Annotated in this window: 42 protein-coding genes and 1 pseudogene (1 of these 43 running past the window's edge); 20 read left to right on the forward strand and 23 right to left on the reverse strand. The window is 52.0% G+C overall.

The window, feature by feature from the left end; genetic code table 11:
* The 6 genes from ACYVK4_RS01590 to ACYVK4_RS01615 form a co-directional block, all read right to left on the reverse strand.
* Positions 1 to 1,262, reverse strand: partial view of a dihydroorotase gene (locus ACYVK4_RS01590; protein ID WP_461125733.1) — the 5' portion only. The gene continues 40 nt to the left of window position 1, outside the view; only the first 1,262 of its 1,302 coding nucleotides appear in the window; its start codon is at positions 1,260 to 1,262; its stop codon lies beyond the left edge, outside the window.
* Positions 1,263 to 1,362: 100 nt separating this feature from the next.
* Positions 1,363 to 1,746 carry a glycine cleavage system protein GcvH gene (gene gcvH, locus ACYVK4_RS01595; protein ID WP_461125734.1) on the reverse strand — a complete coding sequence of 128 codons (384 nt, stop codon included), beginning with the start codon at positions 1,744 to 1,746 and terminating at the stop codon, positions 1,363 to 1,365.
* Between the two features lie 104 nt (positions 1,747 to 1,850).
* Entirely contained in the window at positions 1,851 to 2,927 is a 1,077-nt protein-coding gene (locus ACYVK4_RS01600) for an aldo/keto reductase (protein WP_461125735.1), read from the reverse strand.
* Between the two features lie 113 nt (positions 2,928 to 3,040).
* The gene (locus ACYVK4_RS01605) at positions 3,041 to 4,195 is read right to left on the reverse strand and encodes a BamA/TamA family outer membrane protein (protein WP_461125736.1); all 1,155 of its coding nucleotides are present in this window, start codon (positions 4,193 to 4,195) and stop codon (positions 3,041 to 3,043) included.
* Positions 4,196 to 4,316: 121 nt separating this feature from the next.
* Complete coding sequence (gene sov / locus ACYVK4_RS01610; protein ID WP_461125737.1) at positions 4,317 to 11,933, reverse strand: T9SS outer membrane translocon Sov/SprA; 7,617 nt, start codon at positions 11,931 to 11,933, stop codon at positions 4,317 to 4,319.
* Between the two features lie 310 nt (positions 11,934 to 12,243).
* Complete coding sequence (locus ACYVK4_RS01615) at positions 12,244 to 13,734, reverse strand: cellulose synthase family protein (RefSeq protein ID WP_461125738.1); 1,491 nt, start codon at positions 13,732 to 13,734, stop codon at positions 12,244 to 12,246.
* 202 nt (positions 13,735 to 13,936) lie between these two features.
* Here ACYVK4_RS01615 and ACYVK4_RS01620 point away from each other — a divergent pair, with 202 nt between their 5' ends.
* The 3 genes from ACYVK4_RS01620 (at position 13,937) to ACYVK4_RS01630 (ending at position 16,606) form a co-directional block, all read left to right on the forward strand.
* Positions 13,937 to 14,737 carry a Rossmann-like and DUF2520 domain-containing protein gene (locus ACYVK4_RS01620; protein WP_461125739.1) on the forward strand — a complete coding sequence of 267 codons (801 nt, stop codon included), beginning with the start codon at positions 13,937 to 13,939 and terminating at the stop codon, positions 14,735 to 14,737.
* A 265-nt stretch (positions 14,738 to 15,002) separates the two neighbouring features.
* Entirely contained in the window at positions 15,003 to 15,512 is a 510-nt protein-coding gene (locus ACYVK4_RS01625; protein WP_461125740.1) for a hypothetical protein, read from the forward strand.
* Positions 15,513 to 15,580: 68 nt separating this feature from the next.
* Positions 15,581 to 16,606: a WD40/YVTN/BNR-like repeat-containing protein gene (locus ACYVK4_RS01630; protein WP_461125741.1), complete on the forward strand. Its 1,026-nt coding sequence runs from the start codon at positions 15,581 to 15,583 to the stop codon at positions 16,604 to 16,606.
* 153 nt (positions 16,607 to 16,759) lie between these two features.
* Here the strand turns inward: ACYVK4_RS01630 and ACYVK4_RS01635 are convergent, their stop codons facing one another.
* Positions 16,760 to 17,746, reverse strand: a complete 987-nt coding sequence (locus ACYVK4_RS01635) for an aldo/keto reductase (RefSeq protein WP_461125742.1) — start codon at positions 17,744 to 17,746, stop codon at positions 16,760 to 16,762.
* A 182-nt stretch (positions 17,747 to 17,928) separates the two neighbouring features.
* Between ACYVK4_RS01635 and ACYVK4_RS01640 the strand changes: the two genes are divergently transcribed.
* Positions 17,929 to 19,005: a M48 family metalloprotease gene (locus ACYVK4_RS01640; RefSeq protein ID WP_461125743.1), complete on the forward strand. Its 1,077-nt coding sequence runs from the start codon at positions 17,929 to 17,931 to the stop codon at positions 19,003 to 19,005.
* A 288-nt stretch (positions 19,006 to 19,293) separates the two neighbouring features.
* Positions 19,294 to 19,803: an SgcJ/EcaC family oxidoreductase gene (locus ACYVK4_RS01645; protein ID WP_461125744.1), complete on the forward strand. Its 510-nt coding sequence runs from the start codon at positions 19,294 to 19,296 to the stop codon at positions 19,801 to 19,803.
* A gap of 118 nt (positions 19,804 to 19,921) precedes the next feature.
* On the opposite strand, the gene ACYVK4_RS01650 is transcribed toward ACYVK4_RS01645, so the two are convergent.
* The 3 genes from ACYVK4_RS01650 to ACYVK4_RS01660 form a co-directional block, all read right to left on the reverse strand.
* Complete coding sequence (locus ACYVK4_RS01650; protein ID WP_461125745.1) at positions 19,922 to 20,602, reverse strand: VOC family protein; 681 nt, start codon at positions 20,600 to 20,602, stop codon at positions 19,922 to 19,924.
* A 132-nt stretch (positions 20,603 to 20,734) separates the two neighbouring features.
* Positions 20,735 to 21,559 (reverse strand): helix-turn-helix domain-containing protein, encoded by an 825-nt coding sequence (locus ACYVK4_RS01655; protein ID WP_461125746.1) that lies wholly within the window; start codon positions 21,557 to 21,559, stop codon positions 20,735 to 20,737.
* A complete protein-coding gene (locus ACYVK4_RS01660) occupies positions 21,556 to 22,359 on the reverse strand; it encodes an alpha/beta fold hydrolase (RefSeq protein WP_461125747.1) in 804 nt (267 codons plus the stop codon). The genes ACYVK4_RS01655 and ACYVK4_RS01660 overlap by 4 nt, the downstream gene beginning before the upstream one ends.
* Positions 22,360 to 22,717: 358 nt before the next feature.
* Between ACYVK4_RS01660 and ACYVK4_RS01665 the strand changes: the two genes are divergently transcribed.
* The 4 genes from ACYVK4_RS01665 (at position 22,718) to ACYVK4_RS01680 (ending at position 26,843) form a co-directional block, all read left to right on the forward strand.
* Positions 22,718 to 23,710, forward strand: coding sequence for a hypothetical protein (locus tag ACYVK4_RS01665; protein WP_461125748.1), 993 nt, complete (start codon positions 22,718 to 22,720; stop codon positions 23,708 to 23,710).
* 39 nt (positions 23,711 to 23,749) lie between these two features.
* Positions 23,750 to 24,337, forward strand: a complete 588-nt coding sequence (locus tag ACYVK4_RS01670; RefSeq protein ID WP_461125749.1) for an RNA polymerase sigma factor — start codon at positions 23,750 to 23,752, stop codon at positions 24,335 to 24,337.
* The gene (locus tag ACYVK4_RS01675) at positions 24,306 to 25,760 is read left to right on the forward strand and encodes a hypothetical protein (RefSeq protein ID WP_461125750.1); all 1,455 of its coding nucleotides are present in this window, start codon (positions 24,306 to 24,308) and stop codon (positions 25,758 to 25,760) included. Before ACYVK4_RS01670 ends, ACYVK4_RS01675 begins: the two co-directional genes overlap by 32 nt.
* Before the next feature lie 234 nt (positions 25,761 to 25,994).
* Positions 25,995 to 26,843, forward strand: a complete 849-nt coding sequence (locus ACYVK4_RS01680; RefSeq protein WP_461125751.1) for a hypothetical protein — start codon at positions 25,995 to 25,997, stop codon at positions 26,841 to 26,843.
* A 265-nt stretch (positions 26,844 to 27,108) separates the two neighbouring features.
* Here the strand turns inward: ACYVK4_RS01680 and ACYVK4_RS01685 are convergent, their stop codons facing one another.
* A complete protein-coding gene (locus ACYVK4_RS01685) occupies positions 27,109 to 27,960 on the reverse strand; it encodes a hypothetical protein (protein WP_461125752.1) in 852 nt (283 codons plus the stop codon).
* Positions 27,961 to 28,631: 671 nt separating this feature from the next.
* On the opposite strand from ACYVK4_RS01685, the gene ACYVK4_RS01690 reads away from it, so the two are divergent.
* Both ACYVK4_RS01690 and ACYVK4_RS01695 read left to right on the forward strand, forming a co-directional pair.
* Positions 28,632 to 29,441 (forward strand): oxidoreductase, encoded by an 810-nt coding sequence (locus tag ACYVK4_RS01690; protein WP_461125753.1) that lies wholly within the window; start codon positions 28,632 to 28,634, stop codon positions 29,439 to 29,441.
* A 6-nt stretch (positions 29,442 to 29,447) separates the two neighbouring features.
* Positions 29,448 to 30,296 carry a helix-turn-helix domain-containing protein gene (locus ACYVK4_RS01695; protein WP_461125754.1) on the forward strand — a complete coding sequence of 283 codons (849 nt, stop codon included), beginning with the start codon at positions 29,448 to 29,450 and terminating at the stop codon, positions 30,294 to 30,296.
* Between the two features lie 79 nt (positions 30,297 to 30,375).
* Here the strand turns inward: ACYVK4_RS01695 and ACYVK4_RS01700 are convergent, their stop codons facing one another.
* The gene (locus ACYVK4_RS01700; protein WP_461125755.1) at positions 30,376 to 31,098 is read right to left on the reverse strand and encodes a helix-turn-helix transcriptional regulator; all 723 of its coding nucleotides are present in this window, start codon (positions 31,096 to 31,098) and stop codon (positions 30,376 to 30,378) included.
* A gap of 108 nt (positions 31,099 to 31,206) precedes the next feature.
* Positions 31,207 to 32,169, reverse strand: a complete 963-nt coding sequence (locus ACYVK4_RS01705; RefSeq protein ID WP_461125756.1) for an SDR family oxidoreductase — start codon at positions 32,167 to 32,169, stop codon at positions 31,207 to 31,209.
* 479 nt (positions 32,170 to 32,648) lie between these two features.
* Here ACYVK4_RS01705 and ACYVK4_RS01710 point away from each other — a divergent pair, with 479 nt between their 5' ends.
* The 4 genes from ACYVK4_RS01710 to ACYVK4_RS01725 all read left to right on the forward strand — a co-directional run bounded on the left by ACYVK4_RS01710 (position 32,649) and on the right by ACYVK4_RS01725 (position 35,219).
* Positions 32,649 to 33,215, forward strand: coding sequence for a carboxymuconolactone decarboxylase family protein (locus ACYVK4_RS01710; RefSeq protein WP_461125757.1), 567 nt, complete (start codon positions 32,649 to 32,651; stop codon positions 33,213 to 33,215).
* Positions 33,216 to 33,361: 146 nt separating this feature from the next.
* Positions 33,362 to 34,096 carry a hypothetical protein gene (locus ACYVK4_RS01715; protein ID WP_461125758.1) on the forward strand — a complete coding sequence of 245 codons (735 nt, stop codon included), beginning with the start codon at positions 33,362 to 33,364 and terminating at the stop codon, positions 34,094 to 34,096.
* A gap of 6 nt (positions 34,097 to 34,102) precedes the next feature.
* Positions 34,103 to 34,471 (forward strand): response regulator, encoded by a 369-nt coding sequence (locus ACYVK4_RS01720; RefSeq protein WP_461125759.1) that lies wholly within the window; start codon positions 34,103 to 34,105, stop codon positions 34,469 to 34,471.
* A gap of 199 nt (positions 34,472 to 34,670) precedes the next feature.
* On the forward strand, positions 34,671 to 35,219 hold the full coding sequence (locus ACYVK4_RS01725) for a heme NO-binding domain-containing protein (RefSeq protein ID WP_461125760.1): 549 nt from the start codon (positions 34,671 to 34,673) through the stop codon (positions 35,217 to 35,219).
* A 556-nt stretch (positions 35,220 to 35,775) separates the two neighbouring features.
* Here ACYVK4_RS01725 and ACYVK4_RS01730 read toward each other — a convergent pair.
* The 3 genes from ACYVK4_RS01730 to ACYVK4_RS01740 all read right to left on the reverse strand — a co-directional run bounded on the left by ACYVK4_RS01730 (position 35,776) and on the right by ACYVK4_RS01740 (position 39,802).
* Positions 35,776 to 36,198, reverse strand: coding sequence for a hypothetical protein (locus ACYVK4_RS01730; protein WP_461125761.1), 423 nt, complete (start codon positions 36,196 to 36,198; stop codon positions 35,776 to 35,778).
* Between the two features lie 293 nt (positions 36,199 to 36,491).
* Positions 36,492 to 38,489 carry a serine hydrolase gene (locus tag ACYVK4_RS01735; RefSeq protein WP_461125762.1) on the reverse strand — a complete coding sequence of 666 codons (1,998 nt, stop codon included), beginning with the start codon at positions 38,487 to 38,489 and terminating at the stop codon, positions 36,492 to 36,494.
* A gap of 587 nt (positions 38,490 to 39,076) precedes the next feature.
* Positions 39,077 to 39,802, reverse strand: a complete 726-nt coding sequence (locus tag ACYVK4_RS01740; RefSeq protein WP_461125763.1) for an NADPH-dependent F420 reductase — start codon at positions 39,800 to 39,802, stop codon at positions 39,077 to 39,079.
* Positions 39,803 to 40,117: 315 nt separating this feature from the next.
* On the opposite strand from ACYVK4_RS01740, the gene ACYVK4_RS01745 reads away from it, so the two are divergent.
* Positions 40,118 to 40,249: a hypothetical protein gene (locus tag ACYVK4_RS01745; protein ID WP_461125764.1), complete on the forward strand. Its 132-nt coding sequence runs from the start codon at positions 40,118 to 40,120 to the stop codon at positions 40,247 to 40,249.
* An 83-nt stretch (positions 40,250 to 40,332) separates the two neighbouring features.
* On the opposite strand, the gene ACYVK4_RS01750 is transcribed toward ACYVK4_RS01745, so the two are convergent.
* From ACYVK4_RS01750 to ACYVK4_RS01770, 5 genes are all read right to left on the reverse strand, one after another.
* Positions 40,333 to 40,752 (reverse strand): hypothetical protein, encoded by a 420-nt coding sequence (locus tag ACYVK4_RS01750; RefSeq protein WP_461125765.1) that lies wholly within the window; start codon positions 40,750 to 40,752, stop codon positions 40,333 to 40,335.
* A 415-nt stretch (positions 40,753 to 41,167) separates the two neighbouring features.
* On the reverse strand, positions 41,168 to 41,407 hold the full coding sequence (locus ACYVK4_RS01755; RefSeq protein ID WP_461125766.1) for a hypothetical protein: 240 nt from the start codon (positions 41,405 to 41,407) through the stop codon (positions 41,168 to 41,170).
* Between the two features lie 63 nt (positions 41,408 to 41,470).
* Entirely contained in the window at positions 41,471 to 42,844 is a 1,374-nt protein-coding gene (locus tag ACYVK4_RS01760; protein WP_461125767.1) for a PhoPQ-activated pathogenicity-related family protein, read from the reverse strand.
* 143 nt (positions 42,845 to 42,987) lie between these two features.
* Positions 42,988 to 44,259 (reverse strand): hypothetical protein, encoded by a 1,272-nt coding sequence (locus ACYVK4_RS01765; RefSeq protein ID WP_461125768.1) that lies wholly within the window; start codon positions 44,257 to 44,259, stop codon positions 42,988 to 42,990.
* 157 nt (positions 44,260 to 44,416) lie between these two features.
* Positions 44,417 to 44,959 carry an RNA polymerase sigma factor gene (locus tag ACYVK4_RS01770; RefSeq protein ID WP_461125769.1) on the reverse strand — a complete coding sequence of 181 codons (543 nt, stop codon included), beginning with the start codon at positions 44,957 to 44,959 and terminating at the stop codon, positions 44,417 to 44,419.
* A 476-nt stretch (positions 44,960 to 45,435) separates the two neighbouring features.
* Between ACYVK4_RS01770 and ACYVK4_RS01775 the strand changes: the two genes are divergently transcribed.
* Together ACYVK4_RS01775 and ACYVK4_RS01780 are read left to right on the forward strand one after the other, a co-directional pair.
* Positions 45,436 to 47,670, forward strand: coding sequence for a hypothetical protein (locus ACYVK4_RS01775; protein ID WP_461125770.1), 2,235 nt, complete (start codon positions 45,436 to 45,438; stop codon positions 47,668 to 47,670).
* Between the two features lie 68 nt (positions 47,671 to 47,738).
* Positions 47,739 to 47,936: a hypothetical protein gene (locus ACYVK4_RS01780; RefSeq protein ID WP_461125771.1), complete on the forward strand. Its 198-nt coding sequence runs from the start codon at positions 47,739 to 47,741 to the stop codon at positions 47,934 to 47,936.
* Between the two features lie 145 nt (positions 47,937 to 48,081).
* Here ACYVK4_RS01780 and ACYVK4_RS01785 read toward each other — a convergent pair whose 3' ends face one another.
* Together ACYVK4_RS01785 and ACYVK4_RS01790 are read right to left on the reverse strand one after the other, a co-directional pair.
* A complete protein-coding gene (locus ACYVK4_RS01785; protein ID WP_461125772.1) occupies positions 48,082 to 48,999 on the reverse strand; it encodes a dihydrodipicolinate synthase family protein in 918 nt (305 codons plus the stop codon).
* 5 nt (positions 49,000 to 49,004) lie between these two features.
* On the reverse strand, positions 49,005 to 50,594 hold the full coding sequence (locus ACYVK4_RS01790; RefSeq protein ID WP_461125773.1) for a sodium:solute symporter family protein: 1,590 nt from the start codon (positions 50,592 to 50,594) through the stop codon (positions 49,005 to 49,007).
* Between the two features lie 195 nt (positions 50,595 to 50,789).
* Here ACYVK4_RS01790 and ACYVK4_RS01795 point away from each other — a divergent pair, with 195 nt between their 5' ends.
* Positions 50,790 to 53,381: a family 20 glycosylhydrolase gene (locus ACYVK4_RS01795; protein ID WP_461125774.1), complete on the forward strand. Its 2,592-nt coding sequence runs from the start codon at positions 50,790 to 50,792 to the stop codon at positions 53,379 to 53,381.
* Between the two features lie 126 nt (positions 53,382 to 53,507).
* Positions 53,508 to 53,774: pseudogene (locus ACYVK4_RS01800) on the forward strand (helix-turn-helix domain-containing protein); the annotation flags it as partial.
* Between the last annotated feature and the right edge of the window lie 183 nt (positions 53,775 to 53,957).

The raw sequence follows: 53,957 nt of genomic DNA on the forward strand, positions 1-53,957 counted from the left end.
ATAACGCGGCCAGTGAGCGTTTCGCCCAGAAAAGGCGAATTTTTTGATTTCGAGAGCGTCCGGCTATACGTCCAGGTAGCCGATGGATCGAACAGCGTGAGGCTGGTGGGCTGCCCTTCGGCGATGGTTCTGGCGGGTAACCGCAAAATATGCCGGGGGCGGGTTGTCAGTTTATCGACAAGCTGCGCCAGTGATAGATTACGGTTGTAGGTCATGATACTGGCAAAGAGCGTTTCGAGTCCTGTAATGCCAAATTCCGCCTGATCGAACTCCAGATTTTTGCTCTCGGCATCCTGGGGTGTATGGTCCGACACGATGGCGTCAATTGTACCATCGGCCAGCCCGGCCCATAAAGCAGCCACATCCGCCGGCGACCGGAAAGGTGGATTTACTTTCAGGTTGGTATCGAAACCGGCCAAAGCCGAATCGTCGAAAACCAGCTGGTGAGCCGCTACGTCGCAACTGACGGGCATACCCTCCGCTTTAGCCTGCCGGATCAACTCAACCGACCGGGCCGTGGAGATGGTGGAGAAATGAAGGACAGGAGGAAACCCAGGAGCTGACTCGCGGGTTTCTTCCCGCGTAGCCACATAATCCAGCAGCCGCAGATCACGCTCGATCATTAACTCCTCAGCCATTGCCGGAATACCTTTCAGGCCCAGCAATGTACTTTGAATTCCCTCGTGCATCTGCCCGTATCGGGTTAGCTGCATTTCTTCCGGACGGTTCATCAGTAGCCCATTGATGGGTTGCAGATATTGCAGTGTTTTCAGCAGCAGGTCGGGATTCTGCAACGGATGATTCCCATCGGAGAAGGCAACGGCTCCCCCGTGGTGCAGGTCAAGCATGTCGGTAAAGTCTTCGCCAGCGGCTTTTTTCGTAACAGCAGCAATGACATGGATACTGACGGGCTGACCTTCGGCCATTCGGCGGACATACCCTAACGTTCCCTTGGCATCGACTACCGGCTGCGTGTTGGGTAATACGGCAATGTCGGTGAAGCCCCCCGCAGCCGCTGCGCGGCACACGCTTGTCAGGTCTTCTTTGTGTTCAAAGCCCGGGTCCTGGGTCGATACCCGCATGTCGACCCAGCCGGTGGACACGTGCAGGTGATCGGCCTCCACTATCCGTGCGTCAGAGTCGGCGGACAGATTGTCGCCAATCTGGCTTATCAGGCCATTTTCGACCAGAATATCACATACCTGCCCATCGAACGACGAAGCAGCATCAATAATATGGGCAGAACGAATGAGGAGTTGCATGAGAAACGCCCCTCCTCTTATTTCAGGTGAGGGGGCAGAGTAAAATGATTATTTAAAAAAAAGGCCCCTTGCGGAGCCTCATGATGCAAAATACCGTTTATCAGGCACCTACTAACTCTCCGTACGCATCGGCAGTTAACAAGCCCGTTTGTTGTGATGAATCAGCGGGTTTCAGACGGATGATCCAGCCTTCGCCATAGGGATCGCTGTTGAGCAATTCAGGCGACTTTTCGATGGCCGGATTCAGCTCCAGGATTTCACCTTCAATTGGCAAAAACAAGTCTGATACGGTCTTAACGGCTTCAACCGCGCCAAATACCTCACCTTTGGCCAGCGATTGGCCAACGGTCGCTACGTCGATGAAGATAATATCGCCTAATTCATTTTGTGCGAATTCAGTAATACCAACCACGGCGGTGCCGTCAGCTTCGATCCGAATCCATTCGTGATCCTCCGTATAGCTTAGTTCTGCAGGAAAATTCATTGTAGGGGAATTGATTTGTAGCTGCAAAATACGGTAGCTCGGGTCGTATTTGCAAGTAATGTAGCCCGGACCTGTCGATCGAGACCACATTACCTGCTATTTGGCTACTTTGCCGCCACACTAGACTGATTGGGGGAGAAATTCGCGGCACCCAGCCGGTCGTTCCCCTGCCGCTGAATCATCCATTGCGGATAGGGTTTGGGTGTTGCGCTGACCTCGTCGAGTTGTGTCAGCTGCTCCGTTGTCAGGTTTACATCAACAGCCTTGATGTTATCTAATAGCTGATCGGTGTTTTTCGCACCAATAATCACACTCGTCACGCCAGGTTTAGCCAGCACCCAGGCTAAAGCGATTTGGGCGACAGAGACGCTCGGCCCATCGCCACTGTGCGCTTCAGCAATACTCTGCATGACATCGATGATGGTATAGGCATGTTCCTGATTCACGGGCGGGAAGTCGAACGCCAGACGGCGGGAGTCCCCTTCTGGCTTGTTCTCGCGGGTATACTTCCCCGACAGGAAGCCCCCGGCCAGTGGGCTCCAGGGCAGAATGGCCATTTGCTGGTCCTGCACCATCGGCACAATCTCATTCTCCAGATCACGCCCGGCAATGGAATAATAGTTCTGCGTGGAGATAAACTTCGTCCAGCCGTTTTTCTCGGCGATACCATTCGCTTTCATGACCTGCCAGGCTGCCAGATTCGAGCAGCCAATGTACCGCACCTTACCCGACCGAACCACATCTTCGAGCCCGCGCATGGTTTCTTCCAGGGGCGTAATGGGGTCGAAACCGTGAATCTGATACAGATCGACATGATCCATTTGCAGGCGCTGTAGACTGTCCTCTATCTGCTGCATAATTTGCAATCGGCCCAGCCCAACCTGATTTTTACCTTCGCCCATACGACCCCGAACCTTGGTGGCAATCACCAGTTCACTCCGCGACAAGCCCAGCGATTTTATTGACTGGCCCAATAACCGCTCCGACTCACCAAATGAATAGACATTGGCGGTATCGATAAAGTTAATGCCGTTGTCGACGGCCGTTTTCACAATATCGTTGACGGCATCCTGCTGGAGTTCGCCCATGGCTTTCCAATAACCGTTACCGCCAAACGTCATGGTACCGAGGCAAAGTTCGGAGACCAGTACACCCGTATTTCCGAGGGATTTATAGTTCATATTATCTGACTTGTTTGCTTGAATCAACCAGTAAGTTGTCCGAATGTTAGCCACCCGGCCCGGTCCATCACTCAAATGCCCCGCCCTCGAAGGAAAACCGTACTGACAATGGGTCAGAAGGCTTCACCCAGCGAGAAATAAACGCCGGCGCCTTCGCGCGTAAAGCCGATATCGCCACGAAGGTACACGTCTTTCTTTTGAAAGAACAGAAACCGTACACCTCCACCAACCGCCCAGCGAAACTGATCGAGTTGTAGCTCGCTGACCGCAGGGGCCACTGTACCTACACCCCCAAACAACGTTCCGCCCCAGCGTCGGCTGAAGGCGAAAGGTAGCCAGCGTACCTCAGCCTGTGCCGCCAGCAAATTTTTGTCGCGATACCGCCCGAGGTAATAGCCCCGCATGATATTTTCGCCCCCCAGCAAAGCCAGGCTATTGAACGGCACATTACCCGTGGTAAACATACCCATTGCCTGCAACGCCAGCACCCGGTTTCGACTACCCAGTGGCCGATACAACCGGCCGTCGAACAGCATGCGCCGATACCCAAAATCAGTGGTACGCAACACGTTGCGCAGCACTGCCGCTTCGAGGAAAGCCCCTTTCCGAACATTCAGGACATTTTTTCGATTGTCGTAGACCAGTGTGCCCCCCAGCTCCAGTGTTGTAGACCCACGCCCGCCCAGTGGCAGTTCGATGGCGTCCGGATCCGCATGCGCGAAGGATACGTTTTCCAAACTCTGAAAATCCACTTCCGGCCCCGCATACAGGTTGCCCAGTATTTTTCGCAGGACCCGCTGCCGGAACTGCACATAGCTGGAGCTGACCAGCGACGGATTGGCTCGTCTGGAATCAGGACCGATGCCGTAATATAACAGTGGAAATTGCTGGTAGCGGGCCCGTCCCAGCAGATAGTAGGTATTCCGGTCGGTATATACGGCATTCTCGAACTGAGCCCCGAACTGCCCACGCAGGGTGACAAAGCCATATGCGACGAGTTCACTCAACCGGTTTACCAGCGTGTCATCTTTGGCATAATAAAGCGAGAAAGCACGAACGCCTACTTCCAGACTGGTTTCCGGAGAGAAACCCGTTGCCGGTACCACCAGCACCCGCGACGAAGCTGTCGACGAAGTATCGTTCAGGGTTTGGTAAATAAATCGGCCGAGGCCCCGCCGGGCATACTTCGGCGTTGGCGGCTGAGCCAACAGCGGGTATGCCACTACCAGGAGGCCAATCAGACAACCTACGAAATGTTTACCTGCCACGTTGTTGAGCGCCTATCGTTTTATAATGAAACCAATACGGGCGGGATGTGTTCCAGCGAAGGCTGTTTTTATCAAGCCAGTTCTCAGGCCAATTACTTTTTCCGGGCGGCTGTCACCCTCCTTACTCCGCCAGATTAAATTTCACCTGAATACCACCCGATGTGGTAGCCCGCCTGAAGGAGTTCGAGACCAGCGGGTCGTTGAAGGTGCGGTCGAAATAGAAGTTGAAGTTCAGTCGACGGTTCACGATGTAGCTGATTTGGGGCCGTAGCTGGAAATTCACGTTACCCGCCGTGATGATCTGCTCGGCATCCAGTTTCCGCTGAATGGCCCTCGTGTCGCGCAGGGTGAGGTTACAGGAGAAAGTCAGATCGTTTTTCAGCTTCTTATAGGCTCCGTTGATCTTGAACGGAATGCGCATGTTCTGACGGGTGAAACCTAAGGAAGCGGTTAGATCTTTATTGCTCAGCTCGGCCACCTGGGAGTTTGACAAACTCAGGGCAATATCCCGACTCTGGTTGTACTCCAGCCGACCACTTACGCGACTCTTGGTCTGGAACTGCACCCCGATCATCGGCGCAAACTTCTCCGACATGGTGATGGTGCTCATGGCAAAAACCGGAATGAACTGCCCCAGTTGATTGATGGCGGTAGACATAGGTGCGTTCTGCACGGCCAGGTTCACATAGGCCGCTCCGTACTCCAGGTTCGAGATGAAATTCCCGACGCTATACGTCGATGAATAGCTGTGGTTAATGGTGAAGGCACTAAAGCGCTTGCGAATGAACTCCAGACCCGACAGGCCATTGTAGGCAACTTGCCAGTTCGGCAACGGGAAGTTGTAGAACGGCGACAGTTGGGCCTTCTCCACAGGCTGCCCGCTATAGGCGGCAAAGAAGGCAGGGATCAACACGTCCTGCGACGTAGCCGTATAGGTTCCTGTTTTCTCCGGATTGGCGGCTGTCAGCCTATCAATGAAGAGTTTCCGGTAGCTCTCAAATCGGTCGAAAATGGGTGATGTGTTGTCTCCCCGCAAGCCTTCAAATGCGGTCCGGAATGACCAGAACGACATACTGAACTGCCCGTTACGAACGGCCGAAAACGTTTCGAACGGCCCACCCTGCGAACCCGGCCGAAAGTACTCCTGATAAGCATCCGTCCGATCCAGGCGCCAGTTAATCTGCATCCTGAAGTCTTTGAACGGCTCCAGGGTAGTACTGGCCGTAAACTTCTTCGTAATGTTCTGCTGGAAGGCCGTATTGAGTACTGTACTGGGCGAAAGCCAGCCTTTTTCGGCCGCTTTATAGGCAATATTGTGGTCCTGACTGCCAAGCACAAAGCCAAGTCCCGGCGCACTGTCTTCACTCAGCCCGAAGAATTTAGGCGTTGGCAGGAACCCCGGCAAAATCGTCGATTCCTGCTGCGTATACGAGAAGTTGATACCGCGAACGGTCAGCAGCGCCCGTGTAAAGTTCTTGAGCACCTTGCTTTCACCCCGAACAATGTCTTCTATGTCGCCGGGGTTACGGGCGAAGTTTTTCCGAACGGGGGCCGGTGTGTTGGCAAAGCGCAAATACCGGATTTTGTTGTACAACCGGATCAGGTCGACGCGGCCCGTAATACCCCGCTCGCGGTTGTTGCGAAGTATGTTCCCAAAAGGAACGCCCAGTGAGTCGACAACCCCGAAGGAGTTAGCCTGGAACTGGTAACCCACACCATAGATGGCATCGGCGGCAATCCAGTCGAGCAGCGGAATCTTGTCCAGCGGCAGTCGATAGGTGGCCCGGATGTCCTGCACAAAGTTTTTGATCCGCCCTAGGTTCTTGATGCTGTTGATAATTGAATCCCGTTTGGCCTGGGTATTGATGTCGCCCGCCGGTTCATCAATGATGGCATTTGCCTGCGCGTGGTAAGTCAGCACCAGACTGCGCGTCAGGTTCCAGGTGAGGTCGTAATACCGGTTGAACAGGAAATACTTTTCGAACTGGGGCACAATGCCGTTGGTCGTCAGGTCGGAGGAGCGAAGCTGCGTTTTAATAAAGCTCCGGTCCATATCGGTCCGAATCGACACCAGCGTGGGCAGCAAGGTCAGGTTGAAATCCTTGAGCCAGCGCAAATACGGAGCCTCGAACGACGCCTTGTTGCGGAACGGCTCGAACGATTTTGGCTGCCCGCTGTACGTGTACGAAATGCCGCCCCGGTGCTGCTGCTGAAGGTATTCCTGCGTGAGGATATTCGTTCGTTTAGCGTCGGTAAACGCGTAGGTAAACGCAAAGTTTTCGAAATCCCAGAAGTGCGACCGGGCATTGGGGTTTGTTTTCACCTTTCTCACATTCGAGAAGTTGTATCCCCGGCGGGTGGTGTTGTCCTGCACCAGCTGGCGATAGCTGTCCCGTTGCGACTCCGACTTGGTCGAAAGCGACGTTTCCAGCGGCATATCGGGGTCCAGCGGGTCAAAATGAGGGTCCACGTTGCGGTGGTCGTAGTTGACATACAGCGGAATCCGAAGGCCCCAGCTGGCTGGCAGAAACTTGTCGATCGACAGCGCGGAGGAGAAGCCAAATTCAGATGTGGTTTCCAGCGCCCGTTCGCCAATGCGGGTTTGTACACCCCCAAAGCCAAAAGTCGTGATCCGGCCCGAAGCTGTCAGGGTTCCAATGTCTGCCAGCTTCATGTTCAGGGCGCCAATGGCCGCCATACCCGCGTGCTGGTCGTAGCCATAGGCCCGGAACTCATCGACCCAAACCGTAAACGATCTCGGCCGTTCGCCATCACCCGTAATTTTAGGATTTCGAACCCCAATCATGATCGACTGCACGGAACTCAAGTCTGGGTTACCAACGATCGTTAACCGATACTTGGAGTCCATCGACATTTCGCTATAGGGCAGCGACGTTTGTCGGGTAAATTGCCGGTTTCGGTTGGCCTTCAGATTAATGAGTTCGTTCAGCGCCAGATCCAATTCATTAGCGGCAGGCCATACAAGTTCAGGGTCCCGGTCTTCGGGCATGGTCGCCGTCAGGTTCGGAATTTCGATCTCGTAATAGTTATCCGTATAGTCCGTACCAAGCCGTACAAATGTCGATACACCTGGATTTCGCTCCTTATCGGGGTTGTGCATGTGCACGAACATTCTGACACGCTCCCGGAACAGAAGGTTAAAATTGGTATTCCGGAACGCCCCGCGCGAGTCACCATCGCGAAGGTTCGTTACACTCAGGCGCATCGACTGCTCGTTCAGTTCCACCACGTTCGGCTGCGTATAATCGCGGTCGCGAACGTAGCCCGGGGGTACAGAGTAAACATATTTATCGCCCCCTACGGCACTCGTCTGGGTACTGCTGTTTTCCTCAACGTTCACTGTCGAGACGGTAAAGTTAGCGTCGTACGGCTCGGGCACTTCCTGCAAACCCCGTTGGGTCAGGTCGCCGGTGTATTTACGGTACTGGTTGGCTTCCATCTGCAACTCGGCAAAGCGCAGTACGACCGGCTCGGCGAAATCGGTCAGGTACATGCGCATAAAGCGCATGGATTTGAAGCCGTTGATGCTGCCCACTTTCCGCAGGGGTTCGCGAATTGGAATCCGGAACTGGTACCAGTTCACCACGCCCCCCGGTGCGCCGGGTGTGGGCACCGATACTTTATCGACAATGTACCGTTGCCCCACTTCCAGCTTTCCGGGCCGAAGGTCAACTTCGTATTCGTAGTAGGCTTCGTTGTCGTTGATGGTGTTGTCGATGTTGAGATCTTCAATATCGGGCAACGTCGAAGAGGCCGGGGTTAAGTACTGGTTGGTGCTGGTGTTTTCGGGTGAGTTATTCTCCATGCCCATAAACCACTTGTACCGCGCTACTATGTATTTCTGCCGATCGGCCTCATCGCCCAGATAGAACTTAAAATCATCACCCGAAGGGTCCTGCTGAATAGCCGACAGAGCCGCAGGGTCTGTTACCCGCGTTTGAATAGCGCGCAGGTAATTTTGAAAAAACTCCTGTTCCGATGTTACGCCTTCGGGTACCACAGGCTGACTGGTTAGCCCATCCAGGCCAATATCCTGCCGGTCGCGCACCCCACTCTGGAAGGCGTTGGTTACAAACTGCTGCGTCGGGGCCTTTCCCCAATTAGTCGTTTGCACACCGCCAATCCGGGGACTGGTATTATCAGCACTGGCCGGAAAGCCATTCTCGAATTCATAACGGCCATCCTTAATAACGTCTTCCGATATATCGCCGAGGTTAAAGACCAGCTTACCCCCCGTTATGTTGTTTCCGTTTTTGGTGTCGTCCGGATTCCCCCGCACTTTACCAGCCTCGCCCGGTATAAAGGGGTCCATGAGCCAGAACGTTACGTTCTCGATGTTGGCATTATCGAAGTCAATATCCGACGCGATAGCCCGTGTGACGGCACCAAAATTCTGCTTCGGGTTAAGTAGATTACCATTGGCATCCAGGTTGGGGTTGTAGTTGTACATACCCCGTTCAGCCGGGAAGTAGGCCACATCCAGAATACTTTCGGGCAATTGTACCACCCGTGCCGAGCGGCCCGGAAACAGATCCTGCGGCAGGAACGGACGCTCGTACACGTGCTTGTTCACATCTTCCAGATCAATATTCGACGCTACACCCAGCGCACCGGTAGCCCCGAAAATACTGGGGTCGACCGTGTAGACAGACATACGGGCGCGGTTATAGGCAAACGGCAGCGGATCGGCAAACGACCCCTGCGGAAACTGCTGGGGAGTAGCCCCCAATCGCCAGCGCGTAGGTTGTCGGGTAAGATCGTAGATCGTACGGGCAGCCTCGAAATCGTCCAGATAGCTTTCGTTACGGGCTTTTTGGTTCGTACCCGGAAACAGTTGGGCCACTTCAGCCGTGAGCTGAATGGTCGATAATTCTTTCGTCTGCACACCGGGAAGCGCATCCAGCAGACGAGTCAGGCCCGGCGCGTCTTTGCGGATATTGGCATTCACACCCAGAATCGTGTTGTTCACCGGCTCATTGCCCAGCGCCACCCGCGTCAGGAAACCGGCCGGGGTTTCTTTCATGTGCATGGCCGTCAGCCCAATGCTCACATCCCGATTGATGGCGTAATCCAGGCGCGTACCGATGAGGGTACGTATCTGATTCTGGAACAGATCGGGCTGCTCGTAGCTTATCCGAATCTCCCGACCGGAGTTCGTTACACTCTCATTGATGATCCGCAGCCGACCCGTTTGCGCTTCAAAAACATAATCCTGACCGGCCATCAGCGGCACCCCACCGGCCGTTACGGTAATCGACTGCTCGTTGACCCCAAACGGCAAAGGCACTTCAGCCCCGTTGCCCGACTGATAGGCCCCGCGAAGGAAGAACTTGTTTTTCTCGGCAATTTGCTGGGCGTCGGTCTGGGTGGTTCGGTAAAGCTGGTCGAATACATATTTGGAACGTAGGGATGCATCGTTTCCAAGTTTGTTGGCCAGATAGGCCCCAAACGGCTCCAGCGTTGGGAAGATGATCTTGCCGTATCGGCTGTCGATGGTGATGTTCTCGACAAAATCGAAGTTACCATCCGGCTGGGCATCCAGCTGCTGGTTCAGCCTGTCCATTCCAAAAACCTGCACCAGCGGTATGTTCTGGATGGGTCCCTCCTGCAGGTTCGGATTGTCGATACCCGTGAGGTCGTCTTTGTAAACAACGCGCAACTGGAACCCCTGCCGTGTAATTTGGGCCGTCGGCAGCGAATAAATGTTTTTCATCATCAGGTTCCACATCGGCAACTGGAGGTTGTTGCGCAGCGTGGCTGACTTCAACAGTTTCAACACCAGTACTTCCTCGGGTCGACGAATCTGATAATCTTCGGTGAGTTCCCCTACTTTAAAGCGTCGGCCCTGGTAGGTATATTCGTAAGCAACGGCCAGAATTTCGTCGTTACGAAGTGGGGTTACGAGCGAGATGTAGCCTAACTCCGGCTGAAGTTTGTACTCGCGGTCGGTCAGGCGTTTGGCCCCGCGCAGGAGGTCATAATCCGTCCCTTTCGTTAAGGCATAGTTTCTGGTCAGGATATCGTTCGTCTGGTCGACCTGCCGGAAAGGATTGGCAGCATCGGCCGTCAGTTTATTATACAGACTGTTGGCTGCGTTATCTGTCGGGGTGCGGTTGTTACGCGAAAACGGCGGCAGGTTCGGGTTGGTCTGGCTGTATGGATTGCCTTCGCCCAAGTCCTGAAAACCAACAACATTTCGCAGGGCTTCGGTGGTATTGGTGCGGTTCGTGACATAGACCTCAACGCGTGTCACGTTAACGCCGGAAGTTACCTGAGGCAGTGTTTTCAGCGACGCTTCATAATTGGCCCGGAAGAATTGTGACAGAAAGAAGTGTCGGTTTTCGTCGTACTGATCGGCCCGAATTTCAAATGGCCGGCTGGAGGTACCGCCCCGCAGTACAATCTCGTTTTTCCGCGACCGTTGCTGGGAGGCCACCACGGTGGCGTTCAGTTTACCAAATCGCAGCTGGGTCTTGATACCAAAGAGATTCTGTACGCCCGGAATCAACTGACTGTTGACCGCCCAGCTGATATTTCCGACTTCGAGCCCCTGCAAAATATTTTCGTTCTGGGGCGTAAACTGAGGCATGGAGCCGTTAACGCCCGGTACGTTTGGCATGCCCGGCAAATTGGGCGTGCCCGGCAGGTTCGGAACACCTGGCAGACTGGGCATACCCGGCAACCCCTGTCCGGTGCCCAGAGCGGGCAAACCGCCACCCGGTTTATAGTTCAGCTTGAGAGCGTTCTCGAAATTAAAGCTCGCCTTCGTATCGAAGTTGGCCAGTATGCCCAGCTTCTCCCCGATCTTGCCGTTGAAGTTTATATTGATCTGTTCGTTGAACAGAAAGTTACCATTCCGACGCTGACGAACCGGCAGAACCGGGTTGTCGATAAACTGGTAGAGATACCCAAAGTCAAGCGTTACGAAGCCATTGGGTTTGAAATCGACCTGACTGCCCCCAAAGAGCCGATCGATAACGGGCGGCAATTCAAGTTTGGGCGACAGACCACGTCCGTTCAGGGCGCTCTGTCCATCGCGTTTGGCACCATATTCCCGCCAGATACTTTGCTCGACCCGCTGATTCTGAAGCTGGTTGTAGGTGGAGAACGGAATCGTTTCGGCCGGTCGATAGGGTAATCCAAATTGTGAGTGTGGTAAAATGGATACCCCAGCTCCCGGCGTCACCGTAGCAGCCGTGGGCGATGTACCAACGGCCGTGTTGCTCATGGGTGCCCCCGACAGCGATACCCCCGTTCGTACACGCTCCGTAATGGCAATGCCGCCATCGGGCGCTAACCGAAAATCGGTGGCAACGCCTTTAGGATCACGAAGGATAAACGGTGATTTGGATGATCGCTCTGAAAAGCGGGTGGCCCGACGGTCGGGCCAGTTAACGGTAGGCCGTCGGTTGGCACTTCGGGCAGCACGAATACTATCGTTTCGATCCTGAATGGCTTGTTTGGCTGAGTCGGCCCGCGCAATAGCCCGTCGGCGGGCATCGGCTCGTGCTGAGTCAACAGCGGCCTGCTGCCGACGGCCCGCAGCACCACGTCGGGCGGGAGCGTTGGCGGGCTGGTCCTGCCCTACACTTACATTCAGCCCAAACAGCAACCAGCAACCCAACATTAACCACCCGTTTGGCACAAACAGAAGTCGGCTAACAAGAGGAAGTAAATGGCTGACGGCGGGACTGTGAACAAAGTAAGGGTTCACCATTGAGGGTACTTTCGGGTTCAGAATTTGTAGCGTATGGGACGTTCTTCTATCAAACGGCCAAAATCAGGCCAATCGTCTAAGGGACTATAGATTTTTTCTATCAGGTAGTTTTGTTTCGTTTTGGCATATGTGGATAACAAAAGTAGGGATTAAGCGAATGACATACGAACAAATGCTAGATCGGTCCTTGTTTTTTACCGATGCAGCCGCGTAAGCTGTCATTCCTTAACCCCTACAATTACCAAGCCAAAATCTGGACAAATTGATCAAGTCCAGAACTTTACTAGTAGATATATAGAATAAATAGTAGTCAGACAGGTACCGGTGCCGAGCGGTTTACTGCCTGAACGAGCGAATAGAGCGTAACCATGCCAAAACCCACCATGAGCATGATATGAAGAAAGAACATACGGAAGTCCTGCACATAAATGGCCAGCGCAAGACCACCCAGAAAATACAGGGCCAGAAAACCTTCGGCAACGGTTAGCCAGCTTATGCGCCGACTGATATACTTATTAGCCGCCCAGCTATCGGCCGCCGTTGTGACATTAAACTTGGGCGTTCGCACAAACGGCGTTTTCCGGCCCATGTATCCCTCAATAACAGCAATCGTATTATGCAGCGACAAGCCCATCATGAGCGATGAATACATTGGAAAGTACCAGGCCAGTCTTGCTTTGCTGGAGCCTTTCAGGAACCAGACCGGAATGCCATAGAAGGTGATCAGGATCAAGAGGTTAAACTGAAACAGGTTGATTACGACGAACACCCACTCCCACTCCGGGTGCTGGTTCCGGATGTAGATCAGGGGTACACTCATGACGCCCAGAATCAGAACCAGAATGAAGGTGGCGCTGCTGAACAGGTGAAAAAACGCGTGAAGCTTCATCGTCAATGACACCCTGGGCGACTTAAGCACATTGACGAATAATTTACGGGCGCACTCGGCGGCTCCTTTCATCCAGCGGTACTGCTGCGACTTGAGTGCGTTCATGGCCACGGGCAATTCGGCTGGTGAACCCACATCCTCCCGGTATACGAACTTCCAGCCTCGCAGCTGAGCCCGGTAGCTCAGGTCCAGGTCTTCCGTCAGGGTATCACTTTGCCAGCCACCCGCATCAACAATGGCAGCCTTCCGCCAAACGCCCCCGGTTCCATTGAAGTTGGCTAACAGCCCGGCCGCATAGCGTCCGCTCTGCTCAACGGTAAAATGAGCATTAAGCCCAAATGCCTGCAGCTGGGTGATCAGAGAGAAGTCTTCGTTCAGATGCTCCCAGCGTGTTTGCACGATCGCCACTTTCGGGTCGGAAAAGTGGGGGACGGTTTTGAGCAGAAACTCGGGATCGGGGACGAAATCGGCATCGAAAATAGCGAGTAATTTGCCTTTGGCAATTGTCAACCCGTAGGCCAGCGCCCCCGCCTTAAATCCTTTTCGTTCCGGCCGCTGAATGTGTTCAATGTCGAAACCCTGCCCTTTGTAGTAGGCTATTTTCTGCGCGATAATGGCAACGGTTTCGTCGGTCGAGTCGTCCAGTACCTGAATATCCAGCTTATCCTTCGGGTAGTTTAACTGCATGACCGCATCAATGAGACGCTCCACCACATACAGTTCGTTGTAAACAGGCAATTGAACCGTTACCCGGGGTAATTGATCCGGCGAAAGTTCACTCACGGACTGAGCCATCGCCTGGCGTTTTTTTTCTGAGCGTAGATAAATGATGATCAGACTTAGTTGCCCGCAGTTATATACGAATAGCAGGAGTAATGCCATTGCGTATAGTATCAGGACCAGAATTTCCATATTGACGAAGAAGAGACCAAACTAATCATAAATGTTAATCTAATAACTTAATAGACTAAGCTTATGAGTAACTGGATAAGTACCCAAATGGTTAGGTGGCGGTCTGCCTTATTAGGCTGTGTTGTGTTGGGCTTTCACTAAGTTTCCGGCTGGGCAAGGGGGCAACAAACGTAGATTCAAGTAAAATAGCCTATACTTGAGCATGGAAATTTCGTTTATCGGTGCCGGTAATCTTGCCTGGCACCTCGCCCCGGCACTCGAAAACGCTGGTCATCACATCAATGAGGTCTATAGCCGACAGCTTCAGCATGCCCGACAACTGGTCAGTAATTTGTACGACGCCCATACCCACTCGGAGCTAAACTTTGCCGATAGTCCGTCGAAATTATTTATCCTGGCCGTCCCCGACGATGCCCTGGAACGTGTCTGCTCCCAGCTCGTATTACCCGAAAACGCTATCGTTGTGCATACCGCCGGTGCCCGCACACTCGGAGAACTGGAACAATGGATGGAGATCTACAGCGACGTTCCCGTACAGACCGGCGTTTTCTACCCCCTTCAGACATTCAGTAAGGAACAGCCTTTCATGGTCTTCGATGAGATCCCCCTCTGCATTGAGTCGTTCGACAGTGCTACGGAAGATATTCTTGTTCAGTTGGGCCAGGCAATCAGCGACATCGTGTACATCATCACTTCCGAAGAACGCCGAACCCTACACGTTGCCGCTGTTTTTGCCTGCAATTTTACGAATCACCTGCTCACACTGGCGCACGACCTGACAGCTCATGATGACCTCGATTTCGACTTACTGAAACCCATCATAGCCGAGACGTTTCGGAAAGGGCTGGCCGTACCGGACCCGGCTGCTGTTCAAACCGGCCCGGCCCGGCGGGGCGACCTGACAACCATCGACACGCACTTAACCTATTTACAGGATCAGCCCAGGCTGGCCGAAATCTATCAGTTGCTAACAACCAGTATACGGCGTCAATACAGCCAATAACCGCCGTACTCATCTGGCACAAATGCGCTTTCTTTTCAACCATTGCCTACTTTTCAGTCTGGCAGAAGGTGACATTTCATTCGGTCTGCCATCGTCGGTTTCCCGTAGGTGCAAAACAATAGATAACATCCTTTTTGAGTTATCATTTAGCCAGTGCAGCCCTTTCAGGGGCGATTATACGCAACGGGCAAGCCGCCGGAACAAATGTTTTAGAATCGATTTACACCTATTTTCAGTATCTTCGCTCGTCTTAATCGCATTCACTTTGAAGACCTATCAATATTTAAAAAGCGGTATTCTGGAAGCGTATCTGTTAGGGTCAACCACAGAAGAAGAGAAGGAAGAGGTTGAGAAACTCCTGGCGACAGATGCAGACGTATTGGCGGAATTGAACGAGCTGGAAGCTGGTCTGGAAGAATATTTGCTGCAAAATGCGGTCCCTCCCCCACCCGGCGTTCGGGAAGCGATTGCCCTGCGCCTTAGCGAAACGGAGATAACCAAATGGAAAGAACCGGCGTATTCGGAACCTGATCCCGAACCGAACCAGTCCCGCTCACGTGAGTCGTCGTATGTGGATGTTGAAGTGGACAACACGCACATTCGGGTTCATAAGAACTGGCGCCCGGCCTTCATTGCCGTGTTCATTCTCTCAAAAATATTTCTGATCCTTGGCCTTTACTATTATTTTAAATCGGCCAGTCAGGAACAGGAGATTATGCGTCTCAAAGCTCAGTTCCCTCAAACGGCTCCGCTTTCACGACCCGTAACCCCTTAACGGCGACAGCAGCGAAACAGGCTGGCTTTACCGGTAAAATTTACCATTTTGCAGCCATTTAACGCTCAATGAAACACACCCTCTTTACGCTGGCTTTCAGCCTGCTGCTCAGCCTCTCCCTTTTCGCCCAATGGCAACCGCAATCCGTTGGTACGGATGCCAGCTTCCGCGCCGTTAGTGTGGCCAGCCCCGACATTGCCTGGATGGGCGGCACCAAAGGCACCTTTGTCCGAACAGTTGATGGCGGTAAAACCTGGCAGACGGGCACCGTTCCCGACGCCCAGGCTTGCGACTTTCGGGATGTGCAGGCCATCGACGCCCAGACGGCCTACCTCATGAGTGCCGGACCCGCTGAAAAAGGACAGGCCCGTATCTACAAAACAACCGACGGTGGCCAGCACTGGACGCTCCTCTACCAGACCCAGCAAACGGGTGTATTTTTCGACGGCATCGACTTCTGGGACGATCAACATGGTATCGTGTTCAGTGACCCCATTGACGGCAGGTGGTTCATGCTGACCACCGACGATGGCGGTAAAACCTGGCAGCCGGTGCCTTCTTCGGCTTTACCGATGATGGAGCCCAACGAAGCGGCCTTTGCGGCCAGTGGCACCAGTCTGGTCGTGCAGGGCAAACGGAATGTCTGGATTGTCTCGGGTGGCGGCACATTCGGGCGCGTATTCCGCTCCACCGACCGGGGTCGTACCTGGGCTGTTACCAACACCCCCCTCCCGGCGGGTGAAGCCACCGGCCTCTTTGGCCTGCGTTTCTTTTCGAATAAAGTAGGCGTGGTTGTAGGCGGTAATTATAAGCAGGAGCAACAGCCCGGCCCCAACGCAGCCATCACCCGCGATGGGGGAAAAACCTGGCAAATACTCACACAAACCGACCCGCCCGGCTTGAAAGAAGCGGTTGCCCTGCTCCCCGGCGACCGTCTGCTGGCGGTCGGCCCCTCCGGCACCAGCCTGTCAGCCGATCAGGGCCAGACCTGGCAACGACTGGATACCGAAGGGTTTCATTCGATGGCCTGCGCCAAGGGCACCTGTTATGCAGTTGGTGCCAAAGGGAAGGTGGCGGTTCAACGGTTTAAATGATTAGCGTAGTGGTAGGGTTGAGAACCCATCATTACACTAATCATTTTTTTGTGATGTCGGGTCCGCAGACCTGACATCACAAAAAACGCAAACAATTAGCCAACCCAGGGCCAACCAGTCAACCAATTACCTGATTATTACTGTACCCGACGATTAATTCCGGTCGACAAACTTGTAATTTGATTCGTTGTAGCGGTCGCCGGTATCGGGGAAGGTGGCCAGTAGGGTTTCAATAGCTGCCAGATCTTCGCGGTTCAAATCAATGTCAACGGCTCCGGCATTGTCGAGCAAATACGTTCGTCGTTTAGTACCGGGAATGGGGATAATGTGTTCGCCCTGTGCCAGCACCCAGGCCAGAGCAAGCTGGGCCGGTGTACACTCTTTGTTTTCAGCTATTTCGGCAAAGCCCTTCGCCAGATTTTTGTTGTTTTCTTCGTACTCTTTCTGGTAGCGGGGCAGCGTTCTCCGAAAATCAGTCGCTGATAGCTCATTCACATCCAGCGCATTCGTGATCAATCCCCGCGCCAGTGGGCTAAACGGAACGAACGATATGCCTAACTCCCGACAAAGCGGTAAAATTTCAGCTTCCACATCCCGTGTCATCAACGAGTATTCGCTTTGGAGGGCGCTGATGGGATGCACGGCGTTCGCGCGCCGGATGGACGTAGCCGACGCTTCCGATAACCCAAGGTAGCGTACTTTACCTTCTTTCACCAGATCAGCCATAGCTCCCACCATGTCTTCAACCGGCACCTTCGGATCGATACGGTGGGCGTAATACAGATCGATCACATCCGTTTTCAGGCGTTTCAGACTGGCCTCTACGGCTGTCTTTATGTAAGCCGGTGAGCCGTCGAATTCGGTCAATTTTCCTTCAGCATCGGCGCGAAAACCGAATTTGGTGGCAATGAATAGTTTATCCCGGTTTGGCACCAGTACCTTCGAGACCAGTTCTTCATTTTTACCGTTCGCATAGGCGTCAGCGGTATCCCAGAAATTGATGCCGATGTCGATGGCTTTTTCCAGCGTGGCAATGGATTCTTCATCATTGGGCTCACCATAGGCATGGTTCATACCCATGCACCCAAGGCCAATGGCCGATAACTGAATAGCGGTGTTGCCAAGTTTTCTGTACTTCATGATTTCCGGGTTTTGTCGGTAAGTTTGGCAAATAGGCGAAATGAGCGCCGTTTGGCAATTATCGTTCCGGTAAATTTATTAGCTGCCTGCGAGCTCCGGTAAACTTTCCCTTTGCTGCCTTAAAATAGCACCCCGCTCTTGTTCGTTATTCTGCCGTGTTGAACGATTAACCCCACCCGGTTATGCCTGTGAAAGCGGCCCTATTAGTACCCACTCTTCTACTATCGACGGTTCTTGCCGAACCGCTACTGGCCCAAAGCCAGACCTCCCCCTTACCCTTTGCATCAGGAGCCTTCATTTGCAGCTATACAGGCGGCAAAGTCAGTTCCGACGTTGTCTGTTCCCCTACGACGCCGTCGAACGGGCATGCGGAAAAGGTCGTTGACCGAATTCTGAAACCCATTGGCCTCCTGCGCAATTTTAAAGTCATCGAATGCTCCAACACCGATAACTGCTTTGCTACGGTTCTGAAAGGCCAGCGATTCATTGTTTACGATGGCGCGTTCATGCAGCAGATCGAAGAAGAAACCGAGACCGACTGGTCGGCGATTAGCATCATGGCGCACGAGATCGGGCACCATTTACAGGGCCATACCATTGATGGTCGGGGCGGACAGCCGATCAAGGAGATTGAAGCGGATAAGTTTTCGGGGTTCGTGCTGCACCAGTTGGGCGCGTCGCTGGAAGATGCCACGGTGGCGGTCAGGGCGCTGGGCGATGAACATGCCACCTCCACGCACCCGGCCAAACCAGCCCGTATCGACGCCATTCGTAAAGGGTGGCTTGAAGCGGAAGCCATGTACCCCAAGAGCCGGACAGCTATAAAAACGCCAACGGCAATGGCCCCTAAGCCAATCAATACAGGCCCGGCAACGGTAGCCGCAACCCGGCCGGTTGTGACACCGACCAGTCTCCCCGCTCAGCGGGCGGGCAACCGGGCAACGGTGGGTTGTGTGTCGGGCGATTGTGAAGACGGTACGGGCGTATTCGTTTACCCGACCCGTGAGCGGTATGCCGGGGAATTTGAAGAAGGTGACAAGCACGGCGAAGGCACCGAGTATTATGCCGACGGCAAACTGAAATACAAAGGCAATTTCCGCGACAACCTCCGCTCCGACTACGGTGTTTATTACTATCGGAACGGCGATAAATACGCAGGCTGGTTCCAGAATAACATGCCCAACGGCAAAGGCACCTACTATTTCGCGGACGGCGAAAAAGTTGTCGCGACGTTTAAGAACGGCCAGCCTCTTCAGTGATTTCCAACGGCAGACCCGTTTTAGCGGGGATATGTATGGGTGTCGTATTCCAGCGTGGCGCCAAGCCGAAGATAGGGAAAGTAATCCGGCGTTTGCGAAAGCCGTTGTTTACACGGTTTTCGCACAAATAGAGCTTTTTATGATACAGTGATTTGTAGGCGCTGTTCAGTGGCCAGTCGAAAATGCCTGGATCAAGACTTCCGCTCGTTTACCGATAAATAAAGCAGGTGAGGTCGGGTGTAATTCTTTGGGTAACTTAAAATTTGTTTTTAGGTAAAGCCCATACTCATGACAATAGATTCAGCTTTCAGCCGAGCTTTGGGGCTTACCCTCCTGCTCACTTCCTCCCGCCTACTGGCGCAAAATGCGCAGGACTCCTTATCAATTGATACCATCATTCGACAGGAAGAGCAGTCCTGGAACAAAGGAGATGCCCAGACTTACTCCCAATCATTTTCCCCCGATGGTACTTTCACCAATATTGGGGGTATGTTCTTCAAAGGCCACAAAGCGTTTTTGGACCAACACGAGGTAATTTTCAAAAGCTTCTTTAAGCATACGGTCTTAAAGCAGAAACTCGTGTCTCTGAAATTTGTCCGGGCCGATGTCGCCATTGTAGAGACTTTGTGTCAGGTCACCGGCTTTGCGAAAGAAGGTCTGCCACCCAGAATTCAGTTGGATGCCAAGCAGCAACTCAACACCCGTTTGCTCCAGGTGTTCACGAAAGAGGTTGGCGCATGGAAAATTGTTTCCTACCACAATGTGGATATAAAACCCGGAACCCCCATTCCCGAATAGGTAGTATCCGTTTTAGGCGCCAAATTAGTTGTGCAGCGACCAATCTGCCGGAATTGGATCAAACCCGTGAGCGTTTAAGCCGGTAGTGAAAAGCCTTTAGCAGAAAAGCAGGAACTCACTACCAGGTAACGACTAAGGGAAGTAGAGGCATAAAACGTTGCTGTTGACCGTATTTGCCATCGTCAAATTGTAACGTGACCAGATAGTCCTTTCCGGGTGAACAATGAATCAGGCTTTCAGCAAGCACCTTTTTCATAGCCGACGATAAGGCGTTTGTGGACGGGGGTAGTGTCAAGGTTACTTTCGTCAGTTTCCGGAATCCCTTTGCATGAGTCAAAGGCTGTTGCTTTTCTACCGGGTAGTCTTTCGGTGCCAGACCAAAAAAAGGCATTTCAAAGAGCATCGGTTCAGCCGGAAAATCCTCATTCGAGGCAATATGGGCATACTGACCCGGGGGTAGATAAACGGAGTGATATCGCCAGCCATCCTCAAAAATTAAGCGAATGGGCTGGCCTGCTTGCTGTTGGGTTCTGAAACAAAAGCCAACGGGACAATAGTGGGTCTGTTCGGATTGTGATCTTTCCCATAAGTTTGTTCTTTTGATCACGGGATTTTTAATTTCATCCTTACGAATCACCCAGGCCAATTCTAGATACGCATTCTGAAAAAAGAAGCGTCGGCAAGCGGTCCCCTGCCCGGGATGGACGTTGGGTGTGCCTTCCGTTAAACCAAACGATTGTAAGGCCCCAGCGGCCTGTTGAGCACCATGAGTAAAGATAAATAGATGGTCTAACTCCATCGCAGGGGCGTTCAGTACGTGTAAGGGAAGATTATCAGGCGAAAGAAAGGGTTAGTCTCCGCAACCAGAAGGGCCGGATGAACGGGTTCACCCAGGTTCGGTCGGAAATTTCAGCCGTATGATTCGACTTGGTCAAAGATTCACAATAATCTCGGGACGCTGGGCATATTCTCTCATCAGCAAGTTCGGCGTAACATGGGCAAATTGCTTGAAATCTTTCGCCAGATGGTCATAATCGGTATAGCCGAATGCAACCGCTACGGTCAACCAATCCTGGTCAGGATGCCCTTCTTTATAATTGATCGTCTGAAAAAACCGACTAATCCGACTATAGAGTTTGGGACCAATGCCAATCCGTTCACTAAACTTGCGCTCAAATTGACGGGGACTTAGATTGGCTTGATCAGCCAGCCAATCTAAAGAAAAAGGTACGGGGTGATACAGTAATAGATTCCCAATTCGATCAATGGGATGAGCATTTCGCTTGACTTTTTTCAGTTTACTTAACAAGTATTGCTCAACCCGTTCAATCATCCGGGTTTCGTCTTTCGCGTTCGCCAGTTGATCATTGACCGTCTGTAGTTCTGCATTCAGGACCGATTCTGCGTCACAAAACTGGCCGGTCAGCTCCGTGCTGGGCATCCCTACCAAACGATACATAGCCCCCGGTTGAAAAATAACCTGTACCATCAGAAAGTCGGTTTGCACAACGCATTGGAAGTCAAGCCGGGAAACCTGTTGGCCAAATAGGGCGTTTTTGGCGATCGGTACGGTTCTTCCTGTTAAGGGATCTTGGGAGGTGATCGAGCCCCGAACGAAAAATATCAGGGCTTGCTCGAGCCGGGTGGGGTAAGGCGTTTTAGGAAAATCAGCTGGCGGATAAACCAGATTGACCAGCAGATAATTCCTGACATAAGGCTGCAGAGCCAGGCAAGGACGTACTTCACGAAAGATCATAGCGTCTCAAGGATGGCCACCAGTTTTTCGGGCATAGAGAAAAACGGGGAGTGACTACTAGCCAAGGTATACATTTTCTCAATAGGCACGTTGTTCGCTATACTGCGTTTGTCCAGGTCTTTCGCCTGGCTGCAAAGAATATACACTTTGGAGATAGCTCCATAACGAGCATCCGTCACCTGTACCGGTGTTCCTAGACAACCCATGGGTTGAGGCCCTATATGGGCTTTGGCAAAGGCTACGTCGTCAGCCGAACAATCATGGTAAAATAACTGGGCGACTCGATCCGGATCGACCCTGGAAGTCTGCTTGTCATCCACCAGCAGGAGGCACTGGCTAAGCGTCGGTCCAGGTGCTGGTCTACCCGCAGCTTTATTAAGCTCCTCGGCTTTGGCCGCCAGCGCAAAAACAGACTCGCCATTCTTAGGCATAAAGGCATCCAGAAAGACCAGTTTTGCCACCTTTTCTTTACCTAAAACCTCCGCAGCCTGCGCAATAATAACGCCCGCCATGGAATGACCAACCAGTATTACCGGACCTGTCTGAGCCTTGGCGAGCTGAACGACCTTATTTGTATATTCTTCCAGGGTAACCTTAGCGGGGGATGTTTTGTCATCGCCATGCCCAGGCAAATCCATGGCCACCACCCGATTGCCCTTCGCTTCCAGCAGGGGCACTACCTTTCTCCAGCACCAGGCCCCCTGCCACCCCCCGTGAACGAGTACATAGGTTTTCGACTGGGCTACTGAAACGGTTTGAACCAGGGCGGTAAGTACTACTAATAAAAGGCTGATTTTCATGATTGTCGCGGTTTAAGATCCGCCACAAACCTATCTGTATTGAAGCAACTACAACAAGTAAAAAATCGACAACTAATTCCGTCTGGTACAGCTATTCCCGATCGTAGATGGCTGGACTCACCCGTTTATAAAACGGCCCATTGCTGACGCGGCCAACTCATAAGCCGTTTGTCTCGGGCAGAAGCATTTTTTGAGACTATTGGGTATGCCCGACGAATAGGTGGTCGATGTATGCCAGCAAATTTTCGACCAGTAAACAAAAAAAAAGAATTGTTGTTGCAACAGTTCTACCAGGGTTTGGTGTCTGTGGTATCAGCCAGCCGCTTTGGGCTGAACGCATCAAGTTGAACACGCACGTATGAACAGCGTTACAAAATGCCTTGGGCTTATTCTGTTGCTGGGGTGGATCAGCAGTTGTAGCCACTTTACCGACAATCAACCAACCCCGGATCATGGTCCTTCGGCGAATAGCGTTCAAGCACTGCTCGGGCAATACCCCCAGGCGCAAGACGTGCTGTTTACTACCCTCGTTGATAACCAGCTGTGGATGGCAACATTTATCCAGCAACGCCAGCACTACCAGGCGTTGGTCAATCCCGATCGGCTGTTAACTGTCGACCAGTTGGTAGAGGGTATGCTGGCCGATTCGCTGACCCGTTTATTGACACCGACCGTAATGGCCGGGGGAACCTTTAGTCATCCCCGTATTCGACGATATACGGGCTGGTATACCAATCCGGTTCAACATGACCCACCCGAAAATGTGTACGCCGAGTATACCTGGCAGCAGCAACCCTATAGCGCTTCCTGGTATCTTGCTCGTCCTGCGACCGGTAAGCCCTACTACAATCTGGAGTTGCGGCCCTATGAGCTTGCCAACTATCAATCGACCCGGCGGACTGATCTGCCAGCGGTGATTCAACAGAGGCTGGATGAGCAGGGTCTCGTGTTCTTAAGCGCAGTCATTCAACTGGATGCTTCCTACAATCGTCAGTACCAACTGTCGGTCCGGCAGCCCGCGTCCTCCGCCGACGAACAGTATTGGCAACTCACCTATAACGACGAAGGACAATTGCTGACGGCTACTAACCAACAGTCCGCCAGCACCCAGTTTTACCAGCAGCTAAACCAGCTACCGCCAGCCATCCAGAATTATCTGCGTCGGCCTGAATTGACCGGCTTTGAACTGAGCCGGGGAGGAGCATTTTACGGGTACACGTGTCGCTACACGTACGGGACGCTGACGACCTACCGGATAAGTTTGGTTAAGGAAAAGCAGGCTTGGCAGCTCATCTTTTCGGAAGATGGGCAACTCATCAGTCGATCCTTTGTGTGCGTTGGCAATTTTTGAGACTAAGCTACCCTTTTCATTTCTGACCACTCTTCGTGCATGGCATTATTTGGCCGCTCCTCATACCGGACGCTGACCGAACTGGTTCGGGGCTGTCAGCAACAGCATCCGCGGGCGCAACGGGCCTTTTATGAACGGTACCAGACCCGCATGTTAGGGGTCTGCGTACGCTATGCCCGCACGGTAGCCGAGGCTGAAGACATTTTTCAGGAAGCGTTTATGAAAGTTTTTGCACACATCGATGAATTGGAAAAACCTGAGTCGGCCGATGGTTGGGTGAAGGCCGTAGTTATTCGCACCGCCATCAACTACTACCACCGGGTTACCCAGCCTCAACAACACCTGTCCAGCTACGATACACTGAGCGATCAACCCGCCAGCGAGGATCATCTGATGCTTCTGGCCGGTTATGACCAGGAAGCGATTCTGGGCCTGTTGGCTCGGCTGCCCGACGAGTACCGACTTATTGTGAATTTATACCTCATCGAAGGGTACACGCACGCCGAAATTGCCGCCTTACTAACGATTCCCGAAGCCACGGCCCGCTCCCGCTTCAGCCGAGCGCGTAAACTACTGCTTACTTTTGTTGACCAACATGGCATCCAACGACATGAATTCCTGGGATGAGGACCCCGACGAGTTGCTGCGTCGACGTTGGCAGCAAACATTCGCGGACTTTTCGGTGCGCCCCGGTGCGTCGTCGAGCAAGCTGGTGTTCGACTCGCTGAAACGCGCCCGCCGACGCCGACGGGTCCGTCGGCTGGCGACGATGACCCTGTTATTGATGCTGATCACGGGCGTGGTTTACCAGGTAGGTCTGGACGAGCCTGCCCACCCAACGTACCGTCCAGACACGACCACTCGATCGGCGGGTTTATCCCAGTCCCCCCCAACTCGTCAAATCCGACCGCGAATGGTTCCCGGGCAGCCCGCCGTATCTCGGAACGCTTCAGGTACCGCTCCGGCAATAAGTACTCTGCCCAGGCAACAAGCCCGTCCGGCGACTATCCAGCGCTCGACGTTCACGGCGGAACGGCCCTCAACCTACATTCATCCGTCCGGCCAAGATGTACCACGAGTGTCGTACCGGCCTCCCGCCCATCCGCCAGCAAAAGCCGCTCTACACACCGTCCGCTTATCTCGTCGTCAACCGGATCTATTCGTTGACCCCCGCGTTTCCAGCCCCTCCCTCAGTCCTTTCGAACCAGCAACCGATGGAGTGGTCTCGAGCTCGCCGGGGCAGTCGATGGGCACGGACGGTAAGGCGACCCCTCACCCGTCTAAACCGACAACGTCATTCTGGCCCACTTACACCCAACCCGTCCATTGGAATAGACTTACCCCACTGGCGTTGAGCTACATACCCACCTCGTTCGGTTTGGCGTGGCATCAACGACTGGTTTTATTGCCTGAGTCAGTTCTGCGTAGTACGCTTCAAGCACCGGTTGATCACTCGCCGTCACGTCCCCGGTGGTATGTTGAAGCGCTGCCGCTGAGCAGTTTTCAATGGATGAGTGCCCCAGGTACGTCTACCGCTTATCTTTCTCAGGTCAGCACCCTGGCACCCTTTTCTCCGGCTACCTGGGGGTATCAGCTTAACGGGGGTATTCGTTTCGGGCGCTGGCAGGTTTATTTGGCCACGGGCCAACTTCGACGCTGGGCTTCCTACACGGTTAGTGAAAACCGGTACCGGATTGATCCTAACGTGAGTAGCCCCAATGGGCTGGTCCGGGTAACGCATTCGGTGGCCGAAAATGTGTCGCTCCCCATGGTTGGTATCGGCGTCAGCCAATACCGGCTGTTTAGTCAGAACCGCTACGTGGTGACGCTAGGAGGCCAGGTTTCTTATTTACCGACTAGCCACCAACCCCTGGCCGGATTGCGGGCAGGATTAGGCCGGCAAATACCGCTGCGTCCGCATCTGGCCGCCCAGATCGGTCTAAACGTCGAGTACGGTCTAAATCGACTCCTCGATGAACGACAACAACTTATTATTCGTCCGCTCGTGGTGGGCCTGGGTGTCCAGATTCAGCCGCCATTCGTTCGGTGATTATCCGTATTCACTCGGGTAAAAAGCTAACTCAGTCAAGTTCGCTGCGGCTGAGCTAACGGACAGGCAGCAGGCTGACCAGTAAAAATAAGTAATACCGATGCAACAGATTACGCCGTGTTGGTGTCTACGGGCATGAGCCACGACCACTTCAGGCCACCACCGTTAGACGGCTGGTTAAGTAGTGGCAGAGTGACTCATCCAGTATTGTTCAACGTTTAAACACTTTTAGGTATGGTTTCTTTGCGATCAATTAGCCCGCTGCTTTTAATGGTAGTGTTTGGCTGCCAAACTGACTCGATTACCCCCTTATCCCAGAAGCAATCAACTGTCGGCTCTCCATCTCAACCCGTGACGAGCCCGGCGGTAAATCTACGGATGACGCAGATGGTGGTCTCGGGCGATAACGGCGGTCTGGGTCCGTTTTGGGTGACCACCCGTTTTACCTATAAAAAGGATCGGTTGCTGCAGCAGGCCGTTTATTCACCCGATTCGCCCAACAACTCTCAGTTAACCCTCAACTACAGCTATGATCAGCAGGATCGGGTTAGCGCTTTTCTGGTGCAGTATGAGCAAACCGGGGAGGATGGGAATACGGGGGAGCGCCATACGTTTGATTACAAGGAGAACCGCTTCGAATACAAGTTCGTCCGCATCAAAGCCGACGGCCAGCCCCTGCCCAGTCAGTTAAACAACCAGGTTGATGTGTATCTGACCAACCAGGATGGCCAGGTTACGGAGTGGATTCAGGAGGGCATCATCCGCTATGGCAACCCTACGCGAGCCCGCTACGTCTATACATACGAGAATGGTAACATCGTCAAGGCCTCGTATTTGAACGGGAATGATAAAGAAGAATTTCATATCAGCTACCAATACGACGACAAGGTAAATCCATTCTACGGCTGGATGTACGCCATCGATCCCGTGCTGCGCTGTAGCCGCAATAACATCGTGCAATCACAGGTCAGTCAGGCTCCTATCCGAAAAAACGCGTATACGTATAATGAACAGGGCTACCCTATAACTAAAAAAGAGGATAGCAAGGGGGCGGTGATGGAATACTCGTACGAGTCATTTTAGAGAGTACGCTCACCTGACCAGCCGATTGAAAGCAAGTTGCCGGACGACGATTGAGCCGGGTGTGCATTTACCCTGTCGAACAAAAACAATTTCGACTGAAACAGGCCTTCACGATCCGTCGCCTTCAACGCGTTTGTTTAGGCAAAAAGTTGGGGTTTCCTCTGTCGAGTCCGTTGGGTTCGATTAACCGCTGCCGGTATTTACTCCATTTGTTTCCCTGGTACCCAAACAGCAAGAGAGCTGGGTACCAGGGAAATGGGTTTGCCTAGAAACGCTCGTATTCATACTGCAGTATGACACCCGGTGAAACCGCCCGGGTAGGCAACCCCTCCTCATTGAACTCATACTGGATCGAGTATACATCCCTGGGCTGAGCTGGGGAAGAGCTGCCAAACTGGTCAATCATCACCAACTTGAGCACATTGTTGCGGCTAAACCGACGCATATCACCCACCCCGGGCCCGATTAACCCGTAGAACGGATTAAGGCTACTATCATAGGTATAATCCAAGGCTACTTTATCCGAGTTAGTCGCCTGACTGACGGAGCGGATCATGTTGCCACTAGCGAACGTTTGCTCGTAGCGGGTGTCTCCCCCCGATTGGGGTGAACTATCAGTGAAGCGGATGGGCTGGTTCTGATCGTCCATCGCATAGGTCGATGTTTTGATCACCCGCAGCGGGGTGTACTGGCCATTGACCGTTGTCAGCAGTGACAGCGTGGCGCGCACCTGCCGCCCGGCATCATCGTAGCTGAATTCGGTCTGCTCACCCGTACTGTTGGATTGGGTGGTGTAGCTACTCCGGATGCGGGTGATTCGGTCGTTGGCATCGTAGGTGAACCGGGCCGTATCGCCCAGGTACACATACCCCGACTGCCGCCCTTGCTGATCATAGAGAAACTCAGTCGTACCGGGCAGGCCCGGGGAGGTGCTCAGGGTGCGTTTGAGCCGCAAGCGAGGCTGGTAGGGATCGTTGGCACGAGCCTGCCCCAGCCGCAGCAGTAGCGGCTGTTGGGTTGGTTGGGGATCAGCCGGAGGGTGATTCTGAGTGCAGGCACTAAGGCCCAGCAGCAGGCCTAGTTGCAGGCCGGTCCGGATACGCGTAGCGTGTACCATGATTTTCGGTATTTAGTTGAGTGAAAAATAAACCCGGTTAAGGGGGCTGAGATAAAAAAGGACAACGGCTTGTCTGCCATTTAGCGGCAGATTCTGGAGCCGGTCGGGGGGATAGACACCCCATACGCAGAAAGTGTTGCATTGACTGGGGTAAAATTTAGTATGTCAGCCCGCCTGGAAAAATGGCCCTGTTTACCCCGCTTAATCTCCTTTCGGTGGCGTTTTGGTCGGCTCTACATTATCAGACTTTTGGCAAAATCGACTACCGACCCATAGCTGGCTAAGAACCTGTTTAGCTCTTGTTTTTATACTCCTGAATTAACGGGTAGCGTAATAATGACTCTTTCAGCTCACCCTGGAGCGATCAAAGAGATTGGCATGAACCCGTATGCGGAGTGACTGACTGGCTGTTTTCGTACTTTACTTTCCAAAGTGCAACCACAAAATATCCAGAGAAGGCAAAACCACCTTTCCGAACAGCGAAATGTCCAGCACGGAAGTCTCGTTGAAAAGTTCGCAGGCAAGTGGGCACTCCCCTACCTGGAAAAGGAATCCCTCCTACACCAGCATAAAAAACGTACACTGGACGTCTCAGCAAACGGATTTGGACTTTTCAGAAAAGCCGTGCGAAGCCACGTGATCTAATTTTACCACATAAAAAATGAACAACTATGGCAAAGACAGTTTTGGTTACGGGCGCTTCGGCAGGAATTGGAAAAGCAACGGCTATTTTATTAGCCCAGAACGGGTACAACGTTTACGGGGCTGCACGCAGGACCGAGAAAATGAACGATCTCGTAAGTTACGGCATCAAGCCAATTGCGCTGGACGTAACGGCTGAGGAAAGCCTCGTTAATTGTGTGCAGCAAATTACCAAAGAAACCGGAACGATTGATATTCTGGTCAATAATGCGGGCTTCGGTTCGAGTGGTGCGGTGGAAGATCTATCCATGGCTGATGCACGGTACCAGTTAGACGTAAATTTGTTTGGTGCCATGCGATTGACTCAATTGGTACTGCCAAAAATGCGGGCAAACCAATGGGGTAAAATTGTGAATATTTCGTCCATAGGCGGCAAAGTTGCCTTTCCTCTGGCCGGTTGGTATCATGCCAGCAAGTTTGCGCTGGAAGCATTGAGCGACAGTTTACGAATGGAAGTAAACCATTTCGGAATTGATGTCATTGTCATCGAACCGGGTGGCATAAAATCAGAGTGGGCCGATATTTCCAATGAAAAAATGACAGCTGTCTCGGGCCATACAGCCTACAAAGACATGGTGGCCTCCACGCAGAAAGCCACCACGAACCTGGCACTCCCGGAACCAATTCTTATTGCAGAACTGATCAAAAAAGGCATTGAAGCGAAACGTCCTAAAACGCGATATGTCGGCGGCTATGGGGCAAAATCAATCCTTTTTCTACGGAAAATTTTGTCTGATTCCCTGTTCCAGAAGGTAATTTTAAGTCAAACAAAAGGATAATTACCGATGGGTACACAAAAGCAACCTCAGCAACATATCGTTTTGTATTCCAGTACCAAAGATGAATTCGGACACGACCCTTTTGTGTCCGAGCATTGGCTGGTACTGGTTGTTTCGGGTAGCTCAGACCTGTTTTCGCAGCAGGGCATTGTTTCACATCCGGCCGGAACGCTGGGCTTGATCAGAAAAAATCAGCTGGTAAAAGCGGTGAAGAGGGTTGGCGATACCCACACGTTTTCCTCCATCAGCATTTGTCTGGATCAAAAAACGCTACAGAAATTCAGCACAGACTTTGGTGTAGCAGCAGACAGTACGTACGTGGGTGAATCGAATGTGATCATGGATTTAAATCCATTTATGAAAAGCTTCTTTGATTCATTGATGCCCTATTTCGCGCAGCCCGAAAAACTGACCCCAGCCCTGGCGCAGATAAAAACTATGGAGGTCATTGAGTTATTATTGCGCAACGCGTCGCTAAAAAACTTTTTATTCGATTTCAGCGAACCGCATAAGCTGGATCTGGAAGCGTACATGAATCGACATTTTTCATATAACGTGCCCCTCGCCCAATTTGCGAAACTGACAGGCCGGAGCCTTTCGGCCTTCAAACGCGACTTTGCGCTCATCTTTCGATCAACACCTGAACGATGGCTGCAAAAAAAGAAGCTGGAAATGGCTTATTTTCTCATTGCACAAAAGAAGAAAAAACCATCAGAGGTTTATTTAGAAACCGGCTTTGAAAATCTTTCTCACTTTTCCATCGCGTTCAAAAAGGAGTATGGCGTAAATCCCTCCGTATTGTTACGCCATACCCGTGCTGCGACCCTGTCGGGCAACAGCTCATCTGCTGGTTAGTGTGAGTGAGGTAACAAACGCCGAGTCGATTTAGTGATCACGGGAAAGGCCAACGATGCGCCCTTGCTGATTCATAACCCTACGGCTGCACCCCGCTTGTTGCCACTTCGGAAGGCGTTTTTCCGAAGGTCTTTTTAAAAGCAAAGGAGAAATGAGACAAGTCTTCAAAACCAACTTCCAGATAGACCATACTTGGTTTCTGGTGCTGATGGCTGAGTTGAAAATACGCTTCGTCCAGTCGTTTCTTCAGTAGCCAGCTTCCGGGCGTCATGCCAAAGGTTTTTTTGAAATCCCGTTTGAACGTTGAAACGCTTCGTCCGGTCAGAAATGCAAATCGCTCCAGACGGATGTTGAACCGAAAATTTTGCTGCATATACGCTTCTAAATCAATTTTGTTTGGGATACTAAAATTGAAAAAGATGGAGGCCAATTCGGGTTGCGACCTTAACAGAATCAGCAAAAGTTCTTCCCGTTTTATATCGGCAAAGGTTTCGTCCAGCGCTGAATCGCTGGCGTAATACGGCTCCAGCGATTGGATATACTGTTTGAGGAATGAATTCTCGTTGACAAGCAGAAACGAATCCCCGTAGGTTGAGGGGCCTACCGCGTAAGCATGCCGTTCGGTAAAGCGTTTTAAGAATGGTTCATCCAACGTAATGATGATCTTGATAAACTGGTCATCTTCCTTGAACTTGGTATAGCGAATCAAATGATTTTTTCGGGCAATAAAGCAGTCGCCTGATTGCAGACTATACTGTTTTTTGCCGTCATACGCCTTCATGGATCCCTTGAGCAGGAACATGAAGTAATGGTCTGAAATAAACTGCTCCGGAGAAATTTCAGGCCCTAAATGACAGGAATGGATTTGATGGGTAGTCAATTTCTTGAACGCTGACGGTAACGCGTAACTTTACTTCGTAATCTCGCTGTCCAGGCTGGCCAAAATAGCCTCTTCTTTGCTTCGTGGGTACCAATTTAACATGTCTTTCGCTTTTTGATTCGACATATTTATGTAAAAGGTCGGATCAACAGGTTTCAGTTCAGCCATCATACCAGCATTTTGGGGGCGTTCTTTTCTAATAAGCCGGGCTACGTCATAAAAGCTAACCACACCATCAGAGGTCGCCAGAAAGCGTTGGTCTTTGGCTTCGGGTAGCAACATCGCTTTGATATGAATATCGGCCACGTCACGCACATCAACCACCCCAAAAGTAAATTGGGGGCTTTCGGTAACCGTACCGTCAACGAGCGCTTTGATCACTCCCTCATACGAAGCCGGGTAAATCCCGCCAATAACGGGACCAAAAATACCTACCGGATTGATAACCGTTAGTTCCAACCCCTCCCCCTGATTCCGAATAAAATCCCAGGCCGCTTTTTCTGCTATCGTTTTGGATTTGATGTAGGCTTGCACCGGGGCATTTTCATCGGTCCAGTCGCCCTCCGTAAACGTATGCCCCTGGGGATCAATGCTGTAGCCAATCGCTGCAAACGAAGAGGTCATCACTACCCGTTTGACCCCCGCTTTCCGGGCCGCTCTCAAGACCCTCAATGAACCCTCACGCGCCGGTATGATGAGTTCGTTCTCGTCTTCAGGCTGAACTAATGGAAAAGGGGAGGCTACGTGCAAAACGTAGGTGCATCCGTGGGCCGCTTCGTTCCAGCCCCCATCGGCATTGAGGTCAGCTTCCACATAGGACAATTTATCCAGTTCGACGATGCCGGATTCGTTCAGGGCATGAACGATAGCTTCTTGTTTAGCCAACGAACGTAGTGTCGTTTTGACGGTATAGCCTTCTTGGAGCAGCCTCAAAATCGTGTGAACCCCCACGAAACCAGTTCCCCCGGTCACCAATACGGTTTGATTAGTCATTGTTTCCTGTTTTAAATACAGGGCAAAATTGGGAGATAAACCGCTGGGGAGGTTTGTTGTAAAGGTCAAATTTTGTTTGTTGTGGAGGTCAACTATCAGTGAGGACGAACGAAAACATTGGTCAAATTCGAGGCTGGCGACACGCTAACCGTTTTACCGCTTTCCGGCGGGCAACGACACGGTATTTTCTCTACAGAAAATTAAATGCCCCTTAAGGTTGTTCCGCTTGCCCCAGACTCCAGAGTTGACTGATTACGCCAACCGCTGACCACCGCTCAGCTCCTCGCCGGGAAAAATCCGATTATTAGAAATTTCCAACTATAGTTTACAGACACACAAAAAAACAGTTTTGATCTGACTTAGCCATAAACTATGTATATACTAGTAGACTTAAATATATCTGTTATTATACATACATAATTTATGACTAATTAATATTACTATATATCTTTATAATTAAATTAGGATTTTATCTTTATATGACTCAACAACAACCTTATCGAACTGTATCCTACGAAGAAGCAAGTCTGGAGGTGCAGGAAATTTACGACCAGACCAAACGGGATCTCGGCTTACCCTTTGTACTGAACTGGTTTAAATGCCAAGGCAGCAATCCATTGTTACTTCGAGGAAACTGGGCAAAACTAAAAGCTACCCTGATCGAAGGCTCCGTCCCAAACATCATTAAGCAACTTATTATTTATAATGTATCCGCCCAGCGGGGATGTGAATACTGTGCCCAGGCGCACGCTGTCTTTGCCAATACTATGGGCAAGTCTTTTGGAGAGAATTTTATCATTACCCAGCACTTGGACTCGGAGCTAATCCCTCTTAGCTATCGGACGGCCGTGCAGGTGGTAACCCGGGCTGCCCTGCATTCGGCCTTAGTGACAGAGGCCGATTTTCAACGGCTGTTCGAGGCAGGCTTCAATGAAACCGAGATCCAGGAGCTCATGGCCCAGGCGGATCTGGTGAACATGCTCAACACCATTGCCGATATTTCGGGTATCAAAATCGATAACGAACTCCTTGAAATAGCCGGGTAAACTACGTGACAACCACTTTAGATTTCAAATACCGTATTATTTACGAAGCCCTCTCCCGGTTTTCAAGTGCTTTAAGTCGGTCTATGACTTTAGAGGAAATAAAACATTGTTTACAGTCACAGTTAAAGTACCTTTTTGACTACCAGTTGGTTCGTTTCTGCTTCTACCATACGGAGTCCTATACAGTCTACACACTGACACCCGGTCAATGCGTTCTAGAAGTGGGGGATACGTGTTTGCTGAGTGAATACGAACGGGTACTGAAAGTTCAGCAGGTCCCCCAGATCATAGAGGAACCAACCCTGATCGGCATCAGTTTAGCGGCCTTCCCGTTGCGACTCGCCACTCCACCATCCCAGGTCTGGGGATGGAATGTTGAGTTTGCTCCCCACTCCGGCCTGCTGGTATCGGTCGCATCAGGTCCTGCCCGCCAGTTTCAGCCCATGGACGTGCCTATTCTAAAGATTGCCCTGGAAAATCTGTATGCCAAGTTACTCGCTTTACGCCTTTTTGACGAATTGAGTGTCAGCAAAAAAGCGGTGGAAGATGCCTTATCCGGGGTTCAGCAAAAAAATGCGGAGATTGCCCGGCTGGTTACCCAACAGGAAGCCATCATCCAGCGTCGCACCCAGGAACTGACCACCAAAAATGCCCAGCTGGTAAACCTCTATCGAGAACACGCCCACACCATTCGTGAACCGGTTAGCCGTATTCTGGGCTTAACTTACTTAATGGAGGATTTGCCCTTGGATGAGCTCATCAATGAACTCATTCCGGCCCTGCTTACTACGTCAATGGAATTAGATGTAGCGTTGCGCGGGGTCGTTGACCGAATCGACGCCGAACTAATATCTTCCCCGGAAAATCTCCCCTTACCCTAGACATTCATGACACGTTCTATCATGCTGGTAGATGACAGTAGCATCTGTAACCTCATTATGCGCAAACAACTGAGTCGGTTGTCCATCCCGGTGATGATCCATGATTTTACTGATCCTTGCCTGGCCTTCAGCCAGTTAACTCAACTAAAGCCGAAGGTTGTTTTTTTGGACTTAAATATGCCTATGCTGGATGGTTGGGGCTTTCTAAGCCGAATGAAGGAAACAGGTCAAACCCATCAGGTAATCATTCTTACGTCCTCGACAAGTATACTGGATCGGTCACGTTGCGCGGAGTTTCCCAATGTCATTGCTTACTATACCAAACCGCTCACCCGCGAGATGCTCCATGAAATCCTGCCCATTTTACAGGCTTAACTGGTTTTGTAAGATAGGGATACGACTCTATCCCGCAGTCATATTCGCCATCGACTCAACGCTTCCTATCCAATCGAAATGAGCTCTTTTACTTGAAGAAGAGCTCTGATTTTGAATCAGATCGTTAGCGGAAGAAGACGTAGCTTTTTAGGAAACCGCTTTTATCTAAACACCGATCACGTTTGACTCTCAACGAATTATGAAAGGCCTTATTTTTACTCAGCTTCTAGATTTAGTGGAGCAGAAATATGATTATAAACTGGTTGACACCTTACTATTGAAGACCCATTTACCCTCGGGTGGCATTTACACCTCCGGTGGCACTTACCCTTGCAGTGAAATGGTCAATCTGATCGCGAACCTAAGCCAGCTTACACACACACCCGTAGCGGCTTTATTACGGGAATACGGACGATTTCTCTTCAGGACGTTTGTTACCCACTATCAGCACTTCCTCATAGCCGCCCCCGATGCCTTCTCTTTTCTTAGTTCGGTAGATGCGTACATTCATAATGAGGTGAAAAAGCTTTATCCCGAGGCTGAGCTACCCCAATTTTTCATTACCCGTCTCGACGAAAGAAGTTTACGGATGATTTACTGCTCCAGCCGGCAGCTAAGCGAGCTGGCCTACGGCTTAATTGAAGGGACGCTTGCTCATTATCAGGAAAAGGCTACAATCACTCACAAAGCGCTTCAGGAGGATGGCAGTCAAGTCGAGTTCCTCATCGTCAAACAAAGTAAGAGTTAGGCCGTATGCTGCTGGAAAATCTAGTCAGAATCCAGTATGAATACGCATCTTAATGATTCGTTAGGCTATAACCGGGCCACCGGAGCAGTCTTCCCTGGCATACGCTTTAAGGCAACTCTGTGGGGCCTGCCGAAGCAGTAGGGTCGCTCACATTTGTGAGTGATTGACGTTAGCTACAACAGGAAAGCCAACCTTGGAATAATATCAGGGCACAAACCTAAAGGCATACGACCTACCGCCTTACTGGCCGGAGAATACCTACCACCGGGGTCAGCATCTTCCGGCCGCCTGGCTAGCCAAGCCGGATGTGTTAGCCTTGGGTGTGCCCTCCTCAATGATGCCCTCCGGGATCAATTACTTACTGCATCCGGCCCATAGTGGCTATGACTCTGTACGGGTAATTGACGGGAAGCCTCTGATAATTGATCACCGCCTTTTGTCGAAGTAGTCAAGGCAACAGTCATTCTCTTTGTCTCAGGCAGGAGCCTTTCGAGAGACAATTAATTTATAATACCGGTCAAACGCTATCAGTCATTTACGTAGGCAGTCCGTACGCTTATTGAAAAATAGCAATGTTTACTTTATCGTTAATGAAGGTTAGTTTGAGTCGAACATGCGAGCACACTGTGTGACCGCTTTGTTTGGCTGGCATCCACAGGTTAGCAAACTGTAAAATGGTTTCTTTCAGAATACTTTGTTTTGAAACGCGACCCGCATCAACTCGCACATCTAGAATATTCGATTGTGGGGTCACAATAAACCGATAGGTTATCTGGCCATCCTTCAGCGGAAATTTCTTTGTTCTTAATTCGGCGGCCAGACTGTCTTCAAAAGCTTCTTTGGCTATTATCAAGGCAGGCAACTGCTCCACTACGGTGAATATTGGACCAGTACATTCTTGCTTGGGATCAGCAAACGAGGACTGAGCAAACAATTCGGTCGGTAGTATCATTAGCAGAAAAAGCAAATGTGTTTTCATAGTTGATAGACTTAGATCAGATTTTCAGGCTTTGTTATGGAAAGATACCACCCGGTGAGGAGTACGAGCAATTTATACTATTGAGGGGCAATAGCCAACGTGGGGCACCTGTGCGAGCGGAGCTAAATGGCCCCAACCGAACGTATTATTTATGACAATCATTGCTTGTACCCTATCAAGGCGCTTTACTGGAGAACTACCTATAAGAACGCTTAACTGGTCTGGTGCTTCTTATACCTAGTTCCCCCGTAACGAATAGCGATAATTTACGGACCTCGTTATTGAGCCCTCCGTTAAACGGGAATGTCTACCTGAGTAAACAGGTTATGCATGGGCCAGGCTGCCGATGCCATATTGGCTAAATCCGGATATAAGTCCGGGGCTCCGATCTCATTGCTGAAGATGACAAACCCCCATCCATCGGTACGGTACAAAATTCGTGTTGACACCCCGGGCATACCTCCCCCATGCTGATATCCCCTAACCCCATTGGCTTCGATCCACGAATCCCAGCCATTGGCGTAATTAGGCATATCGACACTACTGGCTTTTTTGTAAAGTGCCGTCGGTATAGTCAGCATAGCCTCGAGCGTTGGTTGGTCAAGCAGCGGATTATTGGGTGTCATCAAACTGGCCAGTACTTTGGCGTAATCGACGGGGGCCATGCACCACCCCCCGAAGGCATCAAAAAGAGCGTAATCTTCGCCCCCATAAGGTAGCGGTACCAGTGGCCGGGCACCCTGAGGATTCCCTGCTACGGCACTGGGATAAATCCGTAAATCATCCCAGGGGGCTGCTGAGTCATGGTGGCGAACGGAGCCCGTGTGCTGGGCCGACTGAGCGACGGGCGTTCGGTGTGGTCGTTTTAGACCCAGGGGCGAAAACACGCGCTGCTTTACGGCGTCATCGTAAGCTATCCCCACTTTTTTCTCAATGATCATTCCCAGCAGCAGGTAGCCCAGATTACTATATTCCTGTTGCGTAGCAGGCGAAAACTGGAGGGGCAGCGAGGCTTTGTAACTGGCGAGCTGTTGCTTGGTGAGGGGCAGACTGGTCAGGTTGTACGCCTTACTAATGTCTTCAAGGGGTGGCAGGTCGCTTACCTTACTTCGATCCCAGCCACCCAGATGGTTTAAGAGATGCTGCACCGTAATGGTTTTAAAGTCAGCATGAATGCTCATGCCTGGTGGCGGAGTCAAGTTCAGGATAGACTGAACGGTATCGGTCAGGGCCAGTTTTTTTTGCTGAATAAGCTGAAAAATGGCCAGCGAGGTGAGGGGTTTGGTGCAACTGGCAATCCGAAAAACGGAGGTAGGTTGCGTCAGGGGGTAATCGGCTTCGGCCCAGGTGTAGCCACGGGCAAAAACCAGCCGTCCGTCCTTGACCACCGCCACCCCAATGGCGCGGGTACCATTTTCAACCATAAAGTTCCGAATGTTGGTATCGATAAAACTCATGGACGGCACGGCGGTTCCGGTAGCCGTAAACGAGCGGGCGAGAGGTGTGTCGCGGGTAGCAAAAAGCGCGGCAAAACGAGTACTGGACCCACTTCCCCCCGCTTGTACGCAGACAGGGAATAATCCCTTAGCAGTATTTTCGTTAAACGCCTGCTGATACTGCTGGCTTGTCATATTGTGACGCGCCACCCAGCCGCCGATGCTATCTTCGCGGAATAGAGACAGATACGTAGCATCAGGAGCAACCGTTACAAAGCCCGGCCGTGCCCACTGTTGAACGTGTGCGTTGAAGCGGGCCTGATATCCGGTGGCATCTTCGCCCCACTGACCAGCCACACTCCACAGCACCCGACCGGGGTTAGGGTCCAGTACAAGCGTGAACCGGCGGTCGGCTGGAGTCCCATAGGTGGCTATCCAACGCGGAATCCGGTGGTCATCGTGAGCCTGTTTAAGCCAGTGCTCCAGGGTGTTAGGGTCGTCCACTGAGCCGGTGGTCAGGCCATATCGTGTCAGCGAAACACCCTGCTTTGACTGCTCCATGATAGCCGCAAAGACGGGATTATTGGCGGGCCCGGTAGCGGATAAAATGGTGGGACTAAATCCTTTGGCTGCCCAGCTATCAAAGAATTTTTGGAAATTGGCGGCTGTGGCCCCATGGATACCCGCAAAGGCGGGGCCGGGCCGTTGCACCCAGATGGCCGCATAAAGCGGATTGGCCCGGTCGCCGTATACACTGAGTGAGATCGGCCGGAAACCTTTCGGCACCAAGGTGTTCCATTGTTGTTGATGATCGATGTGTGATCGGTCGTGGTAAGCGACAAAAGGAAAAGCCATTAGCTGAAACGGGTTGGTTTATTGATCAAAATGGAATAAGGCACTTGAGTGCTTTCTGAAAATCAGAGCGGGGAAGTTGCCGGAACCCATTGTTGAGTCGATAAATCCGCAGATGACGCAAACAGGACCAGCGTTTTTTTTCACTAAGTCGCTAGGTTTGATAGGTAATATCCTTTGTCAGGGTTGCCCCCCTTTCGTTAACGTTCCGCTTACGGGTGCTCAAGGGGCCATAACTGGGCTTGCTTTACTAGTTACAACTAGCTCAACACCAGTCTGTTCAGAAGAATATCATAGATAATTTAGTCTATTGGGGCGTAAGCTAAACGAGTGCGTTATAGCATTATCAAGCAGCTGGTTTATATATTTCCCGAAGAGAATAGTTTTGTGTTTGGAAGCGGATTGTGAGACAGTTTTTTCAATACCTGTCCAATGCCATTAATAGTATAGGCAGAGTGCGAAACCGGGTATTCATCACCTTTACCAGGACTGTAGCCAAAAATCCTGTCATTAAAAAGCCGCACCCGTAAGAACGGAGTGCGGCTTTCTATGAAAGTCTGTGGGTTGAAGGGAAGCGGGTTGATCGTTGGCTATTTCAGCTGGATACCCTGCGCTTTCATCTGCTTTTCCAACGCAGCGTGGTTGGCCAAAAACTGCTCGTGTTGCTGCTCCGTGCGCTCTGTACCCATACTTTCTAATTGTTGCCGGAGCTCACTGGCGGATAGATCGGCTGCGTAGCAGGGTGTGCCGGGCTGTTGGCGCCACGATTCATGTAGACGACCATTGTCCACCGCATCAAAGCCCAGTTCCTCCACCAGCGCCATTACTTTTTGCTTGGCAGCGGGGTCATCGCCGGCCACCGGCAGACTGATACGGCCGGGTGTGCCGATAGGCTGTCCCAATTTTTCAAGATGGTCGGCCAGGATATTGTTAAACACCTTTATGACAGGTCGGCCAAGGTGCTGCTGTACCCATTCGCTTTCGGTCAGTTCACCCTGCTCCAGTTCGGTGATGTGTCCATCCCGCAGCAGGGGGTAGTAGTTGCTGGTATCAATGACGGGCACCTCAGCGGGTACCCCCTCGAACAAGTCTTTGGGTAGATCGGGAATATTTTTCAGGGGAATGGTCACCACGATGATTTCGCCGTAGTGAGCCGCTTCCCGGGCTGTAACGGGAGTAGCACCGGTTTTCTGGGCCACCTCCCCCAACGTTTCAGGGCCACGCGAGTTGGCAATTACCACTGAATGGCCGAGGCTCGTGAGCCGAACGGCAAGGGCGCTGCCGATGAAGCCGGCGCCGATGATTCCTATTTTCATGATTAGTACCGGTAACGAGTTGTAAGTCTGTTCTTCACTTAACTCCCGATTTCAACTCTCCGGCAAGCGAATTGTTTAGCCACGCTCAGTTGGGAGCTACCGTCAAGCCCTATCCTTCTGGGCGTATTTGATGGTTACCAAATCCTTATTTGACATCAACTGACTGCCTAAGCACGGAGAAAGTACGTCCGCATTCACCTCAGAAAGGTCCTTCCGCTATAATCCGGCATACAAGTGCTAACTCTTTTGAAGCAACTGACAGATTGAGATGGTCTACTAAATCGGCTACATGAACTTGTCTACTTTCGCAAGATCATGCAGCCTAAAAATAAATCCCTCAACCGGCGTAAAGACGACGCTCCCTTCAAGGCCGACGTGCTGGAGATGATTGCCAACGGCCAGAGCGGGCTTTATGTGGCGGGTTTTCTGTTGACAGTTAGTAAATGAGGTCGTCCCATTGAATGCCCCAATTAAGAGTACACAACGAGTGCGTTCAAGAGTTGCCTACCGGTTAAGGGGCAGTTGTTACCCTATGGCTTATATCGTAATATCAACCGGTTGTTAACAGTGTTCGCTATTCCTTCGTAAGTGATCCTGATCGGATACTGTGCCGTCAGGGCATCTTCATCCAACACCCGGATTCGATTGGCGTTCGGAATGAACACATAATCCTCATCGACTTGAAGCACTCGATCCCCCGAACTGAGCCGAACGGTCGTTTGATTAACCCCGAGAGGTAGACGGATTTCATTGCCTGATCGACTCTTGGATGGATAGAAAAATACAGTCGACCACTGCGTCTGCTTTGGGCTGCTATCAGCCGCCAGCTTGAAGTGATATCGCTGTTGAGCGGGAATCGAATCTAGCTTACTACTAAAGGTAGTTGAACGACCGAATGCCGACACACCTGAAAAGATGACTACGACTACGAAGGGTAAGGTGATTTTCATATCAAGAGTAAGCGCTATCACGTTTGGTAAATAAAGCGAAGCGTACGTTTTTGCGTTGAATAATCTTTTATGGAGTAATCAAAACAAAAAACTTCGGGCTAACTACTGGTTCAGAAAACGCCGTTTTTATGTGCTGACCTTCGTATCAATCTTGGCGCTGCACGATCTCAACTTGTTAACTCACACTTCCCCGTAGAATTTTCAGGGATACTGCTGAGGTCGTGAGGCAGTGATGGAGCCGTTTTGCCTTGTTGACGCTAAAAAGCCTTCGGTCAAGAACCGGAAGCTAAAGAGGGCTATCCCTACCGGTAACGTTTACGCCTATTGTCTGCCAACTCAGTTTTATTCATCGGCTTCAAGTCCCGTCTACACGCTCGTCTGCTTATTATCCACAAAGGGATAAATCAATGCTATTTTATCGGTGCCCCAACACGCCAATGGTGTTCCTGGTCAATGTAAAAGCCATGAGCCACCAGCGGTCTATGAATGATAGGTTCCCAACGGCTACCCCATTCGTCGAACACACCTGTGTTTGTCGTATCGCCGAAGGAACGGCGACAAATGATAGGCAGGCTGGCTCCAGAATAACATGCCCAATGGTAAAGGCACCTACTTTTTTGCTGACGACGGCAAAACTGAAGTAAACGTTAAACATGGTCAGCCCGTTCAGTAAAGTCCGAATTGGGCTGACCATATTCCAGGGAAGTTGGCAAAGTTGTCACTTCAAAAAGATCTCGTCATTGTCCGTCACGAACATCCGGGTGCTTTCCGTGTAGGTACCACCCGTTGGGGATTTATACTTCAGGTCGACGTAAAACGCCCGGAAACCGGACGCCGGATAGGAATCGGAGAGCGTCACGGTGCCCTGGCTCCTGACGCCCAGACTTTTGCCTACCCATTTCTCGTCCTGAAAAACCATATCCGTTGAATTGGCCGACCAGATGACAGCGTCTTCGAGCAGATCGGCCGTGGCTTTTACGGTCAGGTTCACCCCTGTTTTAGTGGTCGTAACAGTCCACTGACAGGCCGGGTAGGGCTGCCGGGTCAGCGTGGTCCCGAAAAACGCGTTCAGGGCTTCCAGCGCCTGCCGTTTATCGCCCAGATCGTGCCCCACGTTGGGAACGTAATGAATAAAATTCTGGCCCGGTATCTGACCAATGTAATGTTTCACGGCATCGACCGTCCAGTACTCATCATTAGTACCCATAATAAGCATTTTGGGCATGGTTAGCTTTTTACGGTACGAGTAAGGGTCGATCATCTGGTTGATGGCCATCCCTTCTTTGCTATGCACCGTTTGAGGAATACCAATTTTCACATAGTCTTCAATCTGTTCGCTATACTTGTTCCAGACCTTCATCTGGTAATCCAGATTGACCGGCATGTTCAGGATATCGATAACCATGGGGGCGATAGCCACAACCCGTTTGTCGCTGGCCCCCGTGAGCCAGGTGGTCCAGCCCCGCTTTGACGCCCCCGACACAACGAAGCGGTTCACATCTTTATGCAAGGTCTGTTTGGCCAGTTCCTGCACGGCGTCCATAGCCCGAACAGCACTCTTGGTCATCGGGAACAGCAGCGGCCAGGAGTAATCCCCGTCTTTTTTAAACTGAAACAAGGTATACGTAATCAGGGCATCTTCGGTCAGGTTATCATACAGGGGCTGATTTGGCGTTTGCCGAAGTACGGCAACGATGGCCCTGTTTTTCGTAGCCAGCGTACTCATAGCCCGGTTGAACCCGTCTTCGCGGCCGTTCCATCTGGGTTCACCTTCTTTGAGCGAACCGCCCGTAATGAACAACAGCGCCCCGTCCTGATTGACTTCCTTTGGCACCATCACGGTTAACTGGTGCTTCCAGATGTGCTCACGCCATGTCTGGGAGGTAAGCATCACCTCATAGGCCGTAATGTCGCCGTAGGTATAGGTATCTTTCACCTCCCACTTAAATGACTTGTCGCCGTTGTTGAGATAGCTTTCCAGCGCGGTGGCGGGTGTAATGCCAGCGGCAGGTTTGGGCAGGTCGAAGGAGAAAAGTGCGCTGACACACAGCAGGCCGACGAGGACAAGGGTTTTGAATCGATTTAGTTTCATGGCATAAAAGGTTCTCCCCCTTTTCAGGAGCAAGAGTCAGGGTTTAGGAAATTAGTCAGGAATACAAATTGGTCATGCTGTACAACGGACGGGGCCGCTCGTTGTACAGCATGACACAAGTTAATCAGTGTAAGCCTTTTACGCTATTTATGGCCATCTGCCTTTGGCGATCCGGCAATTAATTTCAGGGCTTCGTCCATGTAAATCTCAGCCGTGTTTTCGCCCAGGCTGGTCCGGCTGATGTACTCGTACCGTTTAAAGCTATTGAAGTCTACTTTCGTGAGCATATACCCAAAGGCGTCGTTCGTCAGACCAAATAATAAAGGCACGCCAGCGTGCATGTGTCGTTTTAGGTAATACCCGATGTTTGGCAGGGCTTCGCCGGGGATGGTCAGTATCTGCGCAGTGCCGATGTTGAGGAGGTTCACCTGAGCCACCACTTTATCCCCGGCGGCAATGGGGTACTTCAACGGTGAGTTCCTGACAATGTATTTCATCATCTCCGACTCGATGGGAAACGAAACATTGCGCGTGGCACAGAATAAGGTGGGGCTCGCTTGTGGTTCAGCGGGAGTGATAATGCGCAGGGCTTCGTCGGCCAGCAGTTCGCCAATTCGGGTACATTCCTCCCAGGTGTTGGCTTCTTTACCGTTCTCCCGCCGGTTGTCGGCGGTGACCATGCCACCCTGAGCGCCGTTCATGAAGAGAGCCACGCCCCCGGCCTTCGACTCAATTCGCTGGCAAAGCGGGCCACACAGATCCGGACTGAGAATGCCCCGGTCCGAGCCGATCACCTCCGGGTGAATGGCGTAATTGACCAGCGTTACAATGGGGTTTCCGGCATTTTTTCCGGAGGTGGCAATGGCCTGTATAACCCCGCAGCGAGGGTCATACAACGCCGGAGCGTAATAGTTGTAGGCGATTTGTCCGTTGGCATCGCCAACGGCAATTTTCAATGTTGCCGGGCTTGCCGTTGCTAAGGCTTCGTTGACGGCATCGGCAATGGCGTGCACGCATTTGTCCAGATACGGCAGGTCGGCAAACGACTCACCTTTCTCGTTCGGAAAACCATACGCGTCGGGCCCGCTATGCGTATGGGTAGCGCCAATGAGAATATTTTCGGGAGGAATTCCCTTGATAAGTACTCTCGATTTATTCCCCAATACCGACGGCCAGCCCAGGTTATCGACGCTGACGATGGCAACGCGTGTACCTGCCCGTTCAAAAACGCAGGCCCGGACATATAACTCCCCTTTTGTTTCGACCGCTTTTTTGGGTGTACCGATTCCGCCGGAAACGGGCAGTAACGGATTGGGCGTAATCAGCCGAACGGCGGCCCCCGCCCTGAAGACCTGGCCGGAAACGGAAACGACCGTCAGGCCGAAACCTATAAGCGCAAAAACGATTTTTTTCATATAGGCTAAAGCATTCGATATTGAAGCTGTTCAGGGTCCTCTTTTCCATCTTGCTTTCCCCCTGAATCCCGGCCTGCTGTCTCGTACAATAAAGAAAAACTACCCGGGTTTACCGGTTCCCTGGACCAGCCAGGGTCGCCACCTGACCTGCCGGCAATTAAGTAACAGGGAAGTCGAGCTTTTCGCGCAGGAGCTGCCTGGCCTTTACGAGTTGATTTTTGACAGTATTTTTTGAAATACGCATCATTACGGCAATCTCCTGATAGGATTTCCCCCCTTCTACATTCAGCAGCAAAATTATTTTTCGCTTTTCGGAAAGTGAGTTGATCGCAGCGTCAAGCAACCGAAGCCGGGCTTCCTGATCGTCGGGCTCCTCCTGAACGTTCTGCATCTGTTCCATGTACCGTTGCCGGAGCAGCTGGCTTTTTTCAACCTGCTTCAGGTAGTCGAAAGCCATGTTCCGAAGGCAGGTAAACAAATAGGAACTGAAATTCAGGGTTGGTTTGATGTGAATACGTCGCTCCCAGATTTTTATAAACACATCATGGATCATATTCTCGGCCTCCTCCCGATCTTTTACCAGATAAATGCAGAATTTGAGCGCCGGCGCACGATAGTGCCGATAGAGCTTTGCGAAAGCAGCCTGGTCACCCTGAATGACACGGCCGAGGATGGACTCAATGGAATAATTACTAGTCATAAAGGAGGACGTGAAGGCTAAACTTTTCCGGTATAATCCCGACAGACATCCGACAGCCCGGACATATGTCAAACAATTCGAATACAATCAAATAGCAAGGATCCACCGGCACGCCACCTCCCCTCAACCAAATATCATTTGGCTCATTGCTTATCTTCGGAACAAATATAGAGCACGATATTTCAATTAATCTTCGCACTTCGCGTATTGATACCTTCTGTTTACGCAAACGGCTACAATTTCACAAATACATCATGTAAATCAACCACCGTTTACCTTAGTCGCTTAGTATCAGTCTATTATTTAACCTGGATGTTGATGCTGCCAGTACTTACAGAACAGGTTGTTCTTCGTTGATTCAGGTGTAGATTAAGTCGTCCTTCATCGGGCTAGTGAAAATTACCTGCTTGCGGATAGCCCGATGAGATCGCTAAGGCGTATATCAACTGTCTAGTATAACCGACTGCCCTATTCTTATGCAAAACCACTTTTTCACGCTCATTTTTGCCGCTTTCCTTACCATCCTCTCTCCCGGCCAACATTTGTTCGCCCAGTCGTCGATTTACCAGGACAAACCGTATGCACAACCCTACAGCGTCAAATACTATTCGGAGAAAACAACCGGCAAACTTACGAGTCTGGCCTGCGACCGAAACGGCGTTATTCAGCTCATGGGTGCCGATGGGTTACTGCATCCACACGGCGGGCAGTTCCTCATTCCCGGCACCCTCCTGCCCGACCGCACGTATCGCCCGTTGCAGGATCGGAAACTGGCAGCAGTAGGCATTTATGACCAGCAACTCGTTTATCTCGACGATCAGGCTGTGCTGAGCAATGCCTGGGCCGGAAAACGCTACGCCCAGCACCAGTTGCCGCAGGCGCAGATTTTTACCGGGGGGGCTAACTTCACCTTCCTCGTTTCGGACGGGAAAACCCTGCATCTGGTGAGCGAAACATCGGTACTATGGAAAGGCAACCTGCCCGACGATCGGGTGGTTGGGATGCGCTATCAACCCACCACCGGCCTGTTCTGGATATTGGGCAAAAAGGGACTGTATACCCTTTCAGAAAAGGCCCATAAACTCGCTGACGTATTTCATGGGGAGAATTTCACCGCTTTCGACCTGACCAGCCAGGGCAAAAAAGTGGTCATTGGTACCACCGACGGCTACCTTGAATTCGACCCGCTCACCAAAACCCAGCTCGGGGCCATCCATCGGAAACTGCCCTGGACCGAACTCACGGCCGTGGCCGATATAAACGGGCAACTTTGGTTCGGCTCAACCAAAGGGGCCTTTTCCCTACGCCCGGATGGGAAGTTCAACTACTACAACGGCGAACGCTGGCTGCCGGGTAATGCGGTCACCCAAGTTGCCGCCGGACCCAAAAACAGCGTTCTGGTACTCACCACGGCAGGCATAGCCGAGCTGGCCACCAAATTCATGACCCTTCATGACAAAGCCGTTTTCTACGGACAACAGGTGCGGAGCCGACATATCCGGAATGGCTTCAATGCTTCGCTGGACGGGCTGGAAAAAGGGAACCTGGCAACGGGCTATCTGGCCGACTCAGACAATGACGGCTTGTGGACATCCATGTATCTGGCGGGAGAAATCTTCCGCTACGCCGTAACAAAGGAAAAAGACGCCCTGCAAAACTGCCGCGAATCGCTCGATGCCATGGAGCGGCTGTACACCATCAATCCTGTACCCGGCTTTCCGGCGCGGTCGTTTGAGCGGGCGGGCTACATCGCCCGGCTCAGCGACCCCGAACGATGGCAGCATTCGCCCCAGCCCGGCTGGGACTGGAAATCAACGACCAGCAGTGATGAAGTGATCGGGCATATTTTTGCCTTCGGGGCCATGGCCGAACTGATCGACGATAAGCCGATGCAACGCCGGGCCATTACCCTTATCGACACCGTCATGAGCCATATCCTGAGCCATAACCTGTACCTGATCGACTTCGACGGCAAGCCAACGCACTGGGGCAAATGGAACCCGGACTACGTCAACGCATTCCCCATTAATGTGGGCGACCGAAAGCTGAACTCATCCAACATAATCGCCATGCTTCAAACGGCGTACCAGTTTACCAAAAAGGAAAAGTACAAAAAGAAGGCCTTTGAGCTGATGCTGCAGCACGGCTATCTGGCGAATATGATGCGACCCATGCGGCTGATCGGGAAAGCGGCCGACGATGCCGATGAACACAGTAAGCATATGTCGGACGGCTGGAATCACTCCGACGATGAGATGTATTTTGTGGGCTACTGGGGCCTCTACCGCTATGCATTCAACGATACGCTGCGGGCAAACTACAAAAAGGCGATCCTCGACCACTGGGAAATTGAGCGACCCGAAAAAGATGGTGCCTGGAATATTTTCACGGCCCTTACCGGTACCAAATCCTTTGACCTCAACGAAGCTGCCTGGTACCTGAGAGAACACCCGCTCGACCTGATCGACTGGGAGATTCGCAACAGCCACCGGGAAGATCTTGAGAGGCTGGCCGACAACTTCCGGGGGCAAACCACCAAAGAAGTGCTCTCCCCCGCCGAACGGCCTATTCAACGGCACAATGGCAACACCTTTGCCCTGGACCACACACAGGGCAACGGCGCATCGGAGCACAGTGCGGGCGACATCTGGCTGCTCCCCTATTGGATGGGGCGCTACCTGGGCGTGATCAACGCGCCCGTGGGCCGGTAAGCTCACAATGAACTGTTTTGGGCTATACGTCCCACCCGCCGACCCCTTAACGACCGTTCATGCGCCTTATGACTACGCAATCGCCCATTCGGCGGTTCAGCAGCATTCTGCCCGGTGGCCTTGCCCTGTCCATTGCCTGTGGCATCCGGGGCAACTTCTATGGGGAGGCCTTTGCCGGATGCCTTGCGGCCATCGTCGGGGCCCTGCTGGCGGAGCGGGCCGACTGGCGGACGAGATCAATTCTTAAAAACGCAACGCACAGATGAAACGAATGCAGGAATGTCTCATGGCCGGCGGAATACCAGAAACGCTACAAACCCGACCAGCTGGAGGATTGCAATAAGCGTTTTAAGGCGTACAAAGCCCGCAAAAAGGTCAATAAAGATTTAGTAGTCGTCGATTCGTAAACATTTACGCCAGTTCTTCCTGCAATCGGGTGTAGTCAGTTAATAGACCGTCGATCTGCCGGGCAATTTCCGGTGTGAACGTGCCTACCTCCCGGCGGGTAAACGTGGTAAGGTCGAGTCCGCGCTGCTGCAGAAAGTACTTCGACGTAATGGGGTACACGTGGTGCATGACATCCATCTTGTCGATCAGAAACTGCTGCACACGGGCTACTTTTTCAGACTGGTCGGCGTTGTCGTAATGCTGACAAAGCCAGACGATCAACTCGGGAAAATAGTTGCCCTGAATGCACGAAAGCCCCGCCGAACCGGCCTTCAGCGACGCGACCGCATGGGCCATGTAGGCATCGTACAGGCCAAAGCCAGGGCGCGACGCCAGCCGAAGTTTCTCTTCGATCTGGTGAATATCGAGACAGGTATCTTTGTGGTAAATAACCCGGCCCGTGTCCACAAACAGTTTGAGATTCTCGGGGGAGATCAAGCGTTTATAAGGAACCGGGCATTCATAAAACCCAACCGGAATGGCTTCCGTACGGTCCAGCAACTGAAAAACGTGCTCGTTAAAAACAGCCTCCGAATCGGTTTCGTCGGCCAGCAAACCCGTTATCAGAATGACGGCATCGGTACCGGTGTCATGCACCTGTTTAACAAAATCGGCCTGTTGGTCAATCGGCCCGCCAAACGTACCCGTGGCCACCACCGGCACCGCCCCGTTCACCACCTTAATGACGTGGCGGATAAGCTGAAGCCGCTCCGACTCGCTCAGTTCGAACATCTCGCTCGACAGGCAATTGGCAAACATACCGGCGGCACCAGCCTCCAGGTAAAATTCGGTGAGCCGCGTCAGAGCGTCGAAATCAATGGCACCCGTATCGGTAAAGGGCGTGAGCATCACCGGAATGAAGCCCTTAGTCGCTGTTTTCATCGTACTTATTTAGCGATAGCAGCCGTCTGTTCGCTGGGCGTTGGACGGCCATTTTTTAGTCTCGTCAGGAGTATCCCGATCAGAAAAATAGTGAGCGTGCCCACCACGATAATCATGTTACTGTGCAGTGGATTACGCAGGTAGCCATACTCGGCGGGGAGGCTGCCGGAGAAGGTCATCCAGAGAATGACCAGCACGCCGATGACCGTAGCCGTCAGGGCTTCATGACTGCTGGTTCGCCGACTGATTAGCCCCAGCAGGAACAACCCCAGCATACCGGCGGCAAATATACCCGAAAGTGTCCACCAGGCATCCAGAATACTTTTTACCCCAATCATGGCCAGCCCCGCAGCCAGGCCCATTGCTCCAACCGCCACCGTAGCCAGATGCAGTAATGTCAACTGTTTCTTCGGACTGGGATTGGGGTTGATGTAGCGTTTGTAAATGTCTTCGGTAAAGACCGTCGCCGACGCGTTCATACCCGAGCTGATGGTGCTCATGGCCGCCGACAGAATGGCGGAGATAATCAGCCCCATCAGGCCGGGCGGCACGTTGGTCACCATAAAATGCGGCATCACTTTATCGCCATAGTCGGCGGGCTGCAGGGTGGCCACCAGCCGCGACACCTCGGCCGCCGACGCCGAAGCGGGTAACCGGTCCAGCGCCACTTTCTGCTTGATGGCGTCGATGAACTCGGGGTGAATCTGGTAATAGGCGAACAGGCAGGAGCCGATCACGAAAAAGAGCAGCGAAGCCGGTACATACAGCCACACGCAAAGCCAGAGCGATTTGGACGCTTCTTGGGCCGAGGCTGTGGTGTGGTAACGCTGGATGTAATTCTGGTCCATCCCAAAATTATTCAGGTTGATAAAGAACCCATACAGCAGCACCACCCAGAACGAGGACTGGGTAAAATCGGGCGAGAACGTCCCCAAACTGAACTTATCGTGCGTGGCCCCAATGTCGACAATGTGGGAAACGCCCCCCGGCATGGCCTGCACGATGAGGTACAGGATCAGCAACGCCCCAAACGTTTTGACGACAGCCTGCACCACCTCGGTCCAGATAACGGCTTCCATGCCCCCCAGAACGGTATAAATGATGATGCAAACGCCCATGACGACCATGATCATCTGCATGGAAAAGCCCGTCAGCGCCTGTAAGCTCAGGGCAATTCCGAGGAAGATCGAGCCCATCCGGGCCAGCTGCGTGAGCAGAAAACACACCACGGCATAGGTTCTGGCCCAAAGTCCAAAGCGGTGTTCAAGGTGTGTATAGGCCGATATTTCGCCCGTTTGCCGATAGAAAGGCACGAAAAAGCGGGAGGCCATGTAAGCCGCCAAGGGCATGGACAGGCTGAATACGAATGAATTCCAGTTACCGCCGAAGGCTTTCCCCGGCACACCCAGGAAGGTGTTGCTGCTCAGAAATGTGGCATAGATGGATAAGCCGGTCGCCCAACCCGGAATAAGCCCCGATGCTTTGGTAAACTGATCGGCGTTTTTGTTTTTCCGGGAAAAGTAAACGCCCACCAGCACCATCGCGACGAGGTAGGCGGCAATTACGGCCAAATCAAAAATGGGCAGGTTTTTCATGGAGGTCCTACAAGGTATCGGAGATGGTTAAGGATCAGGGTGTTGTTATGCGTAAGGAAAATTGGGGTGGGCCCCTACCCTACAGAAGTTCAAAGTTTTATAAAAATGCTTCTAAAAAGTAAAAAAGCACAGGCCCGGCAGTAGTATCTTTTGTACTGATTTAAGTAATATACAGGCTACTTAACCTGACTATTTATGCGTATTGGTTTTTATACCGCCCTCATTTTCCTCGTTGTTGCTGGCATTTCCGGCTGTCGGCAGGCACCCGCAACAGACAGCGAAGCGGGACGGCAACTGGTGATTTCCTGGGAGCTGGTCAGTAATTTTACGAATGTAAAGGACGGCTTCGAAGCCCGCTTTACGCTCACTAACAACAGCGACCAACCACTCACGGATGCCAACTGGGCGTTGTTCTTCAACATGGCGCCCCGCCAGATCATCACACCAAAAACACCCCAACCAGCTACGGTCCGGCACATTAACGGCGACTGGTATACGCTCGTCCCGACCAAAGGATTTACACTTAAACCGGGCGCATCGACCGAAATAAGCTACGAAGGTATCGAGGCCGTCACCAAACTTACCGATGGGCCACTGGGCCTGTATGTTGTGCGGTACGACAAGGCGGGCAAGGAAGAAAGCGTTGCCGAGATTGCCAACTACACCATCCGGCCGTTTACCCGAAAGGAGCAGGCGCTGCGGGGCGTCAATGATCTGGAATCTCGATACACCCCCGAGAACACCTACCGAAACAACCTGTCGGTTTCGCTGCTCCCGGCCGACCAACTCCAGAAAATCATTCCCTCACCCGTTAAACTGACTTCCGGCACGGAAACACTGGCCCTGGCCGCGTCCATGCCAATCTATGCCGAAAAAGGGCTCGAAAGCGAAGCGAATTTCCTCAAACAGAAACTGAAAGCCTTGACGGGTAAAGACATTTCGATAACAACAGGAACGCCACCGGCCACCGCTATTCTTCTGAAAACAGGCAGCGTGAGCGTTAACGGTACGACCAAGGAAGCGTACCGGCTGGGCATCGATGGAAACGGGGTTGCTATTACCGGAAGTGATGCCGCCGGGGTGTTTTACGGCATACAGAGTTTACTGGCCCTCCTGCCCAACGAAGCCTACCTGACGCCCACCGTCGATATAACGCTTCGCTATACCCAAATCGAGGATGCGCCCCGTTTCGCGTTTCGGGGGTTGCACCTGGATGTCAGCCGGAATTTCCAGACCAAAGAGACTATTCTGCGGATTCTCGACCTGCTGGCCTTTTACAAAGTCAACCAGTTCCTGTTCTATACCACCGAAGACGAAGGCTGGCGACTCGAAATCGACGGGCTCCCCGAACTGACCAACGTGGGTGCGCAACGGCAGCATACATCCGGCAAAGAAACGCCGGTGCTGCACCCGGCTTACGGCTCCGGCCCCAAGGCCTACGCCGATGGGAAGTACGGCAGCGGCTATTATACCAAAGCCGATTTTGTCGAAATCCTGAAATACGCGAAGGAACGGCACATCAACGTGATTCCCGAACTGAACTTTCCGGGGCACGCCCGGGCCGCCATCAAAGCCATGGAAGCCCGCTATGAACGGCTGATGAAGGAAGGCAACGAACGTGAAGCAAACGAATACCGGCTCATCGATCCCAACGACAAATCTGTCTACATGTCCGCACAGGGGTATACGGATAATGTGGTGAGCGTTGGGCAGGAATCCACCTATCGTTTCTACGAAAAAGTAGTGGACGAAATCGCCAAACTGTACAAAGAAGCCGGGGTGCCCATGGATGTTATACACGCCGGTGGCGACGAAGTACCGGAGGGGGCCTGGACGAAATCACCCATTGCCGCCAAACTGCTGAAGGCTAACCCGTCCATCGGTGACCCTAAAAACTTACAGGCTTATTTCTTCCAGAACCTGCTAAAACGGCTCAAAAAACGCAATCTGGAAGTCCACGGCTGGGAAGAAGTTGCCCTTACCAAATCGGCAGCGGGCGCGTATGTTCCCAACCCGGCCTTTGTGGGTCAAAAAGTTGTTCCGTACATCTGGAATAATCTTTTCGACCCCGATTTGGGCAACCGGCTGGCCAACGCCGGTTATCCGGTCGTGCTGTGTAACGTGTCGAACTTTTACTTCGACCTGGCCTATACCAACGACCCGCGCGAACCGGGCCTTTATTGGGCGGGCTACGTCGATACGCGCAATAGCTGGGCGTTTGCCCCCTTCGATATGTTTAAGACCACCCACAAAACGGCCATGGGTAAACCCCTCGACTTTACCGGTCTGGAACGGATGAAGCCCGAAGCCCGCAAAAACGTCCGTGGCCTTGAAGCTCAGCTCTGGAGCGAGACCGTTAAAGGCCGCGATATAGCGGAGTACTACATACTGCCCAAACTGATGGGGTTTGCCGAGAGTGCCTGGGCGCCAGAGCGACCCTGGGAAACCATCGAGAACCGAGCGGCCCGCGAAAAAGCCATCAGCGCGGGCTGGAACGTGTTTGCCAATACCCTCGCGCAGAAAGACCTGCCCCGGCTGGCCCGCATCAACGGAGGATATGCCTACCGCCTTCCACCGCCGGGGGCCCGCATCGACAACGGAAGGCTATTCGCCAATGTCGGGTTGCCGGGTCTGCTGATCCGCTACACCACCGATGGCTCCGAACCAACCAGCCAGTCGACCTTGTACAAGAATCCAGTGCCAGTAACGGGTACGGTGACACTGAAGAGTTTTGACAGCGCCGGGCGGTCGAGCCGGGCGGTAGTCGTTAGCCATACAAGTCTATAAAGGCACAGGATACAGCAAATGTCGGCAGAAAGGCATTCCCAAATATGCGGGGGAGCACAGCCTCTGACTAGTTGGCCGGATGCCACGTTTCCACCGGAGAACGCTGAACGTGTTCGGAAAACCGCGCAGGTGGGGGGAGTGAAGCAGGTTCCTTTGTCGAGACGGTCGCTCGAAATGCGTTTCCAGCAGATGATCGGCTACCCGATCTACAAGTACATCCAGAATTTACGCATCGAGAAATTCGCCAAAAAGCTACTCAAAACAGATCAGGCGGTGTCCGAGATTGCTATGGTTCTGAGGCTGAACGACACCCGGAATATTGCCCGTCAGTTCAAGCAGATCAAAGGGTGTACGCCCCTCAAATACCGGCATCGGTACCTGGCCGGAAAATAGCGGGAGGTTAGTATCCGAACATTTGCCGGATAACGTGTATAGACCATTGAAGTACTTGTGCAGTAGTAATCAACGTGAGTAATGGGTTGGCTCGATCAAAATTTAGCTTATATGTATAGCTAGTGGCTCTTTTTTTTAACCACAGAGGCACAAAGAGCACAGAGGTTGATGGGGGAAGAAAGT

The organism is Spirosoma aerophilum (assembly GCF_054782495.1).

What these genes read in the sequence shown, in the direction of transcription:
- gcvH (WP_461125734.1), bottom strand. Translation starts at nt 1,746, where the DNA reads ATGAATTTTCCTGCAGAACTAAGCTATACGGAGGATCACGAATGGATT.
- ACYVK4_RS01600 (WP_461125735.1), bottom strand. Translation starts at nt 2,927, where the DNA reads ATGAACTATAAATCCCTCGGAAATACGGGTGTACTGGTCTCCGAACTT.
- sov (WP_461125737.1), bottom strand. Translation starts at nt 11,933, where the DNA reads ATGGTGAACCCTTACTTTGTTCACAGTCCCGCCGTCAGCCATTTACTT.
- ACYVK4_RS01615 (WP_461125738.1), bottom strand. Translation starts at nt 13,734, where the DNA reads ATGGAAATTCTGGTCCTGATACTATACGCAATGGCATTACTCCTGCTA.
- ACYVK4_RS01620 (WP_461125739.1), top strand. Translation starts at nt 13,937, where the DNA reads ATGGAAATTTCGTTTATCGGTGCCGGTAATCTTGCCTGGCACCTCGCC.
- ACYVK4_RS01630 (WP_461125741.1), top strand. Translation starts at nt 15,581, where the DNA reads ATGAAACACACCCTCTTTACGCTGGCTTTCAGCCTGCTGCTCAGCCTC.
- ACYVK4_RS01635 (WP_461125742.1), bottom strand. Translation starts at nt 17,746, where the DNA reads ATGAAGTACAGAAAACTTGGCAACACCGCTATTCAGTTATCGGCCATT.
- ACYVK4_RS01640 (WP_461125743.1), top strand. Translation starts at nt 17,929, where the DNA reads ATGCCTGTGAAAGCGGCCCTATTAGTACCCACTCTTCTACTATCGACG.
- ACYVK4_RS01645 (WP_461125744.1), top strand. Translation starts at nt 19,294, where the DNA reads ATGACAATAGATTCAGCTTTCAGCCGAGCTTTGGGGCTTACCCTCCTG.
- ACYVK4_RS01650 (WP_461125745.1), bottom strand. Translation starts at nt 20,602, where the DNA reads ATGGAGTTAGACCATCTATTTATCTTTACTCATGGTGCTCAACAGGCC.
- ACYVK4_RS01655 (WP_461125746.1), bottom strand. Translation starts at nt 21,559, where the DNA reads ATGATCTTTCGTGAAGTACGTCCTTGCCTGGCTCTGCAGCCTTATGTC.
- ACYVK4_RS01660 (WP_461125747.1), bottom strand. Translation starts at nt 22,359, where the DNA reads ATGAAAATCAGCCTTTTATTAGTAGTACTTACCGCCCTGGTTCAAACC.
- ACYVK4_RS01665 (WP_461125748.1), top strand. Translation starts at nt 22,718, where the DNA reads ATGAACAGCGTTACAAAATGCCTTGGGCTTATTCTGTTGCTGGGGTGG.
- ACYVK4_RS01670 (WP_461125749.1), top strand. Translation starts at nt 23,750, where the DNA reads ATGGCATTATTTGGCCGCTCCTCATACCGGACGCTGACCGAACTGGTT.
- ACYVK4_RS01675 (WP_461125750.1), top strand. Translation starts at nt 24,306, where the DNA reads ATGGCATCCAACGACATGAATTCCTGGGATGAGGACCCCGACGAGTTG.
- ACYVK4_RS01680 (WP_461125751.1), top strand. Translation starts at nt 25,995, where the DNA reads ATGGTTTCTTTGCGATCAATTAGCCCGCTGCTTTTAATGGTAGTGTTT.
- ACYVK4_RS01685 (WP_461125752.1), bottom strand. Translation starts at nt 27,960, where the DNA reads ATGGTACACGCTACGCGTATCCGGACCGGCCTGCAACTAGGCCTGCTG.
- ACYVK4_RS01690 (WP_461125753.1), top strand. Translation starts at nt 28,632, where the DNA reads ATGGCAAAGACAGTTTTGGTTACGGGCGCTTCGGCAGGAATTGGAAAA.
- ACYVK4_RS01695 (WP_461125754.1), top strand. Translation starts at nt 29,448, where the DNA reads ATGGGTACACAAAAGCAACCTCAGCAACATATCGTTTTGTATTCCAGT.
- ACYVK4_RS01700 (WP_461125755.1), bottom strand. Translation starts at nt 31,098, where the DNA reads ATGTTCCTGCTCAAGGGATCCATGAAGGCGTATGACGGCAAAAAACAG.
- ACYVK4_RS01705 (WP_461125756.1), bottom strand. Translation starts at nt 32,169, where the DNA reads ATGACTAATCAAACCGTATTGGTGACCGGGGGAACTGGTTTCGTGGGG.
- ACYVK4_RS01710 (WP_461125757.1), top strand. Translation starts at nt 32,649, where the DNA reads ATGACTCAACAACAACCTTATCGAACTGTATCCTACGAAGAAGCAAGT.
- ACYVK4_RS01720 (WP_461125759.1), top strand. Translation starts at nt 34,103, where the DNA reads ATGACACGTTCTATCATGCTGGTAGATGACAGTAGCATCTGTAACCTC.
- ACYVK4_RS01725 (WP_461125760.1), top strand. Translation starts at nt 34,671, where the DNA reads ATGAAAGGCCTTATTTTTACTCAGCTTCTAGATTTAGTGGAGCAGAAA.
- ACYVK4_RS01730 (WP_461125761.1), bottom strand. Translation starts at nt 36,198, where the DNA reads ATGAAAACACATTTGCTTTTTCTGCTAATGATACTACCGACCGAATTG.
- ACYVK4_RS01735 (WP_461125762.1), bottom strand. Translation starts at nt 38,489, where the DNA reads ATGGCTTTTCCTTTTGTCGCTTACCACGACCGATCACACATCGATCAT.
- ACYVK4_RS01740 (WP_461125763.1), bottom strand. Translation starts at nt 39,802, where the DNA reads ATGAAAATAGGAATCATCGGCGCCGGCTTCATCGGCAGCGCCCTTGCC.
- ACYVK4_RS01745 (WP_461125764.1), top strand. Translation starts at nt 40,118, where the DNA reads ATGCAGCCTAAAAATAAATCCCTCAACCGGCGTAAAGACGACGCTCCC.
- ACYVK4_RS01750 (WP_461125765.1), bottom strand. Translation starts at nt 40,752, where the DNA reads ATGAAAATCACCTTACCCTTCGTAGTCGTAGTCATCTTTTCAGGTGTG.
- ACYVK4_RS01755 (WP_461125766.1), bottom strand. Translation starts at nt 41,407, where the DNA reads ATGTTTAACGTTTACTTCAGTTTTGCCGTCGTCAGCAAAAAAGTAGGT.
- ACYVK4_RS01760 (WP_461125767.1), bottom strand. Translation starts at nt 42,844, where the DNA reads ATGAAACTAAATCGATTCAAAACCCTTGTCCTCGTCGGCCTGCTGTGT.
- ACYVK4_RS01765 (WP_461125768.1), bottom strand. Translation starts at nt 44,259, where the DNA reads ATGAAAAAAATCGTTTTTGCGCTTATAGGTTTCGGCCTGACGGTCGTT.
- ACYVK4_RS01770 (WP_461125769.1), bottom strand. Translation starts at nt 44,959, where the DNA reads ATGACTAGTAATTATTCCATTGAGTCCATCCTCGGCCGTGTCATTCAG.
- ACYVK4_RS01775 (WP_461125770.1), top strand. Translation starts at nt 45,436, where the DNA reads ATGCAAAACCACTTTTTCACGCTCATTTTTGCCGCTTTCCTTACCATC.
- ACYVK4_RS01780 (WP_461125771.1), top strand. Translation starts at nt 47,739, where the DNA reads ATGACTACGCAATCGCCCATTCGGCGGTTCAGCAGCATTCTGCCCGGT.
- ACYVK4_RS01785 (WP_461125772.1), bottom strand. Translation starts at nt 48,999, where the DNA reads ATGAAAACAGCGACTAAGGGCTTCATTCCGGTGATGCTCACGCCCTTT.
- ACYVK4_RS01790 (WP_461125773.1), bottom strand. Translation starts at nt 50,594, where the DNA reads ATGAAAAACCTGCCCATTTTTGATTTGGCCGTAATTGCCGCCTACCTC.
- ACYVK4_RS01795 (WP_461125774.1), top strand. Translation starts at nt 50,790, where the DNA reads ATGCGTATTGGTTTTTATACCGCCCTCATTTTCCTCGTTGTTGCTGGC.